The sequence below is a fragment of the Mesorhizobium delmotii genome (assembly GCF_900149755.1).
GTDB lineage: Bacteria > Pseudomonadota > Alphaproteobacteria > Rhizobiales > Rhizobiaceae > Mesorhizobium > Mesorhizobium delmotii.
On record NZ_FUIG01000032.1, the window covers coordinates 55,324 to 108,471 of the forward strand.

Sequence of the window (53,148 nt, forward strand, 5' to 3'; positions counted from 1 at the left end):
GTCGCACGACAGCCAAAACGGAAGATCCCAAACGGAAGATCAAAGGGAGGAGAGACATGAATAGAAGCGTTCATACGATTGCAGCTGTCGTATTGATGACCGCTGCCGCGCCATCGGCTGTCGCACAAGATGCGGCGCAGGAAATCCGTATCGTCCTGCCGGAGCAGCCGGCCAATCTGGAGCCCTGCGGCACCATCATCACCAATGTCGGCCAGATACTCAGCCAAAACGTTGTTGAATCGTTGACCGTCATCGATCCGATCACCGGACAACCTCAGCCGAAACTGGCGACCGAGTGGACCAGCGTGGACCCGACGACCTGGCGGATCAAGCTGCGCGAAGGCGTGAAGTTCCAGGACGGAACGGCACTCAACGCGGATGCGGTCGCATACTCCATCAACAGGATGATCAGCGGCAAGCTCACTTGCAGCAACATAGCGAAATTCGGCGATGCCAAGCTGACGCTGACGCCGGTCGACGATGTGACCGTCGAGATAAAGTCGGACAGGCCCGAGCCCATTATGCCGACGCTGTTGAGCGTGGTCATGATCGTCTCGCCGAAGACGCCTGTCGACCAGGCGGTGAACGATCCGGTCGGTACCGGCCCGTTCACGCTGTCGAGCTTTTCCCCGCAGACCGTGGTGCTGGACGCGTTCGATGGCTATTGGGGCAAGAAGCCGGAGATCACGAAGGCAACCTATGTCTGGCGGCCCGAATCCTCGATTCGAGCCGCCATGGTCGAAATCGGGGAAGCCGACCTGACGCCGTCGATTGCCATCCAGGACGCCAGCAATCCGGAGACGGATTTCGCTTACCTGAACTCCGAAACCACCGCCATCCGCATCGATGCCGCCGAGCCGCCGCTCGATGATCTGCGCGTCCGCAAGGCGCTCAACCTGGCGATCGACTGGGAAGGCCTTGCCCAGCTGTTCGGCGACGACGTCAAGCGTGCGTCGCAAATGGTCGTTTCCGGGATCAACGGCCATGACGATGCACTTGAGCCTTGGCCGTACGATCCGGAAGAGGCGAAAAAGCTCGTCGAAGAGGCGCGCGCGGCGGGTGTCGCGGTCGACACCGAGATCAAGCTCATCGGGCGAAACGGCATCTATCCGAACGGCGCCGAAGCGATGGAGGCCATGATGACGATGTGGCAGGACGCCGGCCTCAACGTCAAGCTTACCATGCTCGATGTCGCCGACTGGCTGCGCTATCTGCAAAAGCCGTTCCCGCCGGAGCGCGGCCCCAATCTCCTGCAGATGATGCATGACAACAACAAGGGCGATGCGGCCTTCACGGTTCCGATCTTCTACCGATCGAGCGGCAGCTACTCGACCTTGGCCGATCCGGCATTCGACAAGGAGATAGACGCGGCCCTGGCGGCGACCGGCGAGGCCCGCACCAACAGCTTCAAGGCGATCTTCGGCAAGGCCCGCAACGAAGTAGTGGCGGACATCCCGATGTTCCATATGATCGGCTATACCCGCGTTGGCACCAAGCTGGAATGGAAGCCCGATATCACCACCAACAGCGAAATACCGCTGGCCAATATCGCTATCAAAAAAGACTGAGTGATACGGGGGCGCTGGGTCCGATCGTGACCCTGCGCCCTGACCCGTTGCCTCCGTCGATATCCGTCCAAGGGCATCCCAAATGATTACCTATCTTGGACGCCGCGCGTTCCACAGCATCCTGTCGGTCATAGGTCTGTTGACGCTGGTCTTTTTCCTGACACGGCTTACCGGCGATCCTTCCGCCTTGTACCTGCCTCTGGACTCGACTGCGGATGCTCGGGCCGCGTTCGCGCGGTTGAACGGCCTCGATCAGCCGATCTATTGGCAGTTTCTGGATTATTTGCGCGATCTTCTGCAGCTGGATTTCGGTGAATCGCTGCGCCAGAACCGCTCGGCGATGCAGGTCGCGCTTGAGGCGTTCCCGGAAACGCTGAAGCTTGCCGCCGTCGCGATCACCCTGTCGACCGCTTTGGCTATCCTTGTCGCTTCTCTGGCGGCCGCGCGGCCGGGCAGCATGTTCGACCGTGCCGCCAGCTTCGTCTCCTTGGCCGGCGCAAGCGCACCGGATTTTTGGGTCGCCATCGTCGGCATCCTTGTCTTCGCCGTGGGGCTCGGGCTTTTGCCGACATCCGGCACCGGAACCTGGGCGCATTGGATCATGCCCTCCTTCGTGCTGATGCTTCGCCCCTTCGGTCTCCTGGTGCAGGTCGTGCGCGGAACGATGCTGTCCGCGCTTGCCTCTCCATACATCAAGACCGCAAGGGCCAAGGGCCTGCCCCGACAGAAGATCATCTTCGGGCATGCGCTTCGCAATTCGCTGCTGCCCGTCGTCACGGTCGCCGGCGACCTGGCGACCAGTCTCGTCAACGGCGCCGTCGTCGTGGAGTCGATATTCGGCTGGCCCGGCATCGGCAAGCTGATGATCGACTCGATCATCCAGCGCGATTTTGCTGTCGTCCAGTCGACCATTCTGGTGACGGCAACCGCCATCTTCATCCTGAACATAGCGATCGACCTGCTTTATGCGGTTCTCGATCCGCGCATCCGGTACTGAGCCATGACGATCCTCACCCCCGACATCAAGCCGGCGGCCGTTCCAGGCAGCGGCGGCGTGCTTTTCGCCTATTTGAAGCGTGACAAGCTTGCGCTCGCCGCTGCTATTTTCCTGGCGATCGTCGTCATCGCGGCGGTCCTCGGCCCGTGGCTGGTGGGCGACGCCGCCTCGCGGCTGGGGCTGCGCCAGCGCAATCTCGCCCCGTTCTCGCTGGCCAGCGGCTGGATCTACGTCCTTGGCGCCGATACCCTTGGCCGGCCCATTCTGGCCAGGCTGACTGTCGGTGCGCAGAATACGTTCGGCATTGCCGCGGCGGCGGTGTTCGCGTCGATGCTGGTTGGCGGAACGCTGGGCCTGATAGCGGGCTATTCGGAGCGCTGGTACAGCCATCTCATCCTGCGCCTGGCCGATGTCGTCATGAGCTTTCCCTCGCTGCTGCTGGCGCTCATCGTGCTCTACACGCTGGGCCCGAGCATCACCAACCTGGTGATCGTTCTCGCCGTCACGCGCATGCCGATCTACCTCAGAACGGCGCGCGCAGAGGTGCTGGAGCTGCGCGAGCGCATGTTCGTCAGCGCGGCGCGAGCCATGGGTGCGAAGCCGACCCGGATCATCGTCCGGCATATCGCACCCCTCGTCCTGCCGACACTGGTGACGATTTCCGCCATTGATTTCGCGACCGTCATTTTATCGGAATCGGCGCTGAGTTTCCTTGGCCTCGGCATTCAGCCACCTGACTTTACCTGGGGTGCAATGGTGGCAAACGGCCGCGGCTATCTCGCCACCGCCTGGTGGATCGCATTCTGGCCGGGTCTTGCGATCATGCTGACGACGCTGTCGCTCAACATCCTCTCGAACTGGGCGCGCACCGTCGCTGATCCGCAGCAACGCTGGCGTCTTCAGACATTGCGAAAAGCTGCCCGATGAGCAACGCGACCATTCTCAAAGTCGAGAGCCTGACCGTCGATTTCCTTTCGGACGATGAGCCGGTACGCGCCGTCGACGATGTCTCTTTCCACGTCAGCCGTGGCGAGACACTGGTGATCCTCGGCGAAAGCGGTTCGGGAAAGAGCGTCAGCACCAGCACGGTGATGGATCTCATCGACTGTCCGCCAGGCGATGTCGTGGCCGGTTCCTGCCTCTTCGATGGCGTCGAACTCTCGGGCCTCGGTGCCGAGGCGCGCCGAAGCATCAACGGCCGCAGGATTGCGATGATCTTTCAGGATCCGCTCGCCTATTTGAACCCCGTCTACACGGTGGGGCGCCAGATCGAGGAGGTTTATGAGAGCCACGGCGCGGGAGCCGGCAAGGACGCACGCGCCAAGACTATAGAGCTGCTTCGGCGCGTGGGCATTCCAGAGCCGGAAAACCGCGTTGACTTCTATCCGCATCAATTCTCGGGCGGACAACGTCAGCGCGTAATGATTGCCATGGCGATCGCGCTGAAACCGGACATCCTGATCGCCGATGAGCCGACGACCGCTTTGGACGTCAGCGTGCAAGCGCAGATTCTCGATCTGCTGCGTGATCTCCAGCGCGAGACCGGCATGGCTTTGATCATGATCACCCATGACCTCGAAGTCGCCGCGTCCATGGCGGACCGGATTATCGTCATGAACGGCGGCAAGGTTGTGGAGACAGGCATCGCCAAGGCGGTGTTCAGCAATCCGCAGCACGCCTATACGCGCCGCCTCATCTCCGCCCTGCCCCACGGCAACGCAGCGGAGGCGCCGAACAAGCGTTCGACGACGATCGCCGACAAGACCCTGCTCAAGGTAGAACATCTCACCAAGCACTATGTGCTTGCTTCCGGAGCCTTCAGCAGCAAGCGGACGTTCAAGGCGGTGGACGACATAAGCTTCGAGGTCCGGAGAGGAGAAACGCTCGGCATCGTCGGCGAGTCGGGCTCCGGCAAATCGAGCGTCGCACGCATGCTGTTGGGGCTGAACGAGCCAAGCGCCGGCAAGGCTGTGTTTGCCGGTGAGAACATCTTTGAAATGAACGAGAAGCGGCTTATGGCGTTTCGGCGCAAGGTCCAGATGGTATTCCAGGATCCGTACGGATCGATGAATCCGCGCATGCGCGTTTATTCGATCATTTCCGAACCCTGGGTGATCCACCGCGATATTCTGCCGAAGAACAGGTGGAAGGCTCGAGTGGCAGAGCTGCTGGAATTGGTGGGGCTGTTGCCGGAGCACGCCGACCGCTACCCGCACCAGTTTTCCGGCGGCCAGCGACAGCGCATCGCCATTGCGCGCGCGCTTGCGAGCGAGCCGGAACTGATCGTCTGCGACGAGGCGGTTTCGGCGCTCGACGTCTCTATACAAGCGCAGGTGATCGACCTTCTGGCCGACCTTAGGACCAGGCTCAACCTCTCCTATATTTTCATCACACACGACTTGCCGATCGTGCGCCATTTCGCCGACCGGATCATGGTCATGAAAGATGGGAGGATCGTCGAGGAAGCCCAAACCGCGGCGCTGTTCGGCGCGCCTCGCCACGAATATACGCAAAGCCTGTTGCAGGCTGTGCCCAGGCCCAAATGGCTTACGCAAGCCCAATAGTCCGGGCGATGCGCGAACAACGCCTGGCAGTGCCAACCGCGCGTCGCGGAGACTTCTGCACCGGCCCGGGTTTCATCCTCCCGCAGTCAGCCTTTGAACAGCCGAACGTCAAGCCCGAACGGATCGACTCGTACGATTTTGATTCGGGCCGCGGCAGGATGACGAGGATTGATGAGCACATTCTCGTCTGGTCCGTCCGAGATCGGGACAATGGCTGACGGAACACAGAACAGAGCAGCGCTGACGCTGTTCAGCCCCTCATTGCCGAGCCGAATCCGCTGACTTGAGTCGGCGGATTGTTCGGCACTATGATCAAACCGCACTGCCGGAGGATCTGCCGATGCCACAACGCCCCTATGATGAGCGCCTGCTCCGTCAGGCGTTCGAAGTCGCGCGCAGGGCCCGCGATGCTGGCGAACATCCCTTTGGTTCGCTCCTCGCTGACAAAGACGGCAATGTGTTGCGCGAGCAACTCAACGGTTACAAATCCGGAGGGGGCGACCGCACCGCTCATGCCGAAAGGCTGCTGGCCTCGTGGGCGGGGATGAATTTCAGTCTCGAAAAGCTGGCCTCCTGCACACTCTACACTTCGGCCGAACCTTGCGCGATGTGCTCCGGAACAATCTATTGGGCGGGCATCGGAAGGGTCGTCTTTGGGCAGAGCGAACATGACGTCAAAGGGTTGACGGGTGCACACGTCGAGAATCCCACACTCGACCTCCCCTGCACGATCGTTTTCGAAGCTGGGCAGCGTCCGACTGAAGTCGTCGGCCCGCTGCTTGCCGATGAAGCGGCGCAACTCCAGGCCGATTTCTGGAAAGACAAGTAGCTCAATTGGCGCGCGCGGAAAACGAGTGAGTGCTAGGCGATGTCGTCGCGAATGCAGGCCTTCAGATGGCCATCGGACGTTGTTGCCCGCAATGGCGGGACGATGCCGGCGCAAGCATCCAGGGCAACCGGGCAACGGGTTCGGAAAACACACCCGGTTGGCGGATTTGCCGGGCTTGGAATGTCGCCCTTCAGCACCTGCCGGCCCTGCTTGGCCAGTGGGTCGAGCGACGGAATGGCCGAGAGCAGCGCGCGCGTATAGGGATGCTGCGGCCGGGCATAGAGCGCGGCAGCAGGCGCGACTTCCATGATCCGGCCGAGGTAGAGAACGATCACCGTGTCGCAGATATATTCGACGACGGCCAGGTCATGCGAAATGAACAGCATGGTCAGACCGAGCCGGACCTGCAGGTCGCGCAAAAGATTGATGATTTGCGCCTGGATCGAGACATCGAGGGCAGAGACCGGCTCGTCGGCGACGATGAATTCGGGTTCGAGCGTAAGCGCCCGGGCGATGCCGATGCGTTGACGCTGCCCGCCCGAAAATTCGTGGGCGTAGCGGTCATAGGCGTCGACCGGCAACTCGACCGCGGCAAGTGCCTTCTCGGCCCTCGCCCGCCGCTCGCGCCTGTTGCCGATGCCCTGAATATCCAGGCCTTCGGTCAGGATCTGCCCAATGGTCATGCGCGGCGACAGGCTGGCGAACGGATCCTGGAAAATATACTGCATCTTGCGGCGCTGGCGAGCCAGCGGCCCGGCGCTCAGGCTGGTGATATCGACGCCGTCAAATCTTATTTCGCCGGACGTCGGCTCGATGAGACGCAGCACCGAGCGGCCGATCGTGGTCTTGCCCGATCCGGATTCGCCGACGAGACCGACCACCTGGCCGCGCACAATGTCGAAGGAAATATCTTCCAACGCCCTGACGACGGGACCGCGCGAGAACGCCGTCGGCGCAAAATGCTTGGTCAGGTTCCTCACCGAAAGGAAGGGGGTGTCCATTGTCAAAGATCCTTCCAGCGCAAACAACGGCTTTGCTGGGTCGGTGTCGCCGCGAACAATGGCGGTACAGCAGTGCGGCAGGCATCGACAGCCAGGGCGCAACGCGGCGCGAAGGAGCAGCCATTGGGCAGCAAGGCCAGCGACGGAACATTGCCGGCGATGGTCGGAAGTGGCGTTCCTGCTGCCTTCAGCATGGTGGCCTGGCCGAGCCGCGGCACCGAACGCATCAGCCCGGCGGTGTAGGGATGACGCGGACGGGTGAACACCTCGCTCACCGGACCCGATTCCACGATGCGCCCGGCATACATCACCGCGACCCGGTCGGCGATCTCGGCAACGACGCCGAGATTGTGCGTGACGAACAGAATGCCCATGCCGCGTTGCGCCTGCAGCTCGGCCAGCAGGTCGAGAATCTGGGCCTGGATGGTGACGTCGAGCGCAGTGGTCGGCTCGTCGGCGATCAGCAAGGTCGGATCGCAGGACAATGCCATGGCGATGGTGGCGCGCTGGCGCATCCCTCCCGACAGCTCATGCGGGTATTGCCGCGCCCGCCGATCGGGATCGGGAATGCCGACCTGAGCCAGCAGCCGCACGGCATCAGTTGCCGCATCACGATGCGACTTGCCGAGATGGATGCGGATCGGCTCGGCGATCTGTTCGCCGATGGTGTAGACCGGATTGAGGCTGGTCATCGGCTCCTGGAACACCATGCCGATGTCGTTGCCGCGCACCTTGCGCAGCGACTCAGGATCGAGGCCGGTCAGCTCGGTGACAGTGCCGTCCCTGCGCCGCAGCGCGATCGATCCCTCGGCGATGTGCCCGATCTTCTTCGGCAGCAGACCGATGATCGACAGGCTGGTGACGGATTTGCCCGATCCGGACTCGCCGACCAGCGCGACCGTCTCGCCAGAACCTATCACCAGATCGACGTCCTGCACGGCGGCGATGTCGCGTCCGGCGATACGGAACACCGCCCGCAGACCGGAAATCGAGAGGATCGGAGCGTCCACGGTCAGCGCAGCAATCCGACGTCGCGAAGGATGATTTCGACCTTTGCGGTTTCCTCGTCGTTCAAGCTGCGTTGCGGCCGCGCCATGGTGTTGGAGGCGATGATGCCGAGGCTCTTCATCGCGCTCTTGAAGGCGCCGACGCCGGCCGAGCCGGCGCTTGTCCTGCCGAGCGAGATCCAGACGATCTCGAACAGCTTCAACAGCCGCTCCTGCTCCAGGCGGGCTTCGGCGTGCTGACCCGCCTGCATCAGGTTCCACAGCCTGACGTAGCCGTGCGGGTCGACATTTGCGAGGCCCGGCACGACACCATGCGCACCCATGGCAAGCACGCTGTCGACCAGGATCTCGGACCCGGTCATGCCGAAGAAACTCGGATCGTTGGCCATGTCCTTGAGCACATAACGCAGATTGCCGTCATCGCCGCTGGAATCCTTGATTCCGGCGATAACGCCTTCGCTGGCAAGGCCGACGGTGGTCCTGCGCTCCAGCTTGACATGGACGCAGACCGGGATGTCGTAGGCGATGATCGGGATGTCAACCGCGTCCTTGATATAGCGGAAATGATCGCCGATCTCGGGCTGGCTGGTGCGGGTATAGAAGGGCGCTGTGACCACAACGGCGTCGGCGCCGGCCGATCTGGCTGTCCGGGCGTGGTTGATGACACGATCGGTTGTCGGGTCGATGACCCCGGCGAAGATCGGAACGCGGCCGTTGTTGACCTTGACCGCGTGCTCGATGATGGCCCTGCGGCCGGCCTCGTCATGGAAGACTACTTCGCTGGTCGAGCCGAGCACGAAGAGCCCGTGGACGCCGCCGTCGAGCAGGTTTTCGATCGTCCGGGTGAACGACGGCAAGTCGACACTGAAATCGGAATGGAGCGGGGTGACGACAGGTGGCACGACGCCGGTAAACAGGGGCATTTTTGAAAAAACCTTCAGGTCAGTTGAGATCGGAACGGGGGTCGAATGCATCGCGCAGGCCATCGCCGATGAAGTTGATGGCCAGGACGGTGAGCACGAGGACGGCGCCGGGAAACATCCATTGCCAGGGATATTGCTCGAGCACCACGGTGGAGCGGGCGAGATTGAGCATGTTGCCCCAGCTGGCTTCGGGCGGCGCGATGCCGAGACCGAGGAAAGAGAGACCGGCTTCGAGTAGAATGGCGTTGGCGATCTGCAGCGTGGCGTAGACGACAAGAATGTCGATGCAGTTCGGCAGGCCGTGACGGAACAGGAGATGCGGCAGCCCCGCCCCCATGCCACGGGCGGCGACGACGAAGTCACGCTCGCGCAGCTCGAGCAGCCGGGCGCGCACCATGCGCGACAGCACCGGCCAGGAGAGCAGCGAGATCACCAGGATGGTCGGCGCAATGCCGGTGCCGGCGATCGAAGCGAGCACGAGCAGGAAGATCACCGGCGGCAGCGTCATTGCGAGATCGACGAAGCGCATCACCGTGCCGTCGACAAGGCGCCCGCCGAAGCTGGCGACGGCGCCGACCAGGAAGCCGATGACGATCGATATGGCGACCGAGCAGACGGCGACCAGCAGCGAGATCCGCCCGCCTTGCAGCAGCCGGGCCATGACGTCGCGGCCGACGCCGTCGCTGCCTAGCCAATGAATGGCGGATGGTCCCTTGTTGATCGCCCTAAGATCGATGGCGTTGGGGCTGAACGGCCACCATAGAGGATAGGTCGAGACTGCCAGCAGGATGGGGACGACGATAAGCAGACCGGCGCGCGCCGCACGGTTCTCAAAGAAGCGGTCGAGCGCGCGGCGGAGCGGTCCCTTGGTTTTCGGCACGGCTGTCGGGTCTGGCGCGGTGATTGTCATCACGACACCTGAATGCGCGGGTCGACGACGGCATAGACAATATCGGTCAGGAGATTGACCAGGATGACGCAGATGCCGATTACCAGGGTGGCGCCATTGATCACCGGGTAATCCCTTGTGCCGACGGCGTTGACCAGCAGCAGGCCCATGCCCGGCCAGTTGAACACGCTTTCGAGGAAGATGGCGCCGCCGATCGCGATGCCGACCGTCGAGCCGATCAGGGTGATAACAGGCAAAAGCGCGTTGCGGGTCGCGTGCTTGATGATCACCCAGAATTCGCGCACTCCCTTGGCGCGCGCGGTCCGCACATAGTCCTGGTTGAGCACCTCCAGCAGCGACGCGCGCATGTAGCGCATGATCAGCGCGGCGTGTCCGATGGACAGCAGACAGGCGGGCAGGACGAGATGCGCGAGCACGTCCGATACGGAAAAAGGTGCGCCGGCGGTCTGCATGCCACCCGATGGCGCCCAGCGCAGCAGCACCGAGAAAAAGTACAATCCGAGAAGTGCCGTCAGAAAAGCCGGGCTGGAGATGCCGACGAAAGAAACCACCGACAGAGCGATGTCGGGCAGCGCGTTACGGCGGACGGCGCTGAAGATGCCGGCGGAAATGCCGAGCACGATGGCGATGGCCAAGCCGGTGCTCATCAACAGCGCGGTTGGGCCGATGCGCTCCATGACCAGCGGCAGCACGGCAACGCCGCCGCGCTGGAACGAATAGCCGAAGTCGCCGCCGAGCGCAGCGCGAAGCCAGGCGAGATATTGCACGGGAAGCGGCTGGTCGAGCCCAAGCCGGTCACGCAGGACTTCGAGGTCGGAAGCAGACATCGGGCTGGACGGATTGATATAGGCGTCGATCGGATCGCCGGGCGCCAGCCGCAGAAGGATGAAGATGAGGACGCTCAGGGCGACCAGCATCAACAGTCCGGTAGCGCTGCGGCGGGCAATGAAACTCAGCATTGGCGGTCAGTGGTGATGGTGAGCGGGGCCGGCATCGTGCCGGCCCGTTTCATTGGCGGGCCAGAGTGGCCCGCCAGCCGTTTTACTGGATGTCCCAGCGTTCCGGGTGAGCCGCATAAGGACCGCCGGCCGGCGCCGGCGTCCAGACAAAGTCACGCAGCTTGTTGGAGGCGACGCCATAGCGGTTGGCCACCCATAATGTCGCCCAGGGCAGATCCTTGTTCATCACCTTGCAGACTTGCTGCCAGGATTGATCGATCTTGGCCGGATCGGTCTGGCCGAGCGCGGCGTCCAATGCAGCGCTGAGATCGTCGAACTCGATGCGCATGGTGTTGAAGCCTGCCGGCGGGATCTGGGACTTGTTGAGACCCGGGCTGATGCCAGCCGGATTCGGACCGTTCTGCAGGCCGGCATAGACCATCGCAAACGCGTTCCAGTCCGGTGTACCTTCCTTGTAGACGATGCCGTTATAAGTCGGCGTATCGACGACGCGCGGCACCACATTGATCCCGACCTCGGCCAGCATCGACTGGATGGCAGCCATCACATTGGCCGCTTGCGGCGAGCCGTAATAGGTCAGCAAAGTGATCGGCTTGTCGCCGTTGATCTTGTCCCAGCCAGCCTCGGCAAGCAGAGCCTTGGCCTTTGCCGGATCATAGGCATAGGGTTCGAGGCCTTCGGGAAGCAGGTGCGGCGCGACGTAGCCGCAATTGGCGGGTTTGGCCGCCCCGCCATAGAGGCTCTCGATGATGGCATTGCGATCGATCGCGTACATGATCGCCTGGCGCACGCGAACATCCCTAAAGAGCTCGACCTTCTGGTTGAGGCCGATGTAGTTGACCACATAGGAGGCGCCCTCGATCACCTTGAAATTGCTGTCGCTCTTGAAGGATACCGCATCGTCGGGCTCGACATAGGTGAACTGGATTTCTCCGGCGCGCAGCGCGGCAACGGCCGCCGCCGGGCTTTCGAAATACCTGTTGATGAGCACGTCGACCTTCGGCTTTCCGCCGCGATAGTCGTCATCCGCGGCCAGTTCGACATATTGATCGCTGACATAGCGCTTGAACTTGAAGGGGCCGGTGCCGACCGGAGTGGTGGACCACCAGGTGCTCGTGGCCAGCGTTTCCGGCGGCATCGCGGCCAGGGCATGCTCCGGTAGGATCATCACCTGCGAGAGAATCGACAGGAAGGAGCCGTTGGGCTTCGACAATTTGACGACCACGGTGCGATCGTCCGGCGCGTCGACCGACGCGATGTCGCCGAGGCGCGCGGCAAACAAACTGCCGGAGGCTTTGTTCCTGGCGAGCTCAAGCGTGAACTTGACGTCCTTGGATGTGAACGGCTTGCCGTCGTGCCAGCTCTCCTGGGCAAGGTTGAACGTATAGGTCAGCTTGTCGTCGCTGACCTTGTAGCCCTTGGCCAGATCGCCTTCGAGTTCGGTCAGATCGGCGTTGTAGATGACCAGCGGTTCAAAATAGGTGCTGAGCCAGGTAAAGCCGCCGGTCGCGGCCAGCGGATTGAAGTTCTTGGGAAAGCCGCCGGGCCCGACGTCGAAGCCCCCGGTGATGGTCCTGGCGTCCTGTGCCTGGACGCTAGTGGCCAGGCCGATGCCGCCGAGCAGCAGTCCGGTAACGGCCAGATGACGAGCGATAGTCTTGATGCGCATGGTATTCCTCCCTTGTCATTGTCAGGTAGTCCGGCGTTGGGTCAGGTAATCCGGTTTTTGGCGATGACTTGCTGAATACCCCTGTAGTGGTCGTCGAGGCGCTCGCGCGCCCGGTCGACGTCCTTGGCGGCGACGGCCTCGACGATCTCGTGATGGTCGCGCCACGTCGCCAGCGGTGTTGGATTGTCGAGACTGGTGAAGTTCGAGGCCTTGTTGAACGCCACCCAGAAGATGTCGATCAGCGCGCTCAGCATGTGATTGTTCTGGCAGCGGAACAGCAGCTGATGGAATTGCTGGTCCTCTTCGGCAAAGCTCTCCTGGCGCTCGGCGCGCCGCCGCATGCTTTCGGTCAGCTGGCGCAGCGCGGCGATGTCTTCGGCGCTGATCATCTCGATGGTCTTGGCGATGAGGCCGGTTTCAAGGACCCGGCGGATCTCGCGCAGCTCCTCCACGTCGCGCAACGAGCCCTGCAGGCCATATGCCAAATTATCCAGCAAGGGCTTGAACGAGAATTCCTTGACGAACACACCGATGCCGCGACGCGTCTCCAGAATGCCGATAGACTCCAGCGCCTTGATCGCTTCACGCACCGAGTTGCGGCCGACGCCGAGCCGCTGCGCCAGGAAGGTCTCCGGAGGCAAGGGGTCCCCCGCCTTGAGCTTGTTGCTCTGGATATATTTCCTGAGGCTCTCCTGCACGCTGACGTGAAGCAGCGGCGGTCGGGTCAGCGGTTCGATCGATTTTTGTTCCGAGATCAACTTGGTCTCCGAGATCGATTTGGGTTCCGGCATTTTGCTTCCAGAGCCGCTGCAAATGCGCCCGATGGCGCGTCGCAAAAGCGGTCGATGCTTGTAGCATAGCGACTTGTAGGATATCCTGCAAGCGAGAGGATTACATCGCTGAATGAAGATAGTTCTGGCCGGCTCAAGCCATTGGCACGCCGAAATGCATCTCGACGCCGCAAAGTCTTGTGGCGCCGAAATTGCCGGCATCTGGGATGAGGACGCGGAGCATGCGCGCGCCTTCGCGGCGCGCCACCATTTGCCGTTCATCACCGATTTTGCGAAAATCCTCTCCAACCCGCCGGACGTGATCCTGCTGATGGGACATCCTTCGACGGTGCCGGCGCTGGCGAGTGCCGTCATCGAAGCCGGCATACCGCTGATCCTGGAAAAGCCGGCGGCGAGCAGCACCGCAGCGTTGGCCGCACTGCGCGACTTGGCGAGGCAGCACAGGGCGTTTGTCAGCGTTCCCCTGCCCAACCGTTTTGGGCCGGCCGTCACTGCCTTTGAACGGCTGCGCAGCCAAGGCCGCGCCGGTGCGGTTGCGCATTGCCAGTTCCGGCTGGTCAACGGCCCGCCGCAGCGCTACGCGGCCGAAGGCGTTGCCTGGGTCGTGGATCCGGCGATCGGCGGCGGCGGCGCGCTGAGGAACCTAGGCATACACGGCGTCGACGCCGCGCTCGGTCTGGCAACAGGCGGGCTTGGACTGAAAGCCGTTTCGATCGAGAACCGCATTCACCGCGCCCTGGTCGAGGATCATGCGCTGCTTATGCTGGAGGACGCAGCCGGAACGTTGTTCATCGTCGAGGCCGGATACACTTTCGCCTCGATGCGCCCCGGCGGCGACTTCGAATGGCGCATCGTCAGTGAGAATGCGACCCTCATCGACTATGGCGACCGCGCCATCTGTGCGACGCTCGACGATGGCGCTATCGTCGACCTGGCGATCGAATTGCCGGCGACGCGCTACCGGCTGTGCATGAGCGACACGCTCGACCGGCTGGCTCGAACGGCGCCGCCGGCGACTTCAATCGATGACTATGTTGCGGCGATGTCGCTGATCGACGCCGCGTATGAAAAGGCAGGACGATGATTGGAATAGGCATTATCGGAGCCGGCGATTTCGGCGCGGCCCACGCAAGGGCAATCAAGCAAGTGCACGGCCTGCATCTCGTCGCATCGTGCCGCGGGAACAACGATGCCCTGGCCGCCTTCACCAGCGAACACGGTGGTCGCGGCTACACCGACTGGCGCAAGCTGCTGGACGACAAGGACGTCGATGCAGTCCTCATCGCCAGCCCTCACCATCTCCATGCCGAAATGGCGATCGGTGCGGCAAAGGCCGGCAAGCACGTCATGCTCGAAAAGCCGATGGCGCCGACGGCGGCGGCATGCGATGCGATCAATGCCGCAGTGGCCGCCGGTCGCGTCAAGCTGATGATGGCCCATCTCATGCATTTCGCCCTGCCCTGCATGGCCGCCAGGCAGGCGCTGGAAAAAGGAGCGCTCGGCCGGCCGCTCATCGGATCGAGCTGGATCATCAAACTCTGGATGGAGCGCAATCGCCGCGACTGGCATCTGCGCAAGGAGACCGGCGGCGGCATGCTGTTGACCGCCGGCATTCATGCGCTCGACCGCCTGGTCTGGCTGATGGATGACGACGTCGTGTCGGTGAGCGCCATGCTCGGCGCCAAGTTCCATGGCCAGGAAGCCGACGACACCGCCCTGCTCGGACTGCGCTTCGCCGGCGGCGGGCTCGGCCAGGTGCAGAGCGTTGGCTATCGCAATGGCGCGACCGGCTACGCCATGGACCTGGTCTGCGAGCAGGGGACGCTGCGCATCGACATGGACCGCGGCACGATGCTTGGCCGCGATACCACCTGGATCGACCTGCCCGGTTCGTTCGAGCCGAACTGGATGCACAATGCGCTGGTGCGTGAGTGGAGCGCGATGCGCGATGCCATTGCCGACAACAAGCCGGTGCCGGTCGACGGCGCCTATGGTCGCAAGATCATCGGCATCATCGAGGCCGCCTTTGCGTCGAACGAAACCCGGCGCGAACACGAAATCGCCGGTGCGCGCTGAACCGGACGACCACCTGACCCACTTGCCCGCACACGCGCCGCGCGGCGTCTGGGGCGCGGTGATGCTGGCCATCGGCGATCGCGGTGCGGTCGACTGGGAGGCGACGGAAGAGACGGTCGCGCGGCTCTGTGCATCAGGTGTCGATGGCATCTATTCCAACGGCACGGCCTGCGAATTCCACTGCCAGACCGAACCCGAGTTCGACCGTCTTTGCGACCTGGTGGCCGCGATAGCCGGCCGCGCGCGCCTGCCCTTCCAGATCGGCATCAGCCAGTCCAATCCGCGCGTCGCGCGCGAGCGGTTGATGCGGGTGTCGGCGCTTCGCCCGGCGGCAGTGCAATTCACCTTGCCCGACTGGTGGCCGCCCAGCGACAACGAGGTCATGCGCTTCGTCGGCGGTCTTTGCGAGACTGCGCCTGACATGCCGCTGGTGCTCTACAATCCACCGCATGCCAAGCGCCGCCTGATGCTCCAAGGCATCGCCGGGCTGCGTGCAGCCGTGCCGTCGCTGGTCGGCGCCAAGCTGCCGGCCGGCGACGCCAGCTGGTACGCCGACATGCGCCGCGAACTGCCGGGATTTTCGGTCTTCGTGCCCGGCCATACGCTGGCGACTGGGTATGCACAGGGCGCCCACGGCAGCTATTCCAATGTTGCCTGCCTCAACCCGAAGGGCGCGGTGACGTGGTGGCAGATGATCCGCACCGACGTCGCAGCCGCTGCCGAGGTCGAGACGCGCATCCAGGCTTTTCTCGCCACGCACGTTCTGCCTTTTCGCGCTCGCTACGCTGTCAGCGATGCGGCGCTCGACAAAGCGATGGCGGCGGCCGGCGGCTGGGCGCCGCTTGGCCCGCGGCTGCTCTGGCCCTACAGCTCGGTTCCCGACGGGGAGATCGCGACGCTGGCCGAAGCCGCCCGCACGGCCTTCCCCGAATGGTGGCAGTGACCGTCGGTTTAGGGCGCTGCGGCCGCACGTCGCTCATTCGGATTGCATTCGACTTCCCTAAGTGGTGGCACTTCTGGAAATCCATCCACGCTGGCCATCAGTTCCAAATACCGTTGAGCCGACGCGGCCCACTGAAATCGGGCCGTCCTTGCGCGACCGCGTGCGATTAATTTGGCTCTGAGGCCTTTTTCGTGGACCAGGCGCATGAAACAATCGAACCATGCATTCTCATCGCAAGGTGATGCGTACAAAACCGCATCCCCGCCGATTTCGGGCAGACTGGCACGGTCCGACATGACCACCGGACATCCAAGTGTCATGGCTTCGAGGGGCGGCAGTCCGAAACCCTCAACCAGGGAGGGGAACGCGAGGCATAGGGAATCGCGCAGAAGTGCGCCGAATTCCGCGTCCGACCTTCTTCCCAGCCAAATGACGTTCGTCGACGTCTTGTTGCCAATGCTGCCGAAAACACGGGGCGTTGACGCGCCCACAACAACAACCCGTAGCCCCGCCGCGGCAAGGCGGTCGTGCATGCCAATGATCAAGCCGACATTTTTGTGCGGGATAGAACTGCCGAGTACGATGATCGTACCAGGGCCGGCAACTGCCAGGGTTTGTTCCGAGTGACAAGAAGCCCATCGCAGCGCATGTTCATGCCCGTTACCCACAACCTCGGCCTTTGCCGCCGGGCACACGCCATAGCGCGTCAATTCACCTGCAGAGTATTGCGATACTGTCGCGACCTTAAGCGCGGTCCTGCCCAAGGCAGGAATTAAGGTGCGGTAAAGAAGCCGAAATGGAAATGAATAACTCTGTGGGCATGCCCGTGTATTGACGTCGTGAATGCACAGCACCTGCCGGCGTACGGCGAGAGGGCCCGTATTGCAGAGGCTGAGCAGGCCGCCGCGAAGATAGGCCGGAAGCACAGCTTGCTCCCATGCATGCCCCCCGAAGCTGCCGACAGTCCTGACACGGATCGCGGCTAAGGACAACGTGTCAAGCGTCCCCGGTGGGACCAGCAACTCGACCGTTAGATCCCGCGCCAAGGGAGCTTGGCCCACGATCAAGGCATCCAGCGCCGAAACGATCTCGCGTGCGTACCGCTGAACTCCGGTGGTCGGCTGCGCGAGAAAACGGCCGTTGATCGTCCAATGTCGTGTCATCACAGGGTTTTGGTCACCAGCGCCATGTCTCAGTTCCGCGACTTTGGACGACCAAGACGGCAGGGTCATCTTGGCCTTTGGGACGTAACCGGTCGTTTGCCCGAGAGGCTTCCCGGCAGCTCTCATCCGAATGGCGTGGCAAATCATGGGCGTTTACGCCAAATGTTTGAGGTTCGGCGTGGCGCGGCAGTGGTAGACTGCGTTGGGCAGTGCGGCAGGTCTCAATCGTCGTGCTCGGATGGATGTCAGGCAGAGTTCAGCGAATGGAGTGATGCCGAAAATGTCTGGCGCAAGACAAGCAAGTTCGCGCTGATGCAGCGGCCGACCAATCCATCGCAACCAGGTTCCATTGGACGGGCCGTCGCCGCGACCAGACGTCTTTGGACAACCCTGGCATGCCTGCTGGGCATGACGGCTTCGTGCGCAGCGGATCTGCTATGGGGGGTGAACGGCCATCCCTTCAACGCCTATCCTGGGATATCGATCGAACAGCAACTCGACTATATCCGCGACCTCGGCATGAAGTCGTATCGCGTCAACATTTCCAGCGCCGACAGCGCCACCAAACTTGCCGAACTGGTCAAAGCGGGCAAGGAGCGCGGAGTCCAGATCCTACCGGTAATCACGCCCGAACTAGACCTCGACAATGAATCCGTCGATGACCTCTATGCGCAGGCCTACGATCTCGCGTCGACACTCGTATCCCGCTTCAAGGACGACATCCGCGTTTGGGAGCTTGGCAACGAGATGGAGAACTACGCTATCTTGATGCCCTGCGAGATGCAGGACAGCGGAATACAATACAACTGCTCCTGGGGCCCTGCCGGGGGCACCGAGACGTCCGACTATTTCAGTCCGCGCTGGGCGAAAGTAAGCGCAGTGTTGCGCGGTCTATCGGATGCAACCGTCGCAGTGGATCCGACCATAAGAAAAGCAATGGGAACGGCCGGCTGGGGTCACCGCGCAGCGTTCATCCGCATGCTGCAGGACGGTATCAAATGGGATATATCGGTCTGGCACCTTTACGAGGGTGACCCGGAGGAAGCATTCAAATTCCTGGCGACGTTCGGCCAACCCATCTGGCTGACAGAGTTCAACTACAGTGGCGGCAGCCAACGAGGGGAAAAGCAGCAGGCCGAAGGTCTGGTCCAGATCATGACGCTCCTGCGCAGATATCAATCTCTATATGGATTGGAAGCTGCCCATATCTACGAACTGCTCGACGAGACGTACTGGGCGCCAAGCTACGAGGCCTTTATGGGCCTCGTCCGCCTGAAGAAGCGTGACAACGGGCTATGGGCGCCGAGCGGGCAAAAGCTGGCATATGATGCCGTAAAGAAAGTCATTGCGGACGGCGATGCCGGCTCGAGTTCGCCGACGGTCTCGACGAAGAGCTTGCCGCCTGCGGCCCAGACGTCGGTACCCCCCATTGCCGATGCCGGTGCATTTCACCCCTGTTCGCTTGATGCGTTCGACAAGTCTGCCTTCAACCATGCCAACCAGATTGCATATGCTTACTGCCTAATCTTGCGTCGCATGCCGTCTCCGACCGAGCAGTGGCGCGAGGTCGTCGCGATGAAGAAGGATCCATCTATCTTTCCGACACTGACGAAGATGTTGCTTTCGGTCGAATTCAGGACTGACAATCAGCCAGTTGGGCTTGGAAATGCGCAATTTGTAGCCCTTCTCTATCGGACATTGCTGGGACGGGAGCCTGACGGCCAGGGGCTTTCTGCTTACGTATCGAAACTGGACAGCGGCGAGTTAAGTGGAGAACAGATCGTGGCGGAATTGATCCATTCGTATGAGTTTCGCTCGAGACACACGGTTCTGTTTCCCAACGAGCCTCAGCAGCGGGTTCAATGAACGTTTTCGGCCGACAGGTCGTCACTGGCGCTGTTTGGGCCGCTGTCGAGACCTGGAGCGACAGATCGCTATGTTCGGCGTATTTGTGGTGCTGGCGCGGCACCTTGGCCCCGAGGCGTTCGGGCTTGCGGCGCTCGCCATGGTGGTGCGCAAGATTCTGGCTGCTCCGGTAACGAGGGGTCTACCTGACGCCAATATCCAGCGGGAGGAAATCGATCCCATCCACCTTGGTTCGGCTTTCCGCCTCCTTGCGGCGACAGGCGTTGCGATCACTGCACTTATCTGGATATCCGCCGGTGCCATCGCGGCCGCGTTCGACCAACCGTGTTTGGAGGCGCTCGTAAAATGGACCAGCGCCATCGTTGTGATCCAGGCGTTTGGTGTCGTACCGGCGGCAGTCCTCAAGCGGCAACTGAATTTTCGACTGTTTGCCGTTGCACGCTTACAGGCTCGGAAGTCGGCGGCGCGTGGGGCGTAGGCATGGCTATCGCAGGTTCTTGCGTGTGGAGCCTCGTGTGGATGCAACTCACGAAGGCCGCAGTCGAAACCGCCATTGTGGTTGAGAAGAATGACCCGAAAGCGCTTGCAGCCCAAATCATCGGTCATCTTGGAGATCCAGGCGGGCGGCGAAACTGGGGCGCCAGGGAGCCGCGCGGGTCGCCGATCTCTATTCGGGGGAAAAAATAGCCCGGTCGACCCGGGACTTGTACGATAAGGCCATCGTCATCCAACCGTTCACGGCTTGGAAAGGGAAACCGCTCTTTCGCTCAGCGCCGGGCCTTGAACGACGTGAACACCGAGCCCGTGTCATCTCCCCACTCCCAGTTGACGGCGAGTCCGACTCGCAAAATTTGAAGGGCGGCATCATCGGGATAGATGTCGGTGAGGCTTCGCTGCATCACCAGTTCGTCGTCGATCAAGATTGCAAACCGATTTCCGTCGAATGCAACGCGCATGCGAAAACGTTTTCCCCAAACGACCTTGTCCGCCACATTGGTCCAAACCGCGTCATAAAGTTCCTCAAAGCCGAGCCGCTTGATGAACACCGAAATCGAGGCACCCTGGTAGACGTCGTCGAGCCAAGTCGTGACACAAACGTAGTTGTCGCTGTCTTGCCAGAAAAGCAGTCCTGCCCGGCCGCGCTGATCTTGTCCTCGCCGCTCCCCGGGAGGCTCGATTGTGACCTCGAGATCGGCGAATCCCGGTAGGTCCCATGGCAGCGAATAGAATGTTCGACCTGGGTTCGGTCTGTCTACGCTCGCGCGCACACGGGCGCTGCCCAGCCCGTCGACGTCGATGACCCCGGTGCCCAGTGTTCTGGCCCATTGCCCGCCGCCCAGCTCCGACGTGCGGCGATCCAGTTCGCCGGCAGTACCGGTAAAGCCGTCGGCGTAGGACAGGCTTGCTCCGAGTTGGTTCCAAGGTGCCCCCAGAGGCGCCATTAATGGGATGGGAACTTCGCAAGGATGAGCCTCGAAATTATGCCAGCGCGGCTCGCTGTCGAAGCTTTTCCATATACCTACTCCGGTAGCGTTCTCGACCGATTCGGCCTCGACAGACGCTTCGAAAAGGCGAATCCCGTCCAGAAAGCAGCTCACCTGACCGTTCCAGTCAAGAATCTGGACCGAATGGATAGTACACTCGCGCAAAGCGTGTTCCGTACCGGTCGCGATCGCAATCTCTTTGCCCGATTGCTTGCGCACCAAGGTCCATCCGAGCGTCGACAGTTTCATCACCCAGAAATTGTCCTTGTCCCGAAACCGAAAGACGAGACCACACACATCCGAGACGGCGCCAATTTCCAGCAGTCCGTGGATCAATCCTGAAGGGCGACCAGGATCGACGACGGATAGGTTACTGCCAGCGTCCTGCGAAAAATGCCACCGCCCCCCGATTGCAGCGATTTGCCCCGGCCAGCCTTCAACGAGTGCATCGGCAGCGTGGGCGGTTCCAAACAGTGTCGAAAATTCAGGTATCCGCCCGACTTGAACCGCTTGGACCCGTGTGTCGACCCGAAACCCGATCTGGCCAAGTGCCGACTGATGAACACCCGCAAACAGCTTTTCGTCCTTGTTGAAAGGATCGATCGCGATCGGACGCATCATCGGAAAAGCGGCAAGACCGTGAGCTTTTTGGTCGGCGGCCGCATAATAGATAGCGCCCTGCTCTCGCAACGCCACGACATAATAGACATGAACGTTCTTTAGGCGCCGAAACGCACTCAGGCATTGCTTTCCTACACGAGCCCACAACTCGCCGTTTTCGCCTTCGGCGGCATGCACGACAAAGCCGCAGCCCTCTTCCACGGGATTAATCGGCGCCTCACTGGGGAACCAACCGACAGCCAGGTTCTCGTCGATGTTCGATCCCCGGTAGGTCCTGGAGGTGCTAAGCGTCCACCACCAAAAACGGCGAAGGGTGAGCCTCTTTCGTGGCGCACGCATCAGGGAAACCAGACGGCCGGGCCATGGGTCAATGCCGGGTCCTCGCAGCCAACGGTAGACTCGCCTGGCGAGGTCTTCAGGCAATGGCGATCCCTGCGATGTGTTGTGGCCGTTGGTGATCGAGACCAATAGCACCAGACCAGCCTCTCGCTGAAAGGGACCATAGGAGATCCCTTGCCGGCCCCAGCCTGGCCTGACGAGCGGCTGGAAACGAAGTGCGCCGTGATCGATCGCGATCTGACGTTCGATGTCGCGTCCTCGCCTGACACCTCCCTTAACTGCCAAGGTGCCAATTACCGCACCGCGGGCGCGTTCATCTTGAAAATTGTCTGCGACAAGAACCTCCGGCCGGGCAACACCGGACCCAGCCTCTTCAGCAGTTTCTGCCCAGTCATGACGGTGCAACAACTAAGACCCTCCTCACGTCGTCATGGGCTGCGCGAGAATCGTGCGAGGTTCTTCAAGGCATCGATGACGTGTCGTAGCCCCGGGCAGAAGTCGCGCACCGCCTCGCTTTTCCCGTTTGATCACGCTTGCTGTCCTTGCATGAGATTCCCTTCCATAGCGCCGCAATATAGTTCTTACGCGCCCACCGGCTGCGCCAAGACGTGTTCGACCCGCCATCCCCCATTGCCATAGGAGGCTGGCAGCGGTTTCAATGCGTAGCCTGCAGCAGTCAGGAGTTCCGCGATCTTTCGGGCCTTGCGGTCGAGCCCCTCGCGTGTTGCATCGTCGACCTCATAAATCACCTTCGGACGGTACTTCCGCAGCGTTTCCGTCATACCGCCCAGGACGTCGATTTCGGCGCCTTCCACGTCGATCTTGACCAGAGAGGGCGGCCTGAGGCCTCGGTGGGCGATGGCATCGTCGATAGTGACTATGCTGACTTCCAAGCGGCCATTCATGTCCGGCGGTGCTCCCGCCGAGGCAAGTGTGGCGCCGCCGATGTGATGGGCGAGCAGAAGCTGGCCACGACCGGTTGTCGCGCCCGCGGCTTCGGCGAACACCCGTATCGTGTCGAACCCACTGAGCCGCGCACTTTCTGCGACAGCGGCGGCGTTGCGGGGGACAGGTTCGAACGCATAGACCTGGCCGCGCGGCCCGACGCGGCGCGCAGCGATGAGACAGAAGAAACCGATATTCGCGCCGATGTCGAAAAAGGCGTCGCCGGGCGCCAGGTTTGCCGCGATCGCCTGTTGGATGGGCGGCTCGTACGTGCCGCGAACAAAGTTCGGGTCGGCGCTCTGCGCCACGAGCTTGAGACCGGCAGCCTCTCCCTTGGCTATGACGCGCGCGTCGCAGAACACGCCGAGGAACTTTGCCGTCAATCTCACGCGCTCTTCCCCAATCTGCGACGCCTCGGGACGCGGGCCAGCCGGTGCCGCTCGCCGCGAAGGTGACAGATTGTGCACCCGGGATCGAGCCCGACAACGGTTGGCCGCCTCCTACTTCCTCCGGCTGATCGCTACTCCGATTGTCTCATTCTGGGTATCTGCCGGGCTTTCGGTCCAATGGAACGGTGGGATCGTTGCGCCAGACATGGATATCCTTGGGAGCATCCCACCCAATTGAAACGAACTCGCGATCGCCGTCGCCGTCGAGGTCGACCGCGCGGGCGCCGAGATGGCTCTCCAAACCTTCGCCGACCAGTTGCTCGACGAACCGCCCGTCCAGATTGCCATGATGAGGTCCAGCCGGCCATCGTCATTCATATCGGCCACCGAAAGACTGTTGAGGGAGCCACGCGAGGTGATTTCCTGCTGCTCCCAGTTTGACCTGATGTCGCCGGGATTGCGCACCAACAGGCCTTTGCGTGGTCGACCTGCCCCTTTTCCCCACTCCGATCGGCAGATCCGCCCAACCGGCAAACCGCCTCGATCGCTTCGTCCTCACCGGTGATCCGCTGGGCCTCCATATCAAGCCGATTTGAATGGGATGCCGAACCATCGGTAACGAAAATAAACCGGATATCGGCGCCCGAGCTGAACTTCTTGCTGGCGACCCCTCCACATCCAACGTCTCATCATCGGCATGGGGTGCAATGATGACAGCCGACGCCTGCCAGTCTGCTACGTCGAATGGATGAGACCGCTTACGCATCGCTGTATCGAGCATAGCGCCAATCGTATGCCTGACGTCATGCATCGATGGTTCCGATCATCCCTTCTTCGGTGTGGTTCAACCCGACCTGCGCATGGTAGCAAAACACTGTAGGCGATTGGGGTGAGAAAACAATGAAGGTAGGAATTCTTGCTGGCGGACTGGGAACGCGGCTGGCGGAAGAAACCGAAATCCGGCCGAAACCAATGGTCGAAATCGGAGCAAAGCCGATCCTTTGGCATATTATGATGCATTACTATGCCTATGGACACCGCGAATTCGCCGTCGCGTTGGGATACAAGGGCGAATACATCAAACGCTGGTTCAGCGACTATGTCGCATTCGATGGCAGCTTGACTGTCAATGCCGCATCGGGAAGCGTCAAGCGCCACTCGAACTCGCTGCCTGATTGGTCCGTCGATCTTGTGGAGACGGGGCTGAATACCCTGACGGGCGGCCGCATAAAACGCCTGATCGACTGGATGGGCGACGAGACATTCATGCTCACCTGGGGCGATGGCGTTTCGGATGTCAACCTTGATAAACTGATCGCCTTCCACAAATCGCATGGCAAGCTTGCAACGATGACGGCGGTGCGTCCGCCGGCACGCTATGGGCACATCGAATTCGATGGCCATCGCGTTGTCGACTTCACAGAAAAACCACAGGCCTCAGAGGGTTGGATCAATGGCGCCTTCTTCGTGCTCGAGCCGGGCATAAAGGACTATATCGATGGCGACGACGTCATGTTCGAACACGCGCCAATGCAACGGCTCGCAACCGACGGCCAACTGATGGCATATCGCCACGAATCCTTCTGGCAATGCATGGACACCATCCGCGAAAAGCATCTCCTTCAGAAATTGTGGGACAGCGGGCAGGCGCCCTGGAAAACATGGGAATTGATCGATGAAAGTTCTGGTTACAGGCCACCTCGGCTACATCGGTTCCGTCCTGACTCCGATGCTGCTTGAACGCGGCCATCACGTCACGGGACTAGACAGCGACATCTTCCGGTCATGCACTTTCGTAGGGACGTTGGCCGAAGTGCCGACGATCGAGAAAGACATCCGTGACATCGAAATCGACGACGTCGCCGGCTTCGACGCGATCATCCATCTCGCGGGACTTTCAAACGATCCGTTGGGGGACTACCGACCCCTCCTTACCGAAGAGATCAACTGCGGCGCTTCGGTCAGGCTTGCGCAGCTCGCCAAGGCCGCCGGTGTCCAGCGGTTCCTATATGCCTCCTCTTGCAGCAATTACGGCGCGGCCGGCGACAGCTTTCTAACTGAAGATGCTCCCTTCAACCCGGTGACGCCTTACGGCGCCTCAAAGGCAAACGTGGAGCGAGCGGTCGCGCCGATGGCGGATCAATCGTTCAGCCCGACATTCCTGCGTGCTTCCACTGCCTACGGCCTGTCGCCTCGCATCCGCTTCGATCTCGTCGTCAACAACCTGACCGCCTGGGCCTACACGACCGGCCTGGTCTATCTCAAGAGCGACGGCTCGCCATGGCGTCCGATCGTCCATGTTGAGGACATTTCGCTGGCCTATATTGCCGTACTCGAAGCCGAGCGAGAGCTGGTCCACAACGAGGCATTTAATGTCGGCTTGACCACGGAAAACTATCAGATTCGGGAGATCGCGGAGTTGGTGCAAACGATCGTTCCCGACAGCCGCGTGAAGTTCGCGCCCGACGCCGGGCCAGACAAGCGGTGCTATCGCGTCGACTGCACCTATATTGGTCGCCGCCTGCACGGTTTTAAGCCGCAATGGACCGCGCGGCGCGGTATCGAACAGCTCTATTACACATTTCGCGCAGCAGGCCTTGCACTTGGGGATTTCGAGGGCGAGCGATTCAAGCGCATCGCCCATGTGCAGAAGCTGATCCAAGATGGCGAACTGGATACCGATCTGCGCCGCATGCCGCAGTTTGCGGTAGCGGTTTGAGCAAACACAGCCGGGAGCCATGGCCATGATGATTGCTGGTGCAGCCTCTGTAACCGAGCAGGTTTGCCGCTCCTGCGGCGGGAGTCATATCGACACGTTCCTGAAGCTCGGCACGACGCCACTTGCCGATCGGCTTCCCGTGAGCGTCGACGATGACCAGGAAGAGCCGGCCTTCCCACTCAACGTGGCCTTCTGTTGTGATTGCAGTTTGGTACAGATCACGGAAACGGTGAACCCGAGGATTCTGTTTGCCGATGCCTACCCCTATTACTCCTCGTTCTCGCAAGCGCTGCTGAGGCATTCCCGAGACAATGCGCGTGACTTGATCGAGCGTCGTAACTTGGATGCCAACAGCTTTGTGGTCGAGTTGGCGAGTAACGACGGCTATCTCCTGAAGAACTATGTCGAGGCGGGCATACCAGTACTCGGCATCGACCCCGCCGAAGGACCTGCCGCCGCTGCGGACAAAATAGGCGTGCCGACACGCCTGGCCTTTTTTTCCCGTGAACTGGCGGAGAAGCTTCGCCAACAGAAGATGCGGGCCGACGTCATTCACGCAAACAACGTTCTCGCCCACGTGGCCGACACCAATGGTTTTGTTGCAGGCATTGCGCGGTTGCTCAAGGACGACGGCGTTGCGGTGATCGAGGCGCCATATGTCGAACCAATGATCGACCATTGCGAATTCGACACGATCTACCACGAGCACCTCTGCTATTTTTCAGTGACGGCATTGGACAAGCTGTTTCGACGGCATGGCCTTTATCTCAACGAGGTAAAACACTTGTCGATTCATGGCGGTTCACTTCGCCTGTATGTCGAAATGCGGGAACATGTCGGAGCGAGCGTCACCAACCAGATCGCTCATGAAAGAGCACGAGGGATTGACGCCATCGATTACTATCTCGATTTTTCCGCGACGGTCGACAAATTGAAAGTCGAGCTCTCCACATTGCTACACCGGCTGAAAGCCAGCGGTGCCTCAATTGCTGCCTATGGAGCAGCGGCCAAAGGCGCTACCTTGATCAATACGGTCGGCATCGGACGCGATCTCGTCGACTTCGTCGTAGACCGCAACACCCACAAGCAGGGCAAGCACATGCCCGGTCAGAAAATTCCGATCCGCTCTACGGAAGCTCTGTTGGAGGCCCAACCTGACTACGTTCTCGTGCTTGCCTGGAATTTCCTCGATGAAATCATGGAACAACAGGCTGAATATCGAGCCAGGGGCGGAAAATTCATCGTTCCCGTGCCGAACCCGCGGATCGTGTGACCGTGCAAGTCCAAAGCGCTGCCTGCGCCGAGGCGCATGAACCGGCGACGAATTCGATGCGTCTTCGCGGCGATTGTCCTGTCTGTCGGCAGAGGAATCTGCTGCACTCGGTATCATTCGACGCCATTCCATTTTCGTGCAATTCCCTGCACCCTGACGCAAACTCGGCCGTTGCTGCACCGACTGGCCAATTCGTTCTCGCGTTTTGCCGCAATTGTGAACATTTCTTCAACGCGGCGTTTGAAGACGGTCGGATCGGCTATACGCAGAATTACGAGAACTCCCTGCATTTCTCGCCGCGCTTCGTGGCCTTCGTCGAGGATCTCGCTGATCGCCTATCCGCAGCTTACGCACTCGATGGAAAACTGGCCTTGGACATCGGTTGCGGCAAGGGTGATTTCCTCAAGCGACTTTGCTCAACCAGCGGCGCCAGAGGCATTGGTTTCGACAGGAGCTTCGAAGACAATCGGGGCGACGACGTCGCCGGCGTCGAGTTCATCAATGACTGGTTCAGCGATGCCTATCCGGACGTCAAGCCTGACTTCGTCTCCTGCCGTCACGTCCTGGAGCACATAGCCAGCCCGATCGCCTTCCTGCAGGGGCTTCGCTCCCATCCACGCGTTGAGCCGAGCACCGTATTTTACATCGAGGTGCCTAATGCCCTCTATACATTGCGCGACATGGGGATCTGGGATCTGATCTACGAGCATGTATCCTACTTCACGCCGCACTCACTGCGGGTGGCGATGGAGACAGCAGGATTCGAGGTGCTTGACCAGGGCGCGTCGTTCGGTGACCAGTACCTCTTCATCGAAGCAAAGCCTAGCGAGCCCCGGATGATGGCCCCGTATTCAAAATCTGAAAAGATCGATGCGCTCGTCCACCGATTCGACCGAACCTATCGCGACAAGGTCGCCTGGTGGCGCGATTACTTGTCAAACAGGGATCCGGAGCGGACCGTTGTCTGGGGTGCGGGATCGAAGGGCATTACATTCGTCAACATCGTTCCTGAAGGGGCGCGGATTGGGGCGCTGGTCGACGTCAACCCGCACAAGCAGGGGCGCTTTGCTCCTGGCACCGGGACACCGGTGGTTGGTCCCGAGAGCCTGCGCGGCAAGCCCCTGCAGTCTATCGTCGTGATGAATCCGCTCTATCGAGACGAAGTTGCCCAGGCCGCCTGCAAGCTCGGTCTCTCAGCGGAGATCATTGTGGCATAATTCGGCGATCTGCGGCTTGCGCTTTGCATCTGCGATCCCACCGATGTCGATCCGGTCGAGGTTGACCGGAGCGCCCGCCTTGTAGGCAGCGACGAGAGGAAAATGCGGAGCCCAAGCCCACGTTGAAGTCGGGAATCCTTCCGGTATGGTTTTCAATGTTCAGGTCATGCGGGCGATCGCCGCGACTTTGGTGGTCTGGGTTCATACCCAGGAACTGATAGTGACCGACGTCCTTCCGCATTGGCTGAGGAGTTTTGGATACGGAGGTGTGGACCTATTTTTCGTCATAAGTGGATTCATCATGGTCCGCACGACACAAAATAAAAACATACGGCCCATTCAATTCTACAGGAAGCGTATCCTTAGGGTGGCCCCTCTGTACGCGTTTTTCACAATTCTTATAGTGATTTTGAGCGCGACCATGCCTGATGTTTTAAACAGCACTCAAATAGAAGTTTCTCAAATCGCAAAATCTCTAGTTTTTTTTCCGTTTGAGAAAACGCCAGATAGCCTTTACCCAATTTACTACCTTGGTTGGACTTTGAACTACGAAATGTTTTTTTACAGCATTTTTGCAGTCGCGTTGTTGTTGCCCAAACGCGCCAGGCTCATGGCGATCACCGCTGTTATCGTCTCTCTTGCCGGTATCGGAAACAGCATTGGAGGTCTTTCCGATTATGGGGTCGCGGCTTTTTTCTATACGCGGCCAATCCTGATGGATTTCGTATTGGGAGTGCTGGCGGCGAGCTACTTCCACGATTCGGCGCGCACCGCCAGAAATCCCATGAGGTGGTGGCTATGCCTCGCCGCCGGGGTCTCTTGGCTCGCTTTTGGAGGGGAAGTCATCGGTTTCGGCGACGTCCCCGTCTCGCCACCGACCGATACCTTCCTGAGGTTCGGCATCGCATCCGGCTTGATTGTGGCGGGAGTGGTCGGGCTGGAGCAATCAGGGACAAGGATCGGCTCTCCACTGATGCAACGTGCGGGTGACGCAAGTTATTCGATATATCTGTCACACTATTTCTTTATCGCGGCGGTCATCGCCGTTGCCAATCGCTTGGAGTTGAACGACGCTGCTCGCGCCCTGCTCGCGCCCGCCACCATGGCGGCGGCGGTAGCCGTGGGTTTCGCAACCTATCATCTGCTGGAGCGTCCATTCGCTGGTGACCTCGGCATCTACCAACGCCTCGCCAGGCTGTTTGTGGCACCGCCTCCCATGCAGCCGCGCGCCATTACCGAGGAAGCTGTGATGGGGACTACCCGGAAAGTCCAAAGGCCAGATGCCTTAGAGTCAGACTCACAATCTAAGACGACGTGAAACCAGTACCTTGCGATTTTCCGGATGAGCGGGTGGACGGACGCTCGATAGATCCAGGCGGTGGCATTCGGCGACCCACCTTTTGCGGTTGACGGCCTGACTTTACCACTCCATCGACGTCGATCCGTTGCAGGTTGACCGGCCTCAGCCAGCAGTGTCGCGTATAGTCGGTTGAGCGGCGCATAAACTGCGCCCATTTAAGTGGCGTCTTGGACAGCGCCCGCCAAAGGGACAGCGAGTTAAGGCCGATCAGAAAGCGAGACCGGATGAGCTGCCCGCGCCGGTCAACCGCTGCATAGGTTACGAACCCGCGAAACGCAGCGCCGAACCTCTTCAGCACGGCATCAACCTGTACGTCGTAACGCTCGTTGGCGGCGAAACCTTGAAGCGACTTTGTTGTCCCGACTGGCCGCGTGTGTCTTACAACGACATCGTCAACTATGGCGTAACGCAACCAAGGCATGTCAGTCAGGCGGGTCCAAAGAAGGTCTATTCCCGTCTCGTAGCCAAGCCCGAATAATTTCAACGCCGTTTGCAGGCACCTGGCGCTGAACACCGGACACATCATCTCGACCGTGTTGGTATATCGCAACAAGTATCGCTTGCCGCTGACAAGTGTCGCTGCGTAGGAGAAATAGCTATCCCAAGACAGCGCTGGCTGAAACAGATCAAGTTTATATTGGCGGCCGATTGCGAACAGGCGATTCAAGTCCAGCTTCGTCACCTCGATGTCATCGTCGATCAATGCAATGAGATCATACCGCGTCACAATTTCAGGGTAGCATTGAAACAAGGCATGATACCCGGCGATCTTGCGCCCCGGCAGAAATACGCTGAAATCGTTCTGTCCATGGGAGACGCCAGGCTCGTAGGCAGCCACGAGAAGATCGAAGTCGGCTTCGCCCGTCCCCTCAGTCCAGCCGGCATGCAAAGAGCTACGCCCTGCCCGGACGATCACCAGATTTCTCTTGCCCGAGCCCTCCGGCAATTTTCGAAAGGCTGACACTGCTGCGGCCGCGGGCGTGACTTGGCGAAGGTTCATGCAAAGCCTCCCGGCGGGCGCCGCACCAGATCACTCGTTTCTAGCCAGGAGATCGGTTTGAGACGGCGTGAATGCGTTTCAGCGCTCCCAGCCCAGCGCCGCGGAGCTTGGTACGAAGCTTCGGAGAAACAACGCCCACAAGTTCCAGGCAAAATCTCGCGATGAGCAGCGGATCCAAGATCCATGCAACCAGATGAAACAGTGTCATACCCATCGGTGCTGTGCGCCTGTGCCGATAGGCAATCGCGACGAGGTGTTTTAGCCGCCTCGACAATTCAAACGCATTCGCATTAGCGCCGCCAGGATTTTGCCAAGCCAATCGTTCGGAGCTCGGCAACCGCACCGAGCGCGTCGGATGGTCGCGGCTGTATAGTATCGCGTTGGGCGCGTGAACAAACGTCCCGAGAAGAGCCATCTCGGCCAGAAGCGCACAGTCGGAGCCGTAGTAGGGCTCGTGCAATGTCGTTTTGACTAAGGAATCCCGACGCCAAAGGCCGAACATCGCCGCATCCCATCCGTGCGCAGCAACCATCAACCGGAAGCGGGACGCGGGCGACGATCCTTGCATGTCCGGCAGCACCCTTTCGACATAGGAAGTCAGCTGCCCGGTCTCGTCGATTCCCAGCAGTCGCGGGTAGGCAATGACGTGGCGGGCATTCGCGTCAAGCGCACGCACGCAATCCGTCAAGAAACCACTGCTCAAGAGGTCATCGTGCGCGCACCATTTGAAATATTCGCCCGAGCTCAATTCGAAAGCTCGATTGAAATTGGCCGCGGCCCCTAAATTGCGTGCGTTTCGGACATAGCGGACGCGCTTGTCCCGCCGCGCGTATTCCAAACATATATCGGCTGTTCTATCTGTCGAAGCATTGTCGGTGATGACAAGTTCGAAATCATCGAAGTCCTGCTCAAGGATCGACTGGATCGCCTCGGCGACGAAATTCTCGCCGTTGTAAACCGGCATACCAAGGGACACTTGCGGCGACTTGGGATGTTCCATTTTCCGGGTTCTTCTTTAACGAAAGTGCGATCAGACCGCGACGATTTCGGGTCGCAGGTCCAGCGCTTTCAAGGATTGCGCCACTTCATTCAGGTATATCGGGTTCATGACGATGACCAAGTCAGGCGGAGTGTCCAACAGGTCGCTAGGCGCAATGACCGGGTGACCGGTTCCGGGCGTAAACTTGCCTTGCTTGTAAGGGTTGATGTCGACTGCTGCCCAGACTTCGTCTCCAAGCTGCAAGGTCGTCAGGAACGACACTGCCTTGGAGCCGCCGCCCCACAGGACGACCCGCCGGCCGGCGGCGTGCGCGGCGCGAATGCGCTCCTGCCAGGAATTCTGAACGGCTCGCACGCGAGCGGGAAAGGTTTCCGCCAAACGGTGCATCACTTCCAGATCGTGCTCGAGCGGTAGTCTCGGTGTCGTCCGGCCTGCCGACGGCCGGGCGTACTGAACGATGTACTGGTTGTCATAGACGAGTTCCAGATCGGTAACGTCGAAACCTTCCTGGCGAAACAGGCGCGCGTGCGCGCCAGGACTGAAATAGGAGCAATGCTCGTAGTAAATGTCCCAGAACGCGCTCTCTACGAGCACACGTTTTGCATCGGGTGTTTCGAAGACGGCCCAATCCTGGGTCCTTTTGCCGATCATCTTGCGGATCAGCCGCACGAAACTCGACACCGAGCTTACGTGTTCGAGCGTGTGGCGACAGAGGACCGTATCCGCCTGGAGATGCTGGTAGTCTGGTCCGAAAAAATCGACGATGATCTTGACGTCGCCGTACTCGTCATTACGGCCTTTGTCGGCTCGATAAGCTGGATCGATGCCGAGCCCGGTGGCGCCACCCGATATGCAAAGTTCGCGGAGAAATTCACCCTTGCCGCAGCCGATCTCCAACACGTGCTTGCCGGCTATCGCACATTTTTGTGCAATCTCGCGTGCAAGTCCCTTCGCGAAATTGTTGAAGGTGCTGGAAAAATGCTGGGATTCCTCAAAATTGGTCGAATAGCCCATGACCGTTTCGTCAAAGGCCTTGTTGAATATGAACCCGCATGCTTCGCAGAATGCGAGGTCAAGGTCGCGGCGGGGAAAGGCGTGGGCTGCTTGGGCCGAATTAAGCAGGACGCAGCTATGCACCGGGATGGATTCGACCCGGTAGATTGACCGGCTGACGGGGGCCGAGCAGCACGGACACGCGGCCGGTCGAAGCGCTTTGCTGTTGCTTGCCATGTGAAGGTCAAATGAATTCATTGTAGAATTGGCTCGATAAGTGAACCGGTTATATCGCGCGTCGAGCTCTCGGCTCCGAAGAGTTCATTGTACTCGGTTGCGCGAGCGAGTTGGACAGACTGGGCCAGGCCGAGGGCGTCGAGAATCGCCAGGTCGAATCTTTCCTCGGAGAACCGGGTCGCGTTCATGCGACAGGCGTGCGGCGTAATGGACAGCGCATTTTTCTCGAATAGATCAATGGCCTCAGCTACGGAATCGATGGCCTGACGGTCGAAGAGCACACCTGTCGGATGGGCGCTCTCGCCAAGCGGCCGGACAATGTCGCGCGCGCCTCCGCGGCCGAAGGCGATCAATGGCGTGCCGCACGCCTGGGCCTCGGCAAGCGCTATCCCGAAATCCTCGCATCCAGCGAACACCATCGCACGAGCATTGGCGATTCTTTCGATGTATTCATGCCGCGGCAGATAACCGGTGAAGACTATGTTGGAGCCGGCAAGCGATCGCAGATGCTTGGATTGTACTTCGTCGCCTACAACAATCAGGCGACGCGACGGCGTTTTGCTGAACGCCTCGATTATCAGATCCGTACGCTTATACGGGGCGTGGAACGCGGCGGTGACGTAGTAGTCATCCTTGTTGACGACGAGTTTAAAATCCTCGATGGCGACGGGCGGATGGACTACCCGCGCGTCGCGGCCGTAAATCCGTTCGATTCGGGAGCGGACATAATTCGAGTTTGCCAGCATCAGGTCAGGACCATGTGCCGTTCGGGTGTCCCAGGTCCGCAGCCTGTGAAGCATGTAACGAAACGCAAGACCTTTCGGTCCAAATCCCAAGCCGGCTTGCTGCAGATAGGAGAATTGTTCGTCCCACGCATACCGCACCGGACTGTGCACATAGCACAGGTGTAGTTGGTCTGGGCGAGTCAGAACGCCTCGAGAGAATGCGGCCGAAGAGGAAATTACCGCATCATAACCTGTGACATCAAATTGTTCGATCATAAACGGACAGAGAAAGAAAAGTGACCTGTAGTACTTTTCCACGAATGGAAGTCGATTCATGCCGGAAACGTGGAAAACTACGCCTGGAAAATACTCTTCCTTGATTTCCTTCGGGAGAAAATCAAAGAGGGTAAAGACCTCGGCTCTCGGAAAAGTCTTGCAGATCCGAGCAAGGACCTGCTCCCCTCCCCGAAAGTTGGGGCACCAATCATGCACGACGGCGATGCGGGCGTTGCGGTCTATCGCGGCAAATGGCGTTTTGCTGATGGATCGCAAATGTTTGGCATCACGGCCCACCATGGTGGTTGCTTTCGGCTGTCGCACATGGCGCATGCTTTGCCCCTCACGGAATGTTGGCACCTTTTTCCGGAATTCTTGTTGCCCGGATGCTTAGCGACTGTGTGTCGTCCGTCCCGTCCAAACAAGTTGCCTATCGGGTTAAGCGCCGCACCCTCCCGAGGCCGGATGTACTCCAACGAGGTACGTCCCCTACTTCGATGGGCCTAAGCACGCCTCAACGCTAACCTTATGCGCAGGCTGCATCGGCGCGACCGGCGGATTAGGATCATAGCGCGCTCACTTCGCAAGCAGTGGTCGCGCGCCGTATCTGCATCCATTGCCCGCGAGGAGAGTTGATCGTCGATGAAAGTGGCTGTTATCGTCGCAACGTTTGGTCGCAGGGAACATGTGGCTCGGCTTCTCGCACAGCTTGAGCGACAGACCCTGCTCCCTGACGCGGTGATAGTCTCGGCTCCTGACGCCGATCATACTCCCAACAACATAGTTTGCCGGTTTCCTGTATCGCGCGTATTCGGAAAAACCGGCTTGCCGGCGCAACGCAACATCGCCCTCGATATCGCAGGCGACCGTTTCGACATAATCACCTTTTTCGACGACGATTTCATTCCTGCGGACGACTATCTCGAAGGCGTATCGAAGGCGTTCAAGCAGCAGTCCGACTGGGCAGTGGTGACTGGAAACGTGCTGAAGGACGGTGCGACCACTGCAGGGCTCACGTGGGACGAGGGTATCCAGGCGCTTCGCGAAGCCGGCCCAGCGACCGAAACGCGTGGGGTGGACCAACTCAGCGCCTATGGATGCAACATGTCGATCAGGGCGGCATTCATCGGCGGCCTGCGCTTCGACGAACGGCTTGTGCTCTATGGGTGGCAGGAAGACGTTGATTTCACCAGCCAGTTGAGAGCCAGAGGGCGGGTTGTCTGTTTGCGGTCGATCCGCGGGGTTCATCTCGGCATCAAGAGCGGTCGCGTAAACGGCATTCGCTTCGGCTATTCCCAGGTGGCGAATCCGATCTACCTCGTCCGCAAAGGGACCGTTCCATCGACGTTCGCACTTAGATTGATGGGCAAAAATCTGCTCGCCAATCTCGCGCGCAGCCTCTGGCCGGAACCCTATGTCGACCGGCGAGGGCGACTGCGCGGCAATCTCCTGGCCCTTTCACATGTCGCAAGGGGCCGGGTGGAGCCCGAATATATTCTGAAGATCTAGTGCAGAGGTAAGTGATGTTCGAGGAACTGCCCTTTTCCGTCAACAGCGGCGCTCGTTCAAATCACCGAGTTCGGTGCCTGGGCAAGCTGTCCGATCGTGGCGCTTGGCGCTTTCTCCACGTCGTGGTGTCGGCGGGGATGTCCTTGGCCTGCATGTTGGGTGTTTCGGCTGCAAACGCCAAAGACTATGTGCTCGGCCCGCAGGACAAGCTGCGCGTCAAGGTCTACGAGTGGCGTGCGTCGCGCGACACGATATTTGGCTGGGATGCTCTCAACGACGAATACACGGTCGGTCCCAACGGCTCCGTTTCGCTGCCGCTGGTCGGTGAAATCAAGGCTGCCGGCCTCACCACCGGCGAGATTGCGAACTCCATCGGCGACAGGCTGATGAAAAGTGTCGGCCTTGCGCGAAAACCGAATACGGCGGTGGAAATCGTCCAGTTCCGACCGTTCTATGTTGTCGGCAAGGTGACGCAGTCGGGAGAATTCGCATACCGGCCCGGACTGACCGTCTTGCAGGCATTGAGCATCGCGGGCGGGTTGCGGACTCGAGAGGACAGGGATGCCAGGTTCGAGCGCGAAGTGATCCAGGGCCAAGGGGATGTGAGCCTGCTTAGACTGAGCGAGGCCAGTCTCCTCGCTCGCAAGGCACGACTCGAGGCGGAACTCTCGCATGCCAGCGACATTAAGTTTCCGGCCCAGTTGACGTCGCGTATTCAGGACGACGTCTTTGCTATGCTCTTGAAGCAGGAGCGCTTGATCTTCCAAGCGCGCAGCGAGGGATTGGACACTCAGATCAAGGCGCTCCATGGTCTGCGTGAGTTCCTCCAGAAGGAACTGGCCTCGCTGGAAGCGCAACTCGTTTTCCTCGACAAGCAGATCGGCTCAATCCAGAAAGAGTTGACAGCGGTTTCGGCGTTGGTGGTCAAAGGTCTTGCGGCGGCGCCGCGGGAATTTTCTCTAGAGCGGGCCCTTGCCCAGGCGCAGAGCGAGAGGTTGTCGGCGGAAACCAGTCTGCTGCGCGGGCGTCAGGAAATCAGTAAAACAGACATATCAATTCTCGAGCTCGAGGACGGGCGGAAAAATGAGGTAACGATCGACCTGCGTCAAACGCAAGCTGAGCTCGATGCTCTCGAAAGCAAGACAGAAACAGCAAGGCGGCTATTGTACGAGTCGGCGGTATCTGCCCCGACCCTTCTTGCCCGCCGAGCCGACGCGGATCTGGCTGCGCCGATCTACACGATTTTCCGACCGTCGGCGGATGGCGCGACAGTGCAAATCCAAGCTAACGAAACGAGTGCCGTAGAGCCCGGAGACACGATCAAGGTTGAAATACCACTGGCTCCGGATGAAACGGGCGCGCTGGACCTGACATCGACCGAGCGGCACGAGGCGCCGGGAATAGAACTCAAGGCAGAAACCGCCGTCGATACTGTAGGCATTCCGTAGCCCCCGGCGGCGGCTAGAATGATTAGGTAGAAGCGCGCGACTGCTTGATGTAGATCAGGCAACTTCCTTGACCAATACACGCACTATATGGCTCTATCGCCATCGCGCTCTTTTATAGGAAAAGAGACTTCGCTATGCAAGCAACTGAACTACCGAACGTCTTCTTGACCAACACGTTCGATGAATGGATTCAACAGAAGCCATCCAAATCTCAGACGGTTCGCTTTGCCAACAAGGTTCTCCGAAAACTTGGAATAAAACTCGTCCTCGCACCACCTGTTCGCACGGGCTGGATGACCAGTGTTGAACAGAGAATGGACATGTATCACTTGGCAGGCGCAGCGCTTTTCTACAACGTACCGGGAGACTTCTGTGAATTGGGATGCCACGAAGGCAAGTCAGCCGTGGTATTCCAACGCATACTTCAGCACTACGATCCAAGCAGGAACCTTCACTTGTATGACAGCTTCGAAGGTCTCCCGAACGCCAGTGCCGAAGACGGCCACGCCAACGCTCACAAGGGCGACATGGCCACTACGAAGGATGCGCTCATGGCAAACTTCAAGCGTTTGAATCTTCGGCAGCCTATTCTTCACCAGGGATGGTTCGAAGATACGCTTCCCACACAGTTGCCGGACAAAATTGCATTTGCGCATCTGGATGGTGACCTATACGACTCGGTTAAGGTCAGCTTGGAGCATGTGTATCCTCGCCTATCAAAGGGTGCTGCATGTCTGATAGACGACTACAGTGATCCTGGATTGTTCGACTCGGTCGATCTCTATCCGGGGGTAAAGAAGGCCTGCGACGAGTTCTTTAGCGATAAACCCGAAAAGGTTGCGCTTTTGTATGGTGGATTCGATAGCACTATGGGTTTCGGAGCTCATGGATACTTCCGAAAGCTCTGAGCCTATATCGCTTTAGGCGCGGCCGGGAACAGTGCCGACCTGCGATTGAATCACGTGTTCGCTGGAATCGGGCGAATGCCGGAGCGTCCTTACGGGAGCCTCAGCAACACTGTCGTCTTCAACTGGCAAGAGCCGGCTGACAAGAACGACAGCGAGAGGAATCAAGAACACGATACCCGGGTCGGCGCCGCCACTTGCCAGGGATCCGGCCACGAGCGCCGATAAGGCGCAAGCGCGGACACTCGACGCGATCGCGTCGATCTCGGGATCGATGCGACCGACGCGGCTACCCCGCATCCCCCGCACCAGCATTGCCAACAGAACTGCCATCATCGCGGTGCCGAACAGCCCCAACTGGGAAAGCACCGCGATCGGCCAACTCGAGGCCCGCGAGCTTCCCAACCCGACTCCCAGTCCACCTGTATCGAAGAAAGACTGCAGGCTTTTGTAGTTCCAGTAGCTGCGCTCCTGGCCGGAGGCTGATGTGACTTTGTTGATTACCGTGTTGTCGACAAGCTGCAAGACCGGATCTAAGAAATGCGGATAGAACAGACTGGCGGCCATCGCGGAGAGGAGCAAGGGCGGTAGCAACGCGATAAGCAGTGCTTCCCCCCACCTCAGCCGACCTGAAGCGAGCGACTTCACGATGGAAAAGACAACGGGCACGCTTACGATTGCAAGACCGACATAGGCGGTCGACGATGTCGACAGCAGCAGGAGAACAAAAAGGGCCGCTCCTAACCCCAATGCAAATTTGGATCCGGTCTTGCGCCAATAGGTGTAGGTGAACGCCAGCCCTGCCAGCGATGCCCCACCGAACGACGATGCCTCTGAAAACGCCCCCGCGATCCGCCAAAATCCAGCTTCCGTAACTTGCGTCAGCATGGCGTAGTTGGCCGTACGAATCGGGGCGAGGATGTCGCCGGCGCCGATCACTTTGCCCAACAAATCCAAAATGCCCATGAACACGTGCAAGCTGAACCAAAGGAAGAAGCCTCGCCTGATGTCGGCTAACGTGCCGCTGCGCTGAAGCAGCAAACAGGCCGCCAGGAACGTCAGCCCTCCCAGAATAAAGTATCCCGCCTGAGAGATATTGGCCGATACCGGCGCCAAGGCCGCTTCGTAGACGCCTTTGCCGGTGCGGGAAGCGACGAAGGCGCTTGTCTGCCCTGCAAAGAGCCTCGGAAATAACAGCGCTCCGATGCAGACATAGATCATCAGCGCGCAGACGATCCATGCTGCACCTATACGAACGAAGACCGCTCCTATTTCTCTCCAGATTCCCCTTCGAGCCAGCGCGGCCACTATCACCAGCATATTAAAGACGGTGAAGATGAGCGGCGATGAGCCGCCAAGCGAGGTTATTGTCCCGATTGCCGTCGCTCCAAAAGCCAGAGAGGCAATCAGCGCAGTGATCATCGACCAGCGCATATAAACGACGAGGGCCAGGAGTCCCGTGCAAATCAGTGCCCCAACGAGCGAAACCTGCATTTCACACTCCGACCATCAATGATCCAGACCCTGACGGCGCCGCCGGAACCGCTGAGCTAAATGGTTGGCTTCACAAAAACGAGCGACTCTGATTTCCTTGGGACAGGGTTGACCTCGCGCAGCGTAAATTGACCCTGGGAGGAGGAGATCGCCGTGCTGCTTGCCATTGTCGGCGTTGCAGGTGTTGCCCTGATAATAGGGCTTACGCTGCGCGCGCCGGCGCTGATAGTGGCGACATTGGTGGTGATCGTCGGCAGCATCGTTACGAGCAGTTTTCTCCACCTGTCTGTTCAAACCAGCATCCGATCGACACTCTACCTTGTTGTCGTCACCCAAATTGCCTACTTGGTCGGCCTTGCAATTGCCGTGCTGCGGCACCGCCCGGGGCGATAACGGCGTGGGCGACAATCCGTTGAGGCCATTTGTGCTGCACCTCCCCCTGACATGGCCAATTTCAGGAGGTCTGATCAAACTTCATGATGGCCGGTATTGTCCGCATCAGGATCGAAAGATCGCGGCGCAGAGACCATGTCCGAACGTACTGCATATCCAGTAAAACGCGATGTGAATACTCGGTCATGTTTCTCCCGTTTATCTGCCAGAGGCCGGTCAGACCTGGCCGCGTCTTCAAATATTCGTGCGATGCGGCGCCATAGCGTTGCAATTCGTCGGCAACGACAGGTCGCGGACCGACGCAACTCATGTCACCACGCAAGATGTTGAACAGCTGCGGCAACTCATCCAGGCTCGATTTGCGAAGCATGTTTCCGAGAAACAGGATACGCGGATCGCACTTCAGTTTCTGGTTGGCTGCCCATTCCTGGGCGGCTTGTGGATTGCAGCTCAGATGCCGTTCGAGCACCTCCTCGGCATTCGGTACCATGGTGCGGAACTTGTAGCAGTCGAAGGCCTTTCCGTTGAATCCAATACGGCGGTGAACGAACAGCACCGGACCGCCTGTGGTGGCCTTGATCAGTAGCGGGATCAGAACCAGGATTGGACTGGCCAGGATGAGCGCTGTCGAGGCTACCATCAGATCCAGCAACCTCTTGGCCCAACCGCCGAGAGGCTGTCGCCGGTCGCCCCGCGCATCTTCTTCAATGCTTGCCGTTTGCATATCCGGCTCAAGCGAAACGGTGCTATTGTCATGGCTTGCGTTGAGTTGAGGCGACGAAAGGTCTGGCGTGTTCGATGTGGCGGCCGCGCCGCTTTCACGCCGAAGAGGCAATGTCGCCGCAGGCCTGGCTCCGACCAGAATGGTCCAGTCGTCAATGGCCAAGTCTTCGCACGGTCGCAGATTGCTTTCGATCATCTTGGACATCTCTGCTTGCGCCCGATTTCAGCTGTTTTTCGTTTGCATTTTGTCGACGACGGATGATCTCCGGCAAGCAAGGAAAAGGTGGTAGATCGGGGATGATTGGCAGCGGGGGCTACCCCCTATGATGCTAGGCTGGGTACGGACGAATGGCTGCTCGGTTCAATGACTGGCACAATATCGGAATTGATCGTTCGTCTCGCGGTTCTCTGCGCCGCCTGCAAGGGGCGCAGATTCACTTTGACAGGCAGGTGTTCGAATTGACGGGCGGTGTCGAGACTTGCCGCTGGGCTCGTGCTCGACTGACACCGCCGCGAGGAAGACAGGATGTCAGCGCGGTGCTTGAGCTGCGCGCTTCCGGCGGTAACGATGAGCCGAAACAGAACGAACACGTGTCATCAACACGCCAAGGACGGACGAATTGGTGTTTTTGAGTGTCTGCGTCAGATCTTCCAGTTGATCAAGCGGCGTCACGCCCCACTGCGCCACCACAATCACGCCATCAAGAAGCGGGCAAACAGCAAGCCCTTCGGCGCCTGAACTAAACGATGGGAGCTCAACAATGATGACACTGTAAGCGTCAACTTCGCTAAGTAATTTCTCCATATTATCGGGAACAAGCAAATTCGTCGAATTCGACACATCGTTCTTCAAGTAATAAAACGATGTCTTTTCAATAAACTCGATTTGCTTGCCGATATCTTTGGGGCTGCCGGAATCTCCATCGATCACGTTGAGATCGGAGGACAAGAGACGTTCGTTGGCCAGTGCCGACCTATGGTCGGCGTTGATCACGAGGGTCGTTGTGCCCGACACTCCACACAGGGCCGCCAGATTGCTTACAACGGTGCTCTTTCCATCACCGGGGCACACAGATGTGATTCCGATGCGACGTCTTGAAGGGGTGGCCCCGGCCAAGCCCATGATCGCCTTGACGCTCCTGAGGCTGCCGCTGAATGAAGAGTCCGGATTCTTGAGCACCTCGTCAAGCCGGCCAAAACCACCGCGCCTGAAACTGACCGGCGGCAATTCTCCGATACAGGCCAGGCCCAGTTCGCGGCGGATCTGATGCGGGGTCCTCACGTTCCGATCGAGCCCGCGCCGCGCTACGGCGAACCCGACGCCAGCCACCATTCCGGCAAGTGCGCCAAAGGCGAGGATCAGCGTCTTGCGCGGCCGACTTGCTTTCTTTGGGCTCGTTGCGGATGTAATGACACGAGCGTTGGCGATCAGATAAAGCTGCTGGTCGACCGAGTTCGTATACGCCCCGAGCAGGCTTTCATACATCTTGCGATAGGTGTCGGCTGTAACTTCCAGCTGCTCTAGCGTAGTCTGGCGTGTTGGTTGTTCTTCGCTGGGCGCGAGACCCTGTCCCTCAATGGGCGTCTCGTCCTGACCTATGCTGTAGTCGTGTTTTGCGCGAAACTCCTGGACGACCCTAGTCGCCCTGTTCATCTGATCGCCGACCTCCCGCATCCGCCTTTCCAACCATGCGATGCCTTCGCCGGCCGCTTTTGTTGTCGTTTGCACTTGCTCACGCACGAACGCCTCCGCTGTGGCGTTTGCGATGCGTGCCGCCAATGCCGGGTCCAGAGACTGGAACGAAATGTCTATTGCATACGAGACACCGACACGCTGGACATCCAGGCCATCGTTGAAAATCTCGACCGCGCTACGCCGACGCTCGGATTCCAGCTGCGGACTGTTGGTTTGGATTTGATCCGGCCCGGGCAGCACTCGTTGGAAGAAATTGGTCAACGCGGCATAGCTGGTATCGAGCCCGCCGGCCTCAACGACACTCATCCAAGCCCTGTGAAACCTCTCGCCGATGGTCGGACCGTGCATATCCCTGAACGTTGGATTGTCCATGAGTCCAAGGTCGTCGATCACCATCATCGCGATCTTCTGGGAGCGCAGAACTGCGAGCTGGCTCTCGACCTGAGCGGTATCGAGCGACAGATTCACTTCGGCGGGTTGCTGCTGAAGGTCTCTGGGTATCTTTGGTTCGATCAGGATCTGGGTTCGCGCGGCATAAATAGAATCCGAGGTAGCAAAGTAAAACGTGGCGCAAACGATTCCGGCGACGATGAACGCCAGAATCGAGAAAAGGTACTGCCGAACAAATGAAACAACGTCAGCGAGGCTGATAAAGTCCTGCGCGGCGTCCGCCCCAAGCCATGACTTGTGAGCAATTGCCGCCATCGGCCGGTCTAGCATGGCTTCAATCCATATCTGCAACAAAAAGAGCGGCGAACTGCAACGGTCGAGCAGGATCGCCACCAACGGGCCCCATTGCGAGCATGCAGCCGTGCCACTGTCATGACGACAAAACCGTTTAGCTCGGTCGGCTCAACACGTGGACGCCAGGAAACATCTCGTTGAGCTTGTAGACGACCTCCGTCCTGTTCGTCGCCTTCAGCTTCTTCATGATGTTGCGGATGTGAACCTTGACCGTGCTCTCTCGGAGGTTGAGCTCATGAGCGATTATCTTGTTCGCCTTCCCACGCCTGAGAGCCTGGACGACCTCTTCTTGCCGCTCCGTGAACACACTCGCCATGGGCCTTGTCATTTCGACGGTTGTGTCGATTGCCTTGTGCTGGGCAAGCACGCTGCTTGCAGGGACAAACGTGCCACCGGCTAGGACAAGATTTACGGCTTCAACACAGATCTCGAAACGGATCGACGACGGGATGTAGGCTTTTGCGCCATAATTCAACGCCTTCAGAATCTGCTCTAAATCGTCGGTATCGGCCAAAATCAGCACTGGCACCGGGTGGGCCTCATTCACGAGATCGGCGATTTCGCTGCCGGTCCTTGCGTCTGTCACCTTTCGGCTGCCCACGTTCAGCAGAATAGCCGACGTCGTCAGTGCATTCTCTTGATGCCGCCACTCTTCGATCGAACTGAACGACAGGATTTCCTTCCCGATGCCATAGGCGGTCAGGCATTGCGCAAGACATTGTCGGTCAAGCACTCGCTCATCCAGCAGAGCCAGGCAGGATTCGGCTAAGCCGTGTCTACGAAGATGTATTCCATTCCCGGTCGTCCGCGATACGAATTCCAGTGCACCGGGTGATTTGCTATCCAGTTGAATTGTCGGAACCATGAACTTACTCCCCAAACTTTTACCCACGTTTCGTGACCAGTACGAGATGGACTTCAGGCAAATACTATTTCCCACGAGCGATGTTCTGTTCGCGTCGCCTTCACTATAACTGTGGGATTCCCAAGCCCCGCCATGGAACAGCACTATCCCGTCAATAATGTTTATCGCCGAAAAGATGCGCCTTCACTAATTTAGGTTAATAAAACGTAAAAAATTTTACTCCTTCGTTTTTGGCCCTAGTAATTTGGTCTAGGAGGGAGGGTAGCCTGAGAACACACCGACTGGAATCTGGACCTCGCGTTGTTTGTCAGGCGCGGGTTGGCGCCGTCCGTAATGACAGCCGGCCTCGCCGATGGCAGTGCGACTTTGAGGCGTGTCGCGCCGCCTTTGCGTCGTGCGCCAATGTAAGTGTCAACCATCGATATACCTGTCATCGAACTCGGCAAATTTCGTTACGCCCAGTCGATCCAGCACGCGGACATGACCTTGGCGGAACTCCAGAAACCCGCGTTCCCGCAATTCCCGCAGCATTCGATTGACATGGACGGGCGTCAGCCCGAGCGCGTCCGCGAGGTCGTACTGGGTGAGAGGGCATGCATAGCCAGCGCGGCTGACAGCGCCGACGCGCTCCAATCGCGCTCTCAGTTCGAGCAGCAGGTGCGCTGTACGCGCCAAGGCGCTGCGTCGACCTATATTGGTTAGGTGTTGGGTAACAATCGCTCTCTGGCGCGCGAGAGTTTCGAGAAAAAGGGAGGCTATGTAGGGCGACTTCGCTGCGCCAAGAGCAAGTGTCTTGGTCGAGGCTTCTAACACCGCAAGGTCGGTTTGAGCCACAAATGTCTCAAGAGCAGTGCCCGAGTACGTCTGTGGCCGGACAATGTCGCCCTTCAGGGCAAAGTCCAAAATCTGTCGCTGTCCGCCGGCAAGATCATGAGAAATGCATCCCCAGCCAGACTCGATTATGAAGACGCGGTCGCCGTCCTCGCCCTGATTGACGATAGCGGTTTCCGCCGCATATCGCTTTGGCACGAAGCCTAGCGCCTTGATATACGCCTTATCGTCGCTTTTGACTGCGACTGACGTCGGCCGGTGTTCATTCTCACTCAATGAAAGGCTTGTAGCATACGTCATTCGAACCCCGCCAATCCGCCCTAGATAACCTCCCTACGCGAAAACGTACTCCAGCTTTGACATGTTGAGTACCCTGCGCGGGCTACAACCAATGGGTGATATTGCACTGCACTCTCACAAAAAGGCAAGGATCACGCCTGATCGAGCGCAGTAGGTACCCAATACTCATCATAAAGTTTGATCGACTCTCTGCACCATCCATTCGAATGGCAAGGCCTCCGGCGGTCGGAAGCGCTTGGTGACACCAGCCACTCACCGTGCAACTTTCGAACACGCACGCTTACGGATCGCTTACGACCTTCGGTGTGACTGGCCCGCCGTACCGACTGCAAGCCAAGCATCGCTGCTGACTTGAGGTCGCGCTGACGTTGTCCGGCGCGAACCGCCCGGTCGTTCAATCGGGCGGAACGTACCACTTCCTTTATGCAACCCTCTGATTTCACTCGCAGGTAACACCTCGGAATGCTCCAACTCGGGCAGCCCCGATTCACTCAAGTGCAACGCTGCAAGCCGCTGTAGGTCAGCTGCCTCACAGGACCAGCAGCTCGCCACTGGGGCCGGCACGAGATTTTCTCTTTGCCGTGACGACGTTTCAACGGGCAAGAGCGTTAGTTCAGACGCTCGGAACTACTCCGGCTCGATGAGTAACCTTCGCTGCAGTTCCAGGACCCGGAATGGGTCGATTGATGCCCCTCTTTCGAGCCAAACTGTCTCCGGTTTCAGCCGCGACAGGGGCAAGGGATACCTCATTCGCGGTAGCTATGACTCCCCGATTACCTCGCAAATGCGAAGAGACCGCCTGCCAGGTACCCGGAAAAAGGTTTGTCTGGAGTGCCAACCCCACCGATCGAAGCCCGTGCAACGGGGGGCGCATCGGCTTTTGCGCATCATGGAAACCAGCGCTTAGGGCGAGCGGCACTTCAACCGCCTTAATTGCGCTCCATGCCCGCATCTCATCGGTTACGTCCCCACTGCTCACCACCCAATAGCCGTGGGGTTTCCTGATTCCCTATCGGGGACGCTAAACCGCCATTTTGATCTCGTTTGGCGGCGGGTTTAGGGAACCCTCCCCTGACGGCGTTTTGAATCCTCTTTTCCAACCACATAACGGCCATGCTCAAACCTAAAACGAGCAAGATGGAGAGGACGAAAACAATGGGCATCGGAAAACCCAATGAAAACAACCACCATACGATAATCATGCCAAATGAATAGTGATTCAAATATATGGGGTAGCTTATTCCTCCAATATACTTCACTAACGCGTTGTTCCTATAAAGATTATGCCTAACGAACTCACGATATTTTATTCCTGCTGCCATTGCATACATGCAGATCAACCAAATTATCACTGCTGATAGCTTGTACTCATAACCGCGTTCAATCGAAATAAAGATTTCCACAGTGCTCATACTGCCAAAAAGCAATAACAATACTGCCTTCCGCGCATGATTCCCCATTTTGAGATGCTCATCACCGTCGTTCTTGACAAGAAAGAAGATCATGCCTGTAGCAAAAAAAACGCCGTGCTGCAGCAGAAGCAGTTTGAAGGGGAACCGCGATAGCACTGATATCGCTTCTTCCGGCCGCGTGGACGGCGGCAGCAAATGCAACCCGGAGAGAACAAGAAGGTATACCGAGCTGGAAAACCCTATTATTTTGGCCAGATCGTAGAGTGATAAACGAAACCTCGACAAAATTGACGCGGCCACCAAGACGTAAAATACGGCCTCGACAACGAGAGACCATACGACCCCGTCGATATAAGGGCCCTTAGGAGACAACGTTACCGATCTGCAAAAATCCATCAGAAGACGGGAAAAATCCTCGCCATAAAGAACTCGTGCGGCCAAGCTGACGAGCGCGGACAGCCACAAGGCGGGCAATATACGCGTAGCGCGCATGCGCGCGAAACGCAGCGCGTGCGACGCCCCCCCTTCGCCTGAGGCGCTCGTGGCAATGACAAACCCGGAAATTACGAAAAAAACTTCGACCCCTACAGCACCCAAACCGGCAAACGCCGACAGAAAACCGAAAGCGACATCTCTTCCCTCGGCGACTGACGCACTGCTCCAGGCGAATGTCGCGAAATGGTTCAGTAACACCAAAAGCGCTGCAAAAATGCGCAAGAAGTCCATGACGTGGTAGTGGACATTGCGTTCCATATAATGTTTCCGAACCTTGCCAGAGGCCAAGGTCGAATACTATCGTGAAACGGTCAGTACACCTGCTACTACATTCGGACATAAGCCGAATTGATTAACATATGACCTGTTTCCTGCGGCAGATCCACCGATCTGCTACGCTTGGCCTTCTGCAGACGCGGTTTTGCTCGGCGGCTTAATACGTGGAGTAGCGTTGCGTTCCAATCATTGCCATTGATGGAGAATGCCACGCGCCGTCTTCAAGGTAACCGCATGTCTGTTGCTCATCGCCACCTTGACCGCGACGATTGTGCCGATTGGTATGCGCGCCCATTCAGGCTTTGGCCCAGAGCTAGGACGAGTCGCTGCGTTCCTTGTCGTTGGTCTGTTGTTGGGCTCGCCTGCGACCGCAACTGGATGCTAGCGCTTAGCCTGGTAATCGTGGCTGGAGTCAGCATCCATTGCAGATGCTAGCACCCTAGTTGGCACTCTACCGTTGAGGACGCGCCGGCAGCGTCGGGGTTTCGGCTGGCTGCGTCCTTGCAATGAAAGGCTGGTTGAGACGCTAGAATGTTCGTCTGACCGGCGCCACGCAGCCATTGGTCGAACTGCATAGCATACCGCATGGCGGTGACGCTCCCACTCCTACAATCCACCGTAACCGGTGTTCTGCCTCCACGTTGTCCCGTCTGCAGTGATCTGTGATCGACCTTCCATGGAATATCGAAGGGAGTTTGTCCATGGAGGCTACGTCGGAGGTTCTCACAACGTGGAGGGGCAGACGGGAGAGGCATCTCGATGGACGAATTGGGTCAAGGCACGGATCGTGCAGGAAAGTCCGGTCGTGACAGTGGAACAAGATTACCGAACGCTGCGGAAATGTGGTCCTTCCTGCGCCTGAGAATGCGGTTGAATTTGCGGTGATGGTTGTCGGGTCAGCCCTCGCCGAAGTGCTCGACCAAGCACTTCATGACGAGACCCGCGCTCCGGTGCTCTCGATCCGGCTCCAAGAAAACGGACCGGGTGCTTGTGGGCGCTGGCACATGATGACCGCCCATCGGGGCGGCGCTGGCGCGGAAGCGTAAAATCTTGCCGCCACAAGTGAGAAACCGCTAACCAGCAAGAACTTTTAAGTCCCCTGCGTGTATCTATAAGCTCTTGATTCAGTTTAGATATTTTTTACACATGCCAGGAATGTGTAAGAAAATGTGAAAATCAGACCGAGTCATCGAAAAGCTAACCGAATCAACAGGTTGCTGTTATGAAAACTGCAAAACACCCATGGAATTGCTTAATACGTCTCGCTTTCGCGGCCTTGCTGTCCTAGGACGCGTACTCATAAATGGTGCTTGATCGATGCCCGCTATGCCCCGATACCGACCAAATTCCGCGGCGCAGCAAGACGACGCGATGGGCCAGCTCCGGACTCATGCACTGCAGCAAAAGTTGCGCGTGATCGACGCCTTCCCTGTCGGCCAATCAGATTCAAGACCTGACCACGGCGGACCTATTAGCTTGCGCACAGGTGCCGACGCTCACACCGGCGACGTCGACCTCGTCATTCGCGTTGCGCAGGGGGCTGCGCCTTGCCCGGTCCGGCTACACCTAATGCCGCTCAAGCGTTTGCCGATCCCACTTCCCGAGATTGGCGGCCGCTTCATAGGTTTCCTGAAGAAAACCCAGGAGGAACTCGTCCGGGTTGGGCGACCGACGAACCGCGTCGCAAGGCAGGATGAACTGCCCAAGGCCCTTGTCGTAGAGGGCCTCAGGCGTGCGCAACGGCGTGTCGCCAAAGCCCGCGGGCTCGCCTGGTTCCGATTCCTGCAAACGACTCTAGGACGGCCGATCTTTTGACACTGGAATCCTCAAATGAAAAAGTCCGATTCAGGGGGTCCGAAGGTGATGAATGTCGGCTCCGAAAGGTGGCCGCTGCCCGCAACGACGAACTCGCCGACGAATGCGCCGGTGGTGCCGTCATACTCCAGCACCGAGTGGCCCAGCTCGCTTGCGACCAAGAGGTTGCCGTTCGAGTTGAACGCCATGCCCTCGGCCTCATTGAGGCCGCCGCTGCCGGCGGTGATGAAGACACCTTCGAAGTCGCCGGTCGTGCCGTCGTAGCGCATGACCTCGCTCGTCGCGGCGCTGCTGAGAAACAAGTCGCCGTCGGGGCCGAAGACCATGCCGGTCGGATCCAAGATGTTGCTCTCCGAACTGGGGACGAACTTGTCGACGAACGAGTTCGTCGCTGGGTCGTAGCGAAGGACCTCGCCGGGTCCTGATTCCGGAGCGCTGGCAACATAGAGCAGGCCATCCGGTCCGAAGACCAGCGCTTCCGGGTCGTCGAGCCCGGCCGCGTTGGCAGGATCGACGACGGCCTCGAAGACGCCGGTGTCTCCGTCGAAGCGGAGGATCTGGTTGCCGAGGCCGTCGTCGGTGAGGCCCGCGGCGATGAAAAGGTCGTTGTCTGGTCCGCCAAATGCGATGCCGGCCGGGTCGACGAGGCCGTGGCCGCTGGCGAAGACATCAAGGAAGTTGCCTTTCTCCCCGTCGTAACGAAGCACTTCATCGCTGCGGCTGGCGACGTACAGGTTGCCGTCGGGACCGAAGGCGATGCCTTCGGGTTCGATGAGGCCGCCACCGTTGGCGAACTTTTTCAGAAAGGCGCCGGTCTCGCCGTCGTATGCCATGACGCTCTTCGTGTTGGTGCTGCTAACGAACAGAAAGGTATCGTTGTCCGTGTCCGCAGCGAGTTGCTCCTTCTTGGGCATAGTGGACCTCCGTTCACAATGGACGGTAACGGCCGCCTATCTGGTCCTGACAGTCGCCACTGGAAAGCGCTACAGCCAAAAGCGCGGTCTTACGTCCCGTTTACCCCCTTCGTGTCTCATAGAAGGATGGCTTTAAACGCCGTCCGCAATCGTCAGGGTACACTTGGAGCGAGATGAGAGCAACAAGCAGGTGCACGCGGATCTTGCTGGGTGCGCTCTCCGCATCGTGGCATTCTGTCCTGGAGTTTCACCACGCTTGCCGTTGCTGCCAAAACCCTCATGTCATCGGTTCCTGACTATCTCATGATCGAGACGGCTTTCACGGCCGTTCAGTGGATCATTGTCGGTCCATTGACGGCGCTCGCCTTTGACTATGGAAATGTCGAGGCCAAAAGTGATTCCATTAGAGCAATGAATAGATCACCCGCATCACATTATGGAACCGCACGCCTATGGAAACTCGATGGCGCATTGACGACCAGGCTGCACCATCAATCTCCGCCCCAATTGTGATCGCGCCATTTGGTTGAGACCTGTCTGGTTCATGGACAGGGGAATCGCACGTCTGGGCAGGTCGGCTTCGGGTCTTGGCTGCGTGAAAACCGATCTGCGGGTTGATCTGGCGCAAGATTGATTCGTCCGCGGCGGCGCTCGCGCATTAAAGGTTCGCCAAGGCCGGAGTTTCGATTCTTTTGTTTCGCGCTGATGACTGGTTCCAGCGTTTTCACGCAGCCAGCGTCATTCACGACCGAGTCGAGCCAGAGCCAAGTCCCGCCATGTCCCCAATGCCTCGAAAGCGGAAGTAATTTTAGAGCATTAGCCGGGCAAGCCGCGCGGCCCCCGATCCCAGTACGCTGTTATCATACGACTGTATGCGTCGAGTTTCGAAGCGGCCGGATTTCGGTTACGTTTTTCGGGCTATTCAATTGGCTTCTTTTTTGTGGAGCTGTTTATTAAAGCGATTGGATGCCTGGCAAGCTATGCGCGTCATGGTGCTTGTCTCCTTAGCCGAAGAGGTCGCCGCCGCCCCCGATTGCGACGGCAGCGCTGTCAGCCCCAAGGCCCCGGCACCCGCCTGAAGCGCTTCCCGGCGCGACAGCACCGGCCCTCGCGGATAGGATTCTGACGTATTCTCCGCCATAAGCAACGTCCTCTTCAGCAATCCACCTGCTGTACTCCTAATTGGTGTCGCGCCCCTGATTGATGCCGTGCTAATGTTCTGGCCGGCTTGGGAGGTTCCGATCGACCTCATTGCGAATGTGTTCGCCGGCGCGTGGGCTGCCGGAGTGCTTGCCGCCATCTGGTATGTCCGGATGCGGCCCTCGCCGCCCATTGCCGAAAGTCAGCAAGACCGCGATTTGCGGGAATGGCTGGGCGGCCAACTGTAAAGATCGCTCCCGGCGGATTTCCGATAGGGCCCAACGTCGCCGTTCACCGCCGCCCGGCAGGGATCGTTGTCGGTTGCGGGTCGCGTCCGGCCTCGTTGTCTGCGGGTCCACACGCATTGCGGCGCGAAGAGGTGCCTCCTGCGCTTGCGGAGTCGACCGGGTTAGCGACCTGGTGGCCGCGATGGCCGACCGCGCGCGCCTGCCGTTCCAGATCGGCATCAGCCTTGTGCGGGTGTTGGCACTTCGCCCGGCGGCGGTGCAATTCACTCTCGACAAAGCGATGGCGGCGGCCGGCGGCTGGGCGCCGCTTGGCCCGCGACTCTGGCCCTACGGTTCCCGACGGGGAGATCGCGACGCTGGCCGAACCCGCCCGCACGGCCTTCCCCGAATGGTGGCGGTGACCGTCGGTTAATCGAGTGCGCCTGCCCGCCCTGATCCACAGGGAACAACAATGGCCTTGTTCCGGATTTGACGCATGGCGGACTCGTGGTCATGCTGGACCGATGACAAGGGGTGTACTGCTGGACCTCGCAGGCGTCATCTACGATAGCGAGATCGCCATACCAGGCGGGATCGACGCCGTCGCGCGTTTGCGTCAGGCCGGTTTGGCCATACGCTTCATAAGCAATACCACGCGCTCGTCGAAACAGAGCGTTCTCGAACGTCTGGAGGCGATGGGACTCACCGTTACCAATGCAGATGTTTTCACGCCGGCGCACGCTGCACGCGAATGGCTGCTTCGCAATGGCCGCGCGCCATACTTGTTGGTTCACCCCGGCCTTGCGCCGGATTTTTGCGACCTGCCGGATCGCGACAAGCGCGCCGTCATCGTCGGCGATGCCGGAGAGGCCTTCACATATGCGGCGTTGAATGACGCGTTCCGCGAACTGAGCGCGGGGGCCGAATTGCTGGCCCTTGCCACCAACCGGACGTTTCGGGATGCTGACGGCGAGCTCAGCCTCGATGCAGGGCCATTCGTCGCGGCATTGGAATTTGCCTCCGTGAAACGCGCAACCGTTCTCGGCAAGCCCTCGCCGGAATTCTTTCTGTCGGCGCTGGCAAGCATGGACTGTCCGCCAGATCAGGCGATCATGGTCGGCGACGACGCCGAGGCCGATATAGCTGGCGCCCTGCGCGCCGGACTTTCGGGCGCGCTGCTGGTGCGGACAGGCAAATACCGGCAGGGCGATGAGAAACGGTTTGATCCGCGCCCGACCGCAACCGTCGCCGATCTCGCGGCAGCAACCGACTGGATCATTGCGCGCCGAGACTGATTGCGCGGGCTGAACCGGCCGTACAGCGGGCGCTTCACTAGGTGATTTGGCGCTCCATTTCCACCTCGGCCCCTAGACTTTCGATGTCGCGGAAGATCGAAGCGACAGCCAGCGTGCGCCCTTCGCGCTTGAAGCGGAGCAGGCAATCCTTGGCAACGATGTCTCCATCGATCGCGATCTCGTCCCATTGCACGGCATGGCCGACGTAGTTGATGGGAACATCGTAATGCTGGCTCCAGAAGAACGGCACGGCGACGAATTTCTCGCGATGGCCGAGCATGTTAAGGGCCGCGGTTCGCCCCTGCCTCTCGGCAACTACCCAATGCTCGACCCGAATGTTCTCGCCACTGTGAGGATCTGGCCACCGCGCAATGTCGCCGGCCGCGAAGATGCCTGGTGCGCTCGTCTCCAAAAAGGCGTTTACTACGACACCGCGGTCAAGGATGAGCCCCGCCGTTTCGGCAAGCCCTGTCCGCGGTCGCACGCCGATGCCGGCGACGACGAAATCCGCCACCAACGTATCGCCACTGCTGAGTTTCACCTTGCTGCCGTCGATGCTGGTCGCGGTGTCCTCGAGATGGAATACGACACCATTCTCCTCATGGAGGGCGCGGATGAAGTCGCCCATTTGCGGACCCATGATCCGTTCCATGGGCCGTTTTTCCGGTGCCACGACATGAACTTCGATCGCGCGCGAGCGCAGCGCCGCGGCAACCTCCAGGCCAATGAAACTGGCGCCAAGCACGACGGCGCGGCGCGCAGTCGTGGCTCGCTCGATGATCGCCTTGCAATCTGCGAACGAGCGCAGCGTGTGAACATGTG

The 53,148-nt window shown here is 59.4% G+C and carries 45 protein-coding genes and 1 pseudogene; 21 read left to right on the forward strand and 25 right to left on the reverse strand.

Translation table 11 applies throughout. The features are described from left to right. Window positions 1–56 precede the first annotated feature (56 nt). The 5 genes from BQ8482_RS20310 to BQ8482_RS20335 all read left to right on the forward strand — a co-directional run bounded on the left by BQ8482_RS20310 (window position 57) and on the right by BQ8482_RS20335 (window position 5,958). The gene (locus tag BQ8482_RS20310) at window positions 57–1,568 is read left to right on the forward strand and encodes an ABC transporter substrate-binding protein (protein WP_123149243.1); all 1,512 of its coding nucleotides are present in this window, start codon (window positions 57–59) and stop codon (window positions 1,566–1,568) included. Between the two features lie 82 nt (window positions 1,569–1,650). Further along, window positions 1,651–2,565, forward strand: a complete 915-nt coding sequence (locus BQ8482_RS20315; RefSeq protein WP_123149244.1) for an ABC transporter permease — start codon at window positions 1,651–1,653, stop codon at window positions 2,563–2,565. A 3-nt stretch (window positions 2,566–2,568) separates the two neighbouring features. Continuing rightward, window positions 2,569–3,492 carry an ABC transporter permease gene (locus BQ8482_RS20320; RefSeq protein WP_123149245.1) on the forward strand — a complete coding sequence of 308 codons (924 nt, stop codon included), beginning with the start codon at window positions 2,569–2,571 and terminating at the stop codon, window positions 3,490–3,492. Next, window positions 3,489–5,129, forward strand: coding sequence for an ABC transporter ATP-binding protein (locus tag BQ8482_RS20325; protein ID WP_123149246.1), 1,641 nt, complete (start codon window positions 3,489–3,491; stop codon window positions 5,127–5,129). Before BQ8482_RS20320 ends, BQ8482_RS20325 begins: the two co-directional genes overlap by 4 nt. A 340-nt stretch (window positions 5,130–5,469) precedes the next feature. After that, complete coding sequence (locus BQ8482_RS20335; RefSeq protein ID WP_123149285.1) at window positions 5,470–5,958, forward strand: nucleoside deaminase; 489 nt, start codon at window positions 5,470–5,472, stop codon at window positions 5,956–5,958. A gap of 32 nt (window positions 5,959–5,990) precedes the next feature. Here the strand turns inward: BQ8482_RS20335 and BQ8482_RS20340 are convergent, their stop codons facing one another. The 7 genes from BQ8482_RS20340 to BQ8482_RS20370 form a co-directional block, all read right to left on the reverse strand. Further along, window positions 5,991–6,959, reverse strand: a complete 969-nt coding sequence (locus BQ8482_RS20340) for an ABC transporter ATP-binding protein (RefSeq protein WP_123149248.1) — start codon at window positions 6,957–6,959, stop codon at window positions 5,991–5,993. Window positions 6,960–6,961: 2 nt separating this feature from the next. Continuing rightward, window positions 6,962–7,969, reverse strand: a complete 1,008-nt coding sequence (locus tag BQ8482_RS20345) for an ABC transporter ATP-binding protein (RefSeq protein WP_123149249.1) — start codon at window positions 7,967–7,969, stop codon at window positions 6,962–6,964. 2 nt (window positions 7,970–7,971) lie between these two features. Next, window positions 7,972–8,889, reverse strand: a complete 918-nt coding sequence (locus tag BQ8482_RS20350; RefSeq protein ID WP_123149250.1) for a dihydrodipicolinate synthase family protein — start codon at window positions 8,887–8,889, stop codon at window positions 7,972–7,974. 19 nt (window positions 8,890–8,908) lie between these two features. Further along, window positions 8,909–9,799, reverse strand: coding sequence for an ABC transporter permease (locus BQ8482_RS20355; RefSeq protein WP_123149251.1), 891 nt, complete (start codon window positions 9,797–9,799; stop codon window positions 8,909–8,911). Then, window positions 9,799–10,758 (reverse strand): ABC transporter permease, encoded by a 960-nt coding sequence (locus tag BQ8482_RS20360; RefSeq protein ID WP_123149252.1) that lies wholly within the window; start codon window positions 10,756–10,758, stop codon window positions 9,799–9,801. Before BQ8482_RS20360 ends, BQ8482_RS20355 begins: the two co-directional genes overlap by 1 nt. Window positions 10,759–10,840: 82 nt before the next feature. Then, window positions 10,841–12,427 carry an ABC transporter substrate-binding protein gene (locus tag BQ8482_RS20365; RefSeq protein WP_123149253.1) on the reverse strand — a complete coding sequence of 529 codons (1,587 nt, stop codon included), beginning with the start codon at window positions 12,425–12,427 and terminating at the stop codon, window positions 10,841–10,843. A 41-nt stretch (window positions 12,428–12,468) separates the two neighbouring features. Next, window positions 12,469–13,218: a FadR/GntR family transcriptional regulator gene (locus BQ8482_RS20370; protein ID WP_123149254.1), complete on the reverse strand. Its 750-nt coding sequence runs from the start codon at window positions 13,216–13,218 to the stop codon at window positions 12,469–12,471. A gap of 112 nt (window positions 13,219–13,330) precedes the next feature. Here BQ8482_RS20370 and BQ8482_RS20375 point away from each other — a divergent pair, with 112 nt between their 5' ends. Genes BQ8482_RS20375 through BQ8482_RS20385 form a run of 3 tightly spaced genes read left to right on the forward strand, consistent with a single transcriptional unit; the run spans window position 13,331 to window position 16,237 of the window. Beyond that, the gene (locus BQ8482_RS20375; protein WP_123149255.1) at window positions 13,331–14,302 is read left to right on the forward strand and encodes a Gfo/Idh/MocA family protein; all 972 of its coding nucleotides are present in this window, start codon (window positions 13,331–13,333) and stop codon (window positions 14,300–14,302) included. Then, a complete protein-coding gene (locus BQ8482_RS20380) occupies window positions 14,299–15,294 on the forward strand; it encodes a Gfo/Idh/MocA family protein (RefSeq protein WP_123149256.1) in 996 nt (331 codons plus the stop codon). The genes BQ8482_RS20375 and BQ8482_RS20380 overlap by 4 nt, the downstream gene beginning before the upstream one ends. Then, on the forward strand, window positions 15,284–16,237 hold the full coding sequence (locus BQ8482_RS20385) for a dihydrodipicolinate synthase family protein (RefSeq protein ID WP_244602894.1): 954 nt from the start codon (window positions 15,284–15,286) through the stop codon (window positions 16,235–16,237). Before BQ8482_RS20380 ends, BQ8482_RS20385 begins: the two co-directional genes overlap by 11 nt. An 8-nt stretch (window positions 16,238–16,245) precedes the next feature. Here the strand turns inward: BQ8482_RS20385 and BQ8482_RS20390 are convergent, their stop codons facing one another. Beyond that, the gene (locus tag BQ8482_RS20390; protein ID WP_123149286.1) at window positions 16,246–17,400 is read right to left on the reverse strand and encodes a glycosyltransferase family 4 protein; all 1,155 of its coding nucleotides are present in this window, start codon (window positions 17,398–17,400) and stop codon (window positions 16,246–16,248) included. Window positions 17,401–17,808: 408 nt separating this feature from the next. Here BQ8482_RS20390 and BQ8482_RS20395 point away from each other — a divergent pair, with 408 nt between their 5' ends. Both BQ8482_RS20395 and BQ8482_RS39405 read left to right on the forward strand, forming a co-directional pair. Next, the gene (locus BQ8482_RS20395; protein WP_123149258.1) at window positions 17,809–19,266 is read left to right on the forward strand and encodes a DUF4214 domain-containing protein; all 1,458 of its coding nucleotides are present in this window, start codon (window positions 17,809–17,811) and stop codon (window positions 19,264–19,266) included. A 70-nt stretch (window positions 19,267–19,336) separates the two neighbouring features. Then, window positions 19,337–19,953: pseudogene (locus BQ8482_RS39405) on the forward strand (oligosaccharide flippase family protein). 80 nt (window positions 19,954–20,033) lie between these two features. On the opposite strand, the gene BQ8482_RS20405 reads toward BQ8482_RS39405, so the two are convergent. The 3 genes from BQ8482_RS20405 to BQ8482_RS20415 all read right to left on the reverse strand — a co-directional run bounded on the left by BQ8482_RS20405 (window position 20,034) and on the right by BQ8482_RS20415 (window position 23,512). Beyond that, a complete protein-coding gene (locus BQ8482_RS20405) occupies window positions 20,034–22,118 on the reverse strand; it encodes an oxidoreductase (RefSeq protein ID WP_244602897.1) in 2,085 nt (694 codons plus the stop codon). A gap of 173 nt (window positions 22,119–22,291) precedes the next feature. After that, the gene (locus tag BQ8482_RS20410) at window positions 22,292–23,044 is read right to left on the reverse strand and encodes an FkbM family methyltransferase (protein WP_123149259.1); all 753 of its coding nucleotides are present in this window, start codon (window positions 23,042–23,044) and stop codon (window positions 22,292–22,294) included. A 111-nt stretch (window positions 23,045–23,155) separates the two neighbouring features. Next, window positions 23,156–23,512, reverse strand: a complete 357-nt coding sequence (locus BQ8482_RS20415; RefSeq protein WP_244602898.1) for a hypothetical protein — start codon at window positions 23,510–23,512, stop codon at window positions 23,156–23,158. 432 nt (window positions 23,513–23,944) lie between these two features. Between BQ8482_RS20415 and rfbF the strand changes: the two genes are divergently transcribed. From rfbF to BQ8482_RS20440, 5 genes are all read left to right on the forward strand, one after another. Continuing rightward, window positions 23,945–24,784, forward strand: coding sequence for a glucose-1-phosphate cytidylyltransferase (gene rfbF, locus BQ8482_RS20420; RefSeq protein ID WP_077381112.1), 840 nt, complete (start codon window positions 23,945–23,947; stop codon window positions 24,782–24,784). After that, the gene (locus tag BQ8482_RS20425) at window positions 24,720–25,763 is read left to right on the forward strand and encodes an NAD-dependent epimerase/dehydratase family protein (protein WP_123149260.1); all 1,044 of its coding nucleotides are present in this window, start codon (window positions 24,720–24,722) and stop codon (window positions 25,761–25,763) included. The genes rfbF and BQ8482_RS20425 overlap by 65 nt, the downstream gene beginning before the upstream one ends. A gap of 19 nt (window positions 25,764–25,782) precedes the next feature. Then, the gene (locus BQ8482_RS20430; RefSeq protein ID WP_244602899.1) at window positions 25,783–27,036 is read left to right on the forward strand and encodes a class I SAM-dependent methyltransferase; all 1,254 of its coding nucleotides are present in this window, start codon (window positions 25,783–25,785) and stop codon (window positions 27,034–27,036) included. Beyond that, on the forward strand, window positions 27,033–28,253 hold the full coding sequence (locus BQ8482_RS20435; RefSeq protein ID WP_244602900.1) for a class I SAM-dependent methyltransferase: 1,221 nt from the start codon (window positions 27,033–27,035) through the stop codon (window positions 28,251–28,253). Before BQ8482_RS20430 ends, BQ8482_RS20435 begins: the two co-directional genes overlap by 4 nt. Before the next feature lie 145 nt (window positions 28,254–28,398). Continuing rightward, window positions 28,399–29,571 carry an acyltransferase family protein gene (locus BQ8482_RS20440; protein WP_123149261.1) on the forward strand — a complete coding sequence of 391 codons (1,173 nt, stop codon included), beginning with the start codon at window positions 28,399–28,401 and terminating at the stop codon, window positions 29,569–29,571. On the opposite strand, the gene BQ8482_RS20445 is transcribed toward BQ8482_RS20440, so the two are convergent. The 4 genes from BQ8482_RS20445 to BQ8482_RS20460 are packed head-to-tail and all read right to left on the reverse strand — an operon-like array spanning window position 29,558 to window position 34,144. Then, window positions 29,558–30,613, reverse strand: coding sequence for a DUF707 domain-containing protein (locus BQ8482_RS20445; protein WP_123149262.1), 1,056 nt, complete (start codon window positions 30,611–30,613; stop codon window positions 29,558–29,560). The genes BQ8482_RS20440 and BQ8482_RS20445 overlap by 14 nt on opposite strands. A 40-nt stretch (window positions 30,614–30,653) precedes the next feature. Further along, window positions 30,654–31,613 (reverse strand): glycosyltransferase family 2 protein, encoded by a 960-nt coding sequence (locus BQ8482_RS20450; protein ID WP_123149263.1) that lies wholly within the window; start codon window positions 31,611–31,613, stop codon window positions 30,654–30,656. Between the two features lie 30 nt (window positions 31,614–31,643). Continuing rightward, a complete protein-coding gene (locus BQ8482_RS20455; protein WP_123149264.1) occupies window positions 31,644–32,864 on the reverse strand; it encodes a class I SAM-dependent methyltransferase in 1,221 nt (406 codons plus the stop codon). Beyond that, on the reverse strand, window positions 32,861–34,144 hold the full coding sequence (locus BQ8482_RS20460; RefSeq protein WP_425294118.1) for a glycosyltransferase: 1,284 nt from the start codon (window positions 34,142–34,144) through the stop codon (window positions 32,861–32,863). Before BQ8482_RS20460 ends, BQ8482_RS20455 begins: the two co-directional genes overlap by 4 nt. Window positions 34,145–34,486: 342 nt before the next feature. Here BQ8482_RS20460 and BQ8482_RS20465 point away from each other — a divergent pair, with 342 nt between their 5' ends. The 3 genes from BQ8482_RS20465 (at window position 34,487) to BQ8482_RS20475 (ending at window position 37,709) form a co-directional block, all read left to right on the forward strand. Continuing rightward, the gene (locus tag BQ8482_RS20465) at window positions 34,487–35,353 is read left to right on the forward strand and encodes a glycosyltransferase family 2 protein (RefSeq protein WP_123149266.1); all 867 of its coding nucleotides are present in this window, start codon (window positions 34,487–34,489) and stop codon (window positions 35,351–35,353) included. Between the two features lie 14 nt (window positions 35,354–35,367). Then, window positions 35,368–36,801: a polysaccharide biosynthesis/export family protein gene (locus tag BQ8482_RS20470; protein WP_123149267.1), complete on the forward strand. Its 1,434-nt coding sequence runs from the start codon at window positions 35,368–35,370 to the stop codon at window positions 36,799–36,801. Between the two features lie 134 nt (window positions 36,802–36,935). Then, entirely contained in the window at window positions 36,936–37,709 is a 774-nt protein-coding gene (locus BQ8482_RS20475; RefSeq protein WP_123149268.1) for a TylF/MycF/NovP-related O-methyltransferase, read from the forward strand. Between the two features lie 12 nt (window positions 37,710–37,721). On the opposite strand, the gene BQ8482_RS20480 is transcribed toward BQ8482_RS20475, so the two are convergent. After that, entirely contained in the window at window positions 37,722–39,200 is a 1,479-nt protein-coding gene (locus BQ8482_RS20480) for a hypothetical protein (RefSeq protein ID WP_208867783.1), read from the reverse strand. Between the two features lie 153 nt (window positions 39,201–39,353). Between BQ8482_RS20480 and BQ8482_RS20485 the strand changes: the two genes are divergently transcribed. Further along, window positions 39,354–39,593: a hypothetical protein gene (locus BQ8482_RS20485; protein ID WP_123149269.1), complete on the forward strand. Its 240-nt coding sequence runs from the start codon at window positions 39,354–39,356 to the stop codon at window positions 39,591–39,593. 61 nt (window positions 39,594–39,654) lie between these two features. Here BQ8482_RS20485 and BQ8482_RS20490 read toward each other — a convergent pair whose 3' ends face one another. The 8 genes from BQ8482_RS20490 to BQ8482_RS37760 form a co-directional block, all read right to left on the reverse strand. Further along, window positions 39,655–40,317 (reverse strand): sugar transferase, encoded by a 663-nt coding sequence (locus BQ8482_RS20490; protein ID WP_123149290.1) that lies wholly within the window; start codon window positions 40,315–40,317, stop codon window positions 39,655–39,657. 528 nt (window positions 40,318–40,845) lie between these two features. Then, window positions 40,846–42,795, reverse strand: coding sequence for a GNVR domain-containing protein (locus tag BQ8482_RS20495; protein ID WP_244602902.1), 1,950 nt, complete (start codon window positions 42,793–42,795; stop codon window positions 40,846–40,848). Between the two features lie 55 nt (window positions 42,796–42,850). After that, on the reverse strand, window positions 42,851–43,621 hold the full coding sequence (locus tag BQ8482_RS20500) for a response regulator transcription factor (protein ID WP_123149270.1): 771 nt from the start codon (window positions 43,619–43,621) through the stop codon (window positions 42,851–42,853). A gap of 411 nt (window positions 43,622–44,032) precedes the next feature. After that, a complete protein-coding gene (locus tag BQ8482_RS20505; protein WP_123149271.1) occupies window positions 44,033–44,752 on the reverse strand; it encodes a Crp/Fnr family transcriptional regulator in 720 nt (239 codons plus the stop codon). Window positions 44,753–45,705: 953 nt separating this feature from the next. Next, the gene (locus BQ8482_RS20510) at window positions 45,706–46,917 is read right to left on the reverse strand and encodes an acyltransferase family protein (RefSeq protein ID WP_123149272.1); all 1,212 of its coding nucleotides are present in this window, start codon (window positions 46,915–46,917) and stop codon (window positions 45,706–45,708) included. 1,584 nt (window positions 46,918–48,501) lie between these two features. Then, window positions 48,502–48,723, reverse strand: coding sequence for a DUF5996 family protein (locus BQ8482_RS38190; protein ID WP_258116552.1), 222 nt, complete (start codon window positions 48,721–48,723; stop codon window positions 48,502–48,504). Between the two features lie 38 nt (window positions 48,724–48,761). Beyond that, window positions 48,762–49,664: a Vgb family protein gene (locus BQ8482_RS20520; protein WP_123149274.1), complete on the reverse strand. Its 903-nt coding sequence runs from the start codon at window positions 49,662–49,664 to the stop codon at window positions 48,762–48,764. 922 nt (window positions 49,665–50,586) lie between these two features. Then, window positions 50,587–50,805, reverse strand: coding sequence for a hypothetical protein (locus BQ8482_RS37760; RefSeq protein WP_133254801.1), 219 nt, complete (start codon window positions 50,803–50,805; stop codon window positions 50,587–50,589). A 428-nt stretch (window positions 50,806–51,233) separates the two neighbouring features. Here BQ8482_RS37760 and BQ8482_RS20525 point away from each other — a divergent pair, with 428 nt between their 5' ends. Continuing rightward, window positions 51,234–51,464 carry a hypothetical protein gene (locus tag BQ8482_RS20525; RefSeq protein ID WP_123149275.1) on the forward strand — a complete coding sequence of 77 codons (231 nt, stop codon included), beginning with the start codon at window positions 51,234–51,236 and terminating at the stop codon, window positions 51,462–51,464. Between the two features lie 91 nt (window positions 51,465–51,555). Next, on the forward strand, window positions 51,556–52,326 hold the full coding sequence (locus tag BQ8482_RS20530) for a TIGR01458 family HAD-type hydrolase (protein ID WP_123149276.1): 771 nt from the start codon (window positions 51,556–51,558) through the stop codon (window positions 52,324–52,326). A 37-nt stretch (window positions 52,327–52,363) separates the two neighbouring features. On the opposite strand, the gene BQ8482_RS20535 is transcribed toward BQ8482_RS20530, so the two are convergent. Next, window positions 52,364–53,148 (reverse strand): NAD(P)/FAD-dependent oxidoreductase (locus BQ8482_RS20535; protein WP_165848642.1); only part of this gene is annotated, 785 nt, incomplete at its 5' end.

What these genes read in the sequence shown, in the direction of transcription:
- BQ8482_RS20460 (WP_425294118.1), bottom strand. Translation starts at nt 34,144, where the DNA reads ATGGTGGGCCGTGATGCCAAACATTTGCGATCCATCAGCAAAACGCCA.
- BQ8482_RS20520 (WP_123149274.1), bottom strand. Translation starts at nt 49,664, where the DNA reads ATGCCCAAGAAGGAGCAACTCGCTGCGGACACGGACAACGATACCTTT.
- BQ8482_RS20355 (WP_123149251.1), bottom strand. Translation starts at nt 9,799, where the DNA reads ATGACAATCACCGCGCCAGACCCGACAGCCGTGCCGAAAACCAAGGGA.
- BQ8482_RS20455 (WP_123149264.1), bottom strand. Translation starts at nt 32,864, where the DNA reads ATGAATTCATTTGACCTTCACATGGCAAGCAACAGCAAAGCGCTTCGA.
- BQ8482_RS20440 (WP_123149261.1), top strand. Translation starts at nt 28,399, where the DNA reads ATGGTTTTCAATGTTCAGGTCATGCGGGCGATCGCCGCGACTTTGGTG.
- BQ8482_RS20370 (WP_123149254.1), bottom strand. Translation starts at nt 13,218, where the DNA reads ATGCCGGAACCCAAATCGATCTCGGAGACCAAGTTGATCTCGGAACAA.
- BQ8482_RS20430 (WP_244602899.1), top strand. Translation starts at nt 25,783, where the DNA reads ATGGCCATGATGATTGCTGGTGCAGCCTCTGTAACCGAGCAGGTTTGC.
- rfbF (WP_077381112.1), top strand. Translation starts at nt 23,945, where the DNA reads ATGAAGGTAGGAATTCTTGCTGGCGGACTGGGAACGCGGCTGGCGGAA.
- BQ8482_RS20380 (WP_123149256.1), top strand. Translation starts at nt 14,299, where the DNA reads ATGATTGGAATAGGCATTATCGGAGCCGGCGATTTCGGCGCGGCCCAC.
- BQ8482_RS20470 (WP_123149267.1), top strand. Translation starts at nt 35,368, where the DNA reads ATGTTCGAGGAACTGCCCTTTTCCGTCAACAGCGGCGCTCGTTCAAAT.
- BQ8482_RS20465 (WP_123149266.1), top strand. Translation starts at nt 34,487, where the DNA reads ATGAAAGTGGCTGTTATCGTCGCAACGTTTGGTCGCAGGGAACATGTG.
- BQ8482_RS20510 (WP_123149272.1), bottom strand. Translation starts at nt 46,917, where the DNA reads ATGGAACGCAATGTCCACTACCACGTCATGGACTTCTTGCGCATTTTT.
- BQ8482_RS20395 (WP_123149258.1), top strand. Translation starts at nt 17,809, where the DNA reads ATGACGGCTTCGTGCGCAGCGGATCTGCTATGGGGGGTGAACGGCCAT.
- BQ8482_RS20375 (WP_123149255.1), top strand. Translation starts at nt 13,331, where the DNA reads ATGAAGATAGTTCTGGCCGGCTCAAGCCATTGGCACGCCGAAATGCAT.
- BQ8482_RS20500 (WP_123149270.1), bottom strand. Translation starts at nt 43,621, where the DNA reads ATGGTTCCGACAATTCAACTGGATAGCAAATCACCCGGTGCACTGGAA.
- BQ8482_RS20335 (WP_123149285.1), top strand. Translation starts at nt 5,470, where the DNA reads ATGCCACAACGCCCCTATGATGAGCGCCTGCTCCGTCAGGCGTTCGAA.
- BQ8482_RS20475 (WP_123149268.1), top strand. Translation starts at nt 36,936, where the DNA reads ATGCAAGCAACTGAACTACCGAACGTCTTCTTGACCAACACGTTCGAT.
- BQ8482_RS20525 (WP_123149275.1), top strand. Translation starts at nt 51,234, where the DNA reads ATGGCCGACCGCGCGCGCCTGCCGTTCCAGATCGGCATCAGCCTTGTG.
- BQ8482_RS20315 (WP_123149244.1), top strand. Translation starts at nt 1,651, where the DNA reads ATGATTACCTATCTTGGACGCCGCGCGTTCCACAGCATCCTGTCGGTC.
- BQ8482_RS20425 (WP_123149260.1), top strand. Translation starts at nt 24,720, where the DNA reads ATGAAAGTTCTGGTTACAGGCCACCTCGGCTACATCGGTTCCGTCCTG.
- BQ8482_RS20360 (WP_123149252.1), bottom strand. Translation starts at nt 10,758, where the DNA reads ATGCTGAGTTTCATTGCCCGCCGCAGCGCTACCGGACTGTTGATGCTG.
- BQ8482_RS20530 (WP_123149276.1), top strand. Translation starts at nt 51,556, where the DNA reads ATGACAAGGGGTGTACTGCTGGACCTCGCAGGCGTCATCTACGATAGC.
- BQ8482_RS20445 (WP_123149262.1), bottom strand. Translation starts at nt 30,613, where the DNA reads ATGAACCTTCGCCAAGTCACGCCCGCGGCCGCAGCAGTGTCAGCCTTT.
- BQ8482_RS20480 (WP_208867783.1), bottom strand. Translation starts at nt 39,200, where the DNA reads ATGCAGGTTTCGCTCGTTGGGGCACTGATTTGCACGGGACTCCTGGCC.
- BQ8482_RS20490 (WP_123149290.1), bottom strand. Translation starts at nt 40,317, where the DNA reads ATGCAAACGGCAAGCATTGAAGAAGATGCGCGGGGCGACCGGCGACAG.
- BQ8482_RS20505 (WP_123149271.1), bottom strand. Translation starts at nt 44,752, where the DNA reads ATGACGTATGCTACAAGCCTTTCATTGAGTGAGAATGAACACCGGCCG.
- BQ8482_RS20365 (WP_123149253.1), bottom strand. Translation starts at nt 12,427, where the DNA reads ATGCGCATCAAGACTATCGCTCGTCATCTGGCCGTTACCGGACTGCTG.
- BQ8482_RS20320 (WP_123149245.1), top strand. Translation starts at nt 2,569, where the DNA reads ATGACGATCCTCACCCCCGACATCAAGCCGGCGGCCGTTCCAGGCAGC.
- BQ8482_RS37760 (WP_133254801.1), bottom strand. Translation starts at nt 50,805, where the DNA reads ATGGCGGAGAATACGTCAGAATCCTATCCGCGAGGGCCGGTGCTGTCG.
- BQ8482_RS20450 (WP_123149263.1), bottom strand. Translation starts at nt 31,613, where the DNA reads ATGGAACATCCCAAGTCGCCGCAAGTGTCCCTTGGTATGCCGGTTTAC.
- BQ8482_RS20390 (WP_123149286.1), bottom strand. Translation starts at nt 17,400, where the DNA reads ATGACACGACATTGGACGATCAACGGCCGTTTTCTCGCGCAGCCGACC.
- BQ8482_RS20340 (WP_123149248.1), bottom strand. Translation starts at nt 6,959, where the DNA reads ATGGACACCCCCTTCCTTTCGGTGAGGAACCTGACCAAGCATTTTGCG.
- BQ8482_RS20310 (WP_123149243.1), top strand. Translation starts at nt 57, where the DNA reads ATGAATAGAAGCGTTCATACGATTGCAGCTGTCGTATTGATGACCGCT.
- BQ8482_RS20325 (WP_123149246.1), top strand. Translation starts at nt 3,489, where the DNA reads ATGAGCAACGCGACCATTCTCAAAGTCGAGAGCCTGACCGTCGATTTC.
- BQ8482_RS20350 (WP_123149250.1), bottom strand. Translation starts at nt 8,889, where the DNA reads ATGCCCCTGTTTACCGGCGTCGTGCCACCTGTCGTCACCCCGCTCCAT.